Here is a 55,140-nt window from a genome sequence, read left to right on the forward strand (position 1 = left end):
GACAGCGCATCCTCGATTGCCGGAGCGATGGAAAGGGCGCGCGGCGTCGGCTGCAGGCCGCGGCCGACACGCACGAATAATTCGTCGTCCAGCGCCTCGCGCAGGCGTCGCAAAGCGGCCGACAGGCCCGGCTGGCCGAGCAGCAGCCGCTCGGCGGCGCGGCTGACATTGCGCTCCTGCATCAGCACCGAAAAGGCCAGCAGGAGATTGAGGTCGATCTTGCGAAGAGTGGCATCATTCATCATCGTGAGTAATACCTGGCATGGCTACTATCAATTTGCAATAGGAATGGAAGCTGTACATTTTCTCGTTCCCTGCCGCCCGGCAACCTCCCCCCGATGAGGCGGCAGCAAATAAGGAACGATTTCGATGACACTTTCCAAATCGCGAGGTGGGGCGGGACTGGCATTGCTGCTGCTCTGCACCGCCAACTTTCTCGACGCCATGGACGTCTCCACCATCGGCGTTGCCTTGCCTGCCATCCAGGCCGAACTCGGCATGGAGGCGACATCGCTTCAATGGGCCGTCAGCGCCTATGTACTCGGCTATGGCGGCTTCCTGCTGCTCGGCGGACGGGTCGCCGACGTCTTCGGCCACCGCCGCGTCTTCCTCTGGTCGCTGGCGATCTTTGCTGCCGCCAGCATCGCCGGCGGCTTTGTCGACAGCGGACCGACACTGATCGCCGCCCGATTGGTCAAAGGCATCGCCGCCGCCTTTACCGCCCCTGCGGCCCTTGCGCTGCTGCTCTCCGTCTTCGGCGAGGGAACCGCCCGGGCAAAGGCGCTCGGCGTCTTCGCCTCGACCGGCGCCACCGGCTTCGTGCTCGGCATGGTGCTCGGCGGCGCCGCGACGATCTTCAGCTGGCGGGCGACGCTTGTCATGGGCGCGCCCGTCGCCATCCTGACGCTCCTTCTTGCGCCACTGGCGCTGCCGGCCGATCCCAAAAGGACGGGACCGCGGCCGAGCTTCGACTGGGCCGGCGCGCTGACGATCACACCCGGGCTGCTGCTCTTCGTCTTCGGCATCACCAATGCTGCGGCCGCCGGCTGGCAGGCTTTTGCGACCTGGGGTTCGCTTGTCGCGTCGCTGGTGCTGATCCTGCTCTTCCTCTTGGTCGAAGCGCGGCATGCCGATCCGATGGTACCGCTCGGCATGTTCCGCCGGGCCAAGCTCCGGCATGCCAATGCGATCGCCGCGCTCTTCCAGGGCGCCTATGTCGGCTTCCAGTTCCTGGCGACGCTCTATTATCAGAACGTCATCGGCTGGTCGGCCTTCACAACCGGCTTCTGCTTTGCGCTTGGCGGCGTGTTCGTGATGTTCCTGGCGCCACGTTTTGCGACGCTCGCGCAAAATCGCGGCGCCACCGGGCTGATGGCGGCGGGTGTCGGCCTGCAAGCGTTCAGCTATATCTTCTGGGTGACAGCACTCGGTCATGTCGACCCGATCCTGCTCGTGCTGTTCTCGCAGATCCCGCTCGGCCTCGGTTACGCCATGACCTACCCCTCGGTCCAGGTCGCAGCCCTCTCCGACGTGGAGGACGACAAGTCGGGGCTCGCCTCCGGACTGCTCTTTGCCTCCTTCCAGATCGGCGGCGGCATCGTGCTTGCGGCCGCCTCGGCAGTCTTCGGCGCCGCACCGCATTTCGGCTGGAACCCCTATGTCGCCGGGATCGCGTTCGTGGCGCTGCTTGCGGTGGCGATCACCCTGCTTGCAGCCGCCGGGCCGCGAACATCGGCCGCCCGGAGCCCCACCTATCAGGCGGCGGAATAACCCTCATCGGCCCGCACCCTGACCGGTGCGGGCTGCTCATGAACCGGAGCGCTATCTGCTGCAAGAATCCCGTTGCTTTGCCTGGGTGAAAGGCGCATGGTCGCAACTTCGGCAGCCAGTGTAAGGGCGCTGCCGACTGAGGGTTTTTATACCCTTGCCCCGATGAAAGGAGGACCGATGTCTTCCACTTTCGAAAAGCCGCATCTGACTTCGGCCGATCTCGACATGCTGCAGGGCGTGCTCAACGACGCCGGCTACGACGCCAAAATCCTGATCGGCAACGAACGTGTCTTCAACGTCGCGGCCATACTGTTGATCAGGCTGTTCGAAGAGGGCGTTACCTCGCCTGCTATGCTCTCACAAGCGCTCGAACACCATTTCGGCAAGCCGAAGACGCCGCCGAAACCGGTAACCCCCGTCTTTAACCGATATGCGATACAGGGATTGCCCCGCGAAAGACGCGCCGCCGGCTAGAGCAAATGCCGAAAAGTGTGAGCGGTTTTCGGACGACATCATGCTCTCACTCATGTTCTAGCGGCAAGTGAGCCGCCGGCTCCTAAGGAGTATTGTGCGAAAAACCCTTTTGCTTTGTATCTGCGTCGCAGCGGCCGGTTATTTCGGATGGGTGCAATTCGGGGCTTACCAACAACGCGAACAGGCTAGAAATCTTGCAGACATCGACAGGGAGCGCCGGGTGGCGCTCCTGGAAATCGATGGCTGCCAGGCGAAGGTGGACCTGCTTCTGTCGATGACAGACCGCCTGCTCAAGGCCGGCGGTATGCTTGTGCCACGCGATATCGGACGGGACATAGAACTCTGTCTGGCCCGCGGCATCATGTCGGCATCAGGCCTGGCGGAGATGGAAAGAACGAAGCTGATCCGCCTGTTTCCCGTGAATGACTAGGCGCGTCGCAAAATTCATCCCTCGTTGCGCGGCACGTATCCCCTGTGGAAATATGGCTTTCCTGCGGCGGCGGCCTTAATGGCACCTCAATTTTACTCTATAAGGAGGGCTCGCTGATTTGGCCGATGCGGCATTTGCGGTGACCGGGTTTCCGGCCCCGCCATTTTCCCGATCGCGAAAGCATGGTGACGTCCCGTCTCAACGTCGGGTTTGGCTTTCGATGACCTCTCCGGTCATCCGCCTCCAGACTGCGATGCGGTTTCAGCAGGCATCATTTTCATTCCATCCCTGCGGCCCGGTGTTGTCGGGTTGCCCCTCATGACGATCCCGCGATCTCCGATCGCGACCGACAAGCGGGGCGAATACCACGCAGGCTGCGGCTTTCAATTTCGATCTAAAGGGAGATTTTATCGATGGCAAAAGGACAAGTAAGAAGCAATCGCGAGGTCCGGAAGCCGAAAAAGGACAAGCAGGAAGCGAAGGTAGAAAGCACATTCGCCAACCAGATGAAGACGGCGACCAAAACCGCCCCGCAGGGCAGTGCTCCAAAGAAATAGAACCTCTTAACGAGCCGCCGCTCTCGCCCTCGCTGCGCGTAACAGCGCAAGTGATAGTGCGTCCTCACGGACGCGCCGGCGTGACATTACGCCCATTGACATGTCTTTAGAAAAACAGGAATCGCTGCAACCATGACCACTCTTCATACAATGTACAACTTCGACTATCCGCTCTTCCTCATTCGCTCGGCCGTAGTGATTGCACTCGGCTTTTCGGCGATCGCCGCCTTTCACGGCCTCACTCTGTGATCGAATCTGCGCGCCGCAGCGAGTGCGAGGAAATCCAAGTGGCCCCTTTGGGCGAGGCTGACGAAAACCCGGAGCGATCCCGGGAGAATGCCGAGCTTTTCGCTGAAAAGCGCTGGTTGAAGATCCTTGCCGGATATCGCCAGCCGCGGGCCGGACGCAGCGCCTTCGAGCTTGCCGTCACCGTCGTCCCTTTCGCGCTGTTCTGGGCTGCCGCCTGGGCAGCGGTTCATTACAGTTTCTGGCCCGGCCTGATCCTCATCCTTCCCGCCGCTGCTTTCCTGCTCCGGCTGTTCATGATCCAGCATGATTGCGGCCACGGCTCGTTTTTTGCCCGTCGCCGCGTCGACGACTGGGTTGGACGCACGATCGGCATCCTGACGCTGACGCCATACGACTACTGGCGCCGGGCGCATGCGGAACACCACGCCTCGGCCGGGAACCTGGACGAACGCGGCGTTGGCGATATCGAAACGCTGACGATCGCCGAATATAACGCGCTGTCGCGCTGGGGCCGGCTCGGCTACCGGCTCTATCGACATCCGATCGTAATGTTCGGGATCGGACCGGCATGGCTGTTCCTCTTCAAGCAGCGCCTGCCTTTCGGCATGATGCGCTCCGGCGCCCTGCCCTGGATCTCAACCATGGCGACCAATCTTGCCATCGCGGTGGTCACCGCGCTGCTGATCTGGGCGGTCGGGATCGTCCCCTTTTTACTGGTGCATCTGCCGACCGTGCTTCTGGCAGGTGCTGCCGGCGTCTGGTTGTTCTACGTGCAGCATCAATTCGAGGAAACACATTGGTCGAAGGAGCCGGACTGGCAGTTCCAGCATGCGGCCCTACACGGCGCCTCGCATTACGACCTGCCGCCAGTGCTGCGGTGGATAACCGGCAATATCGGCATCCACCACGTGCATCATCTGTCGAGCCGGGTGCCTTACTACCGGCTGCCGGAGGTGCTGCGAGATCATCCTGAGCTTGCCGATCTGGGTCGCATCACGCTCATGGAAAGCCTGCGTTGCGTCAAGCTGGTGCTGTGGGACGAACGGACGAAGCGATTGGTCTCGTTTCGCGAGGCGGCGCGGCTTGCCACAGCACGATAACGGGCGTTAGAGCGGTTTAGCTTTCACGGAAGCGCAGAGCCGCTCTACCCTTCCTGCTCCTGGATTGCTCCGAGCGCGATGCCCGTTCTAGCGATAGCCTGTCACATCCGCCGGTTTGCCGGGCTCCTGCACTTCCAGCATGTAGCGCCAGCAATCCGGCCGCGAACCGTCAATATCGTCGAAGCCATAGGTCTTGGCCACTCCGCCGCTCGACAGCGACTGGCCGTTCCACCGGGCGCGGTCGGGATCGGCGGCGATGGCCGCAACGGCCCGGCCGACGAAGCGTGGGGTTTCGGAAATGGCGAAATGCGGCTGTACCTTCGTCGCCTCGCGCCAGTTCCCCTCACTGACACCATAGGCATCCAGCATCATTTCCGAGCGCAGCCAGCCGGGCGTGATGGCAATGGCGGTGGCGCCGTGTTTTGCCAGATCCTGCGCATGCGCCCAGGCCATGCGGGTGACGCTTGTCTTGACGAGGTCGTAGAAGGGCGACAGCCGGTAATGGGTGGCGTTATAGTCGGCCGTGCCGTCGGTCACCTCGACCAGCAGCCCGCCCTGCCGCTCGATCATTAGCGGCAGGGCGTAATGGGCGGTGATCAAATGCGTCTCGATGCCGAGCCGCAGCATGCGCAGGCCCTTGTCCAGCGAATGCTCCCAGACTGATTTGTCCCATTCGAACAGCTTCTCGCCGCCCCAGATGTCGTTGACGAGAATATCGAGCCGGCCGGCTTCGCCGCGGATGCGGGCGATCAGTGCCTCGACCTGTTGCTGGACCAGATGGTCCACCTGCACGGCGATACCCTTGCCACCGGCTGACGTCACCAGCTCGGCTGTCTCCTCGATCGTCTCCGGCCTGATATATTCGGATTGCTGGGCGCGCGTCGTGCGCCCGGTGACATAGACGGTGGCGCCGGCGGCGCCGAGTTCCACCGCTATGCCCCGGCCGGCGCCGCGCGTTGCACCTGCCACCAAAGCTACTTTCTCCCGCAAGTTTGCTGTCACTTCTCGATCCTCCACGCTAGAACGGAGTGCGCCTAGTTCATCCGGGGCGCCTTGTATATAAACGAATGATCGTTTACATTCGAAACGAATGCAAGAGGAATTTCATGCCGCGTCGCCGCACACTGTCCGATGAACAGCTTCTCGCCATGGTGCTGGCGCTGATCCACGCCGAGGGGCCGGATGCGGCGACCTTTGCGGCGGTGGCGAAAGCCAGCGGTCTTTCCGGTTCGACGCTGGTGCAGCGTTTCGCGACGAAAGCGGCGATGCTGCGCGCTGCGCTGCTTCACGCCTGGGACCGGCTGGATGCGGAAACGGCGCGGCTTACCGGGAGCGTGGCGAAAACCCCGGAAGGCGCCGTCGCGCTGCTCGTCGGCCTGTCGCAGGATTACGGCGACAATGCCGGCGCCTATGGCGAGGGACTGCTGGTGCTGCGCGAGGATTTCCGCGATCCGGTGCTGCGGGCCCGGGGTGCAGCCTGGGGAACGGCGCTGACGAAATCGATCGCACGCTGCTTCAGCTCGGCGAGCGATCCGGAGACGATCGCCCGGCTGATGCTGGCGCAATGGCAGGGTTCGCTCACCTGGTGGGGATTTGGCGCAGACGGCCCGGTGGCTGCCTATGTGGAGACGGAATTGAAGCGCTTCCTGACAGCAGTGAAGCCCTGATCCCCGCTCAGCCTCAAATGCAAGTCCAGGTCAAAGCATTGTGAAACTGAACACCTCTGGCGCCTTGCAGCGGTTCAGGGCATCCTATGATGGCTGAAAGTTGTGTTTATGGCAGTTGGAGGAATGCCGATGCGCTGCTTTACCGTGCTTGGACCTTCGCAGACCGGAAAATCAACAGTCGTGGAAAAGCTCGGCTCCCTGGAAGGGGCGGCGAGAAAATCCAGCTCCCCTTATGGATTGAACCTCACAGAATTCACCTTTGGAAACGAGGCGTGGTGTGCGCTGGATGCGCCAGGACCCAATGAAGCGTTGGCGCATGCACAGCACGCGCTTCTTGCCAGCGACGCCTGCATCCTGTGCGTTTCATCGGCACCCGAGGAGGCTGTGCTCGCCGCGCCCTATCTGCGCGTAATCGAGGCCTCGGAGACGCCGTGCATCCTCTTCGTCAACCGGATGGACGAACCCAGAGGGCGGCTGAGGGACGTGATCGCCGCGCTTCAAGACTACGCCAACCACACGCTTTTGCTTCGCCAGATCCCGATCCGCGAGGGGGACAGGATCATAGGCAGTTGCGATCTGATTTCCGAACGGGCGTGGCGCTACCGGGAAGGCCAGACTTCGGCGCTGATCGCAATCCCCGAAAGCGCCGCCGAGCGCGAGCACGAAGCGCGCAGCGAGCTCCTGGAACACCTGTCCGAATTCGATGACTGGCTTCTCGAGGAACTGATCGAAGATCGCGAGCCGCCCAGCGACGCGCTCTATGCCATTTCATCGCGGGTTCTCAGGGAAAACAGGATTATTCCAGTCCTGATCGGTGCCGCAAGTCACGGCAACGGCATGATGAGGCTGATGAAGGCGCTGCGCCACGAGGCGCCGCCGGTCACGGTTCTTCGACAGCGCCTGGCTCGTGCGGGCAATGTCGATGAAAACAAGCTGACCGCCGTGAGCTTCCATGCCTATCATCGCCAGAATGTCGGTAAGACAGTGCTGGTGCGCGCGCTTGGCGAGGGACTGCGGCAGGGCGCATCATTGGGCGGCTCCAGCCTCGGCGCCGTACAGCATCTCGCAAACGGGCGGTCCAATTCGGCGGTTGTGCCTGTGTCGGGGGATGTGTTTGCGACGGTCAAGTCCGACCACTTGCCCGTCCCTTCGCTGTTGACATCAGACGCGGTGGTCGCCCCGCCTGGATGGACGGAGCCACCCACGCCGATGCTTGAAAGGATCCTAGTCCCGGGCAGCGAGCGCGATGAAAACAAGCTCTCCGAAACGCTGGCAAAACTTTCCGCGACGGATCGCGGCCTAACGGTCTTGCAGGAGGAAAGCACCGGCGCCCAGCTCGTCTGCGCCCAGGGGCCGGTGCATCTGCGCGATCTCTGCCGAACCCTGTCCGACGTGTTTCACATCGCCGTAACCGATCGAACGCCCAGCCCGATCTACCGCGAGACAATTGCGAAACCATCTGAGGTTCATTACCGTCACCGCAAACAGACCGGCGGTGCCGGACAGTTCGCGGATGTGAAGCTGAGCATTCGCCCCAATGAGCGCGGCCGGGGCTTCACCTTTAGCGAAACCGTCAAGGGTGGCGTCGTTCCGCGCAACTACATCCCTGCTGTCGAAGCAGGCGCGCGCGAAGCGATGGAGAAAGGGCCGCTAGGCTTCCAGGTCATCGATGTCGGCGTAACGCTGTACGATGGTCAGCACCATGCCGTCGACAGTTCGGAACACGCCTTCCGGACTGCGTCGAAAATGGGAGTGCGACAGGCGCTTTCCGAAGGGTCGGCCGTTTTAATGCAACCGGTCTTCCGCAGCGAAATTCACATTCCGTCGATCTATTCGGGCAGCCTCGTCCAGATCGTCTCCGCTCTCAAGGGTCAGGTTCTCGGCTTCGACCGGGATGAAACCGCTAAGGGCTGGGACATCTTCCGGGCACTCATTCCGGGCGGCGCACTTGACGATCTGGCGCGGGCGCTGCGCTCGGCGACGCAGGGCATTGGTTACTTTTCCAAGACCTTCGATCACTTCGAGGAGCTATACGGCAAGGAAGCGGACGCCATCGTGAGGGCACACGAGGGACCAGGCGCCGCACACTGAAGGGCTTGATGCGCACGTCGCCAAAGCGACCATGCGATGACGGATGAAGGTTCAATTCGCCGTCGTGCAAGGTGGGCAACTGTAATGTTAGGCTTCCTCTTCATCCTTTTTCGCGCCAACGGTCAGCGGCCAGTCGACGACATAATCCTCGAGATCGTCAATATCGATCTCATTTTCATTGATGGTGCGGCCGCGGGCGGAAATGCCGGCGGCATGGACCGTCTCGGGATCGCCGGAGACAAGCGGGTGCCACCAGTAGAGGTCGCGGCCTTCATTGACCAGCCGGTAGCCGCAGGTGGGCGGCAGCCAGGCGATGTCGGGCACGTTCTCCTTGGTCAGCTGCACGCAGTCCGGCACGAAATCCCAGCGGTTCTCATAGCTGGAGCAGCGGCAGCTTTCGCCGTCGAGCAGCTTGCAGCTGACCGAGGTGAAATAGATATCGCCGCTATCCCATTCCTCGATCTTGTTGAGACAACAGAGGCCGCAGCCGTCGCAAAGGCTTTCCCACTCGGCGACGGTCATTTCGGCAAGCGTCTTGCTCTTCCAGAAGGGCAGATCGTTCATCGTTCGTTTCTTGCAACAGCGACCCGCAAATTCGCGTGACCCTGATGCATCTCTCTTGTTATCAGCCGCAAAATCAATCAATCCTTCAGTATACTCCTGATACTCGGAGAATTCTCTCTGGTATCGGAGAGCTTTGCGGCCATATGCGGGCCTCGCGCTTTCGTCGGATATGACCGAAGCGCGATCAGGCGGGAATACAGGACGTGCAGGATCCGGACAACCCAGGAAATGGGCCAGAAAACGGGCCAGAAAAAAGGCCTGGAAGAGCGGCGAACGAGGCGGCGGAAAAGCGGCCGGCGAAGAGCCGTCACATTCTGTTGCGCATCGATTCCTGGATCGATTCGACCGTCTGGAACGCCGGCTTCCGCGCCGCCGAAATTTGGGAAGACATTACCATTTTCTTCCGCCGCTTCCGCGTGCGCGGCTGGAAGCGCATGGTCTTCGAAGTTGCCGGCGAAGGACTGACGCTCGGAGCCGCCGGCTCGGTGCTGATGCTATTGCTTGCCCAGCCCGCCTTTGAGGCGACCAAGGAAGATTGGCGCAATCGCGGCGATTTCGCCGTCACCTTCACCGACCGCTACGGCAACGTCATCGGCCATCGCGGCGTCATTCACCAGAATTCCGTGCCAATCGACGAGCTGCCGGATTCGCTGATCAAATCGGTGATCGCCACCGAGGACCGGCGCTTCTTCGACCATTTCGGCATCGATTTCATCGGCCTCTTCCGCGCCATGAGCGAGAATGCACGCGCCGGCGAAGTCGTCCAAGGCGGCTCGACGCTGACGCAGCAGCTCGCCAAGAACCTGTTCCTGTCGAACGAACGCTCGATCGACCGCAAGGTCACCGAGGCGTTCCTGGCGCTTTGGCTCGAGGCGAACCTTTCCAAGAAGGAAATCCTCTCCACCTATCTCGACCGCGCCTATATGGGCGGCGGCACCTTTGGCGCAGCCGCAGCGGCGCAATTCTATTTCGGCAAGAACATCACCGATGTGAATCTCGCCGAATCCGCCATGCTTGCCGGCCTGTTCAAGGCGCCGGCGAAATATGCGCCACACGTCAACCTGCCGGCGGCGCGTGCCCGCGCCAATGAAGTGCTGACCAATCTGGTGCAGAGCGGGTTAATGACCGAGGGCCAGGTGATCGCTGCCAGGCGCAATCCGGCCACCGTCGTCGACCGCAACGAGGTGGAATCACCCGATTTCTTCCTCGACTGGGCTTTCGACGAGGTACAGCGGCTTTCGGCGCGCTTCCACCAGCATTCGCTGATCGTGCGCACGACGATCGACATGGGCATCCAGCAGGCGGCGGAGGATTCGGTCGAGACGTCGCTGCGCGAATATGGCGAGGCCTATCACGCCAAGCAGGGCGCGATGGTGATGATCGAAAACGGCGGCGCCGTGCGCGCTATGGTCGGCGGCCGGGACTACGGCGAGAGCCAGTTCAACCGCGCCACCAGGGCGCTGCGTCAGCCGGGCTCCTCCTTCAAGGTCTACACCTATGCGGTGGCGATGGAGAGCGGGATGACGCCGCAGACGACGATCGTCGATGCGCCGATCTACTGGGGCAATTGGAGCCCGCACAATTATGCCAATCGCTATGCCGGCCGCATCACGCTTGAGACCGCGATCGCCCAGTCGATCAACACCGTACCGGTGCGGCTCGCCAAGGAAAAACTCGGTATTCAGCCGATCCGGGCGATGGCGAAAAACCTCGGCGTCGAAACGCCGATCCGCGACGACGTCACCATCCCGATCGGCACTTCCGAGGTGACTGTCCTCGACCAGGCGACCGCCTATGCCACCTTCCCGGCCGGCGGCTACCAGTCGCGCCGCCACGGCATCACCCAGATCCTCGATTACGACGGCGACGTGCTCTACGATTTCGACCGCGACGAGCCGGCACCGAAGCGTGTGCTCTCCGAACAGGCCGATGCCTATATGAACCAGATGTTGTCGCGCGTTCCCTATGTCGGCACTGCGCGCAAGGCGGCCCTCGACAACGGCATCCTGACGGCCGGCAAGACCGGCACGACCCAGGCCTATCGCGACGCCTGGTTCGTCGGCTTCACCGGCAATTACACCTGCGCCGTCTGGTTCGGCAATGACGACTACACCTCGACCAACGAGATGACCGGCGGTTCGCTGCCGGCGATGACCTTCAAACGCGCCATGGACTACGCCCATCAGGGTGTCACGCTGCGCGCCATCCCCGGCGTCGAAAACCCCCTGCCCTCGGAAAAGGATCTCGCCAAAACCGCCGCCGCCAAGCCGCAGGACGGATTGCCACAGCTCATCCGGCCGCGCATGCTGTCGGTTCAATCGACTGGCATCCTCAAGAAGCTCGGCGAAAAGCTGAAGGATGCCACCCCGCTCGCGCCGGCGAAGGTCGCGAGCGTGGAATAGCCGGCAGCATCTGGCGCCCCGATCCCGAAATCACCGTCAGTCCACGTCGATACATCGGCATGATGCCATTGCTGCACGCGGCACGACCGTGGATCAATCAGCGCTCATGTCACGGCGCGGCATTCCACCCTGCCAGAATCAGTGGTAACCCTTTCATCCGATATGGTTTCCAAGGTCATGACGTGTTTCGATTCCCCCTTTTTATCGCGATCACGCTGATCGTCGCCTTTGGCGGCGGGATCATGATTTCGCTTTATGCGCTGGACGCGACACAGGGTTTTGGAGCGATCAAGCTCGGCGCCTGGGAGGCCTTTCCAGCGTTGCAGACGGTCGAGGCCGACCCTTATGCCAAGTCGCACCGGGCGCGCGCCGGCAAGCTGCTCTATGGCAGCGCCGAGGGCCTGACCTTCACGGCGAGCGTCGACGACGACGGCGCGCGGCTGAATGCCGGCTGCCGCTACCGCATCAGCGGGCAGACGCCGCCTGCCCGGCTGTGGACCCTTTTTACCGCCGACAATGGCGGCAATCCGGCAGCGGTGAAGACCGGACATCCCTCGGCGCTCAATTCCTGGACGGTTCTGCGCCAGCAAGACAGCAGTTTCTCGGTGGAGATCTCCGCCGTCGCACAACCGGGCAACTGGCTGGCCTTGCCGGAGGCTGGCACTTTTCGGCTGGTGCTGACGCTGTTCGACACACCGACCGCCGGCAGTTCCGGCGTGATCGATCTCGCCATGCCGAAGCTCACCAAGACCGGATGCGGCAATGCTTAGGATATTCTTCGCCGTTCTCACCGGGCTTTTCGGCGCAGCGCTGCTGCATCTCGTCATCATCCTGTCGCTGCCGCATTTCACCGGCAGGGATGCAGCGACCCGCGTGGAGGCGGAGGGCGACCTCAACAATTTCTACCTGCTCGGCGACCAGTATGACGAGGCTGGCCTTGCCAATGGCGACCCCTTCCTGCGCACCGCCGTCTGCTCCTTCGATGTCGAGGATGCGCCGGTGCATTTCACCGCCAAGGGCAATGTGCCCTTCTGGTCGATCGCGATCTACGACAGCGCCTCCAACGAGGTCTTCAGCATGAACGACAGGACATCGGTCGGTGGCGCGCTCGATGTGCTGGCCGGCAGTCCCATCCAGCTGACTGACCTGCGCAAGAACTTGCCGCAGGAGCTGGAGCAGGCGATCCTGGTGGAAATGGCACGGCCGGACGGCTATGCCGTGCTGCGGACGCTGGCGCCGCAGGCGAGCTTCGATGAGGCCGCGCGGAACTTCCTGACGGAAGCCGGCTGCGAGCAATTCGCCGCTCGCTGAGGTTGAGGAGCGGTTACTTCTTGTTGACGCGCGGCGCAGGCGCCGGACGATGTTTCGGGCTCTCGGTCAACCGCTCGTAGCGGACGCCGGTGAACCAAAGAATCTTGGCTTCGCGAGGCTCTTTGTCCGGGCGACGCGGCGCCCGCGGTCGCCGATCCGCCAATGCGACTACTATTGCCATTCTCGTCTCCATGCACTGCCCGAGACGGATGAAGTTGCAATGGATTTCACCCTGCCCGCCAATGTGCGGGCCGGCGCGTCCTGCAGTGCCGGGATGACCGGACCGAGGGCATTCGCGCCTTTCCCACGGCACCTGGTTGAAATACCGTGATGCGGAGTTTCAACGATCCAAATACTCAAATCGCGTCGTTCCTATCCGAATTGAGACAGATGACAGTTAACAGTTTACTAATGTTCGGGATATGCCAGACACAGTTCACCTTACCTCCCTTTAACGCTCGAAGAGTTGATTTGGTTTCACGCCGCCTGCGCAAATGGCCGGCTGGAGATCGAGAGATAAAATTAGAAACAATTCATATAGTTGGCATCGGCGCCGCAATCCGCCTTCCGGGAAAAAGGCGATGTTGCAAAAATACATCATGAAAATATTTAATTGCGAGGCGTTCAGATGCGCGTATGGTCTCTCACGTCGGTCACACGTTTCCGGGCTCCGATCGATCGGGGATTCCAGTCCTTGCCGGAATGCGGAGGTCAAGCGGTGTCTTTGCTGGTGAATTCATCTTTCTCGCCTGAAGATCTCGACGTGCTGCGCAGTGCGCTAGATGCCTGGTGCTCGGAACGGCGTATCGACATCAAAAGCGTCGACGCGCAGTTCGCGGCATCCGCAGCGCTCGACCTTTATCAGGCCGGTTACGACAGCCGCGAAAAGCTGCTGCACGCGCTGCGCGATCACAGGATCGCCTGAGTTTTTCCACGATCCCCGCGGCGATGGTAAATTTCGCGGCACGCCTTCCAAACCACGCATTTTTATATTGCCGGCTAACCATACCGCGACACGCTCAGCGTGTATATTTCTGTTGCATTTTAATAAAATCTTCAGCATGCATTAACCGTACCGGTGTAGGATTTGTTCATAACCGTATGGCCTGACATGCGTTCCGCCAGCGCATATCGGCCTTGGTCCCCTTGTTCTGCGTTTTCGGGGTGTTTTTGTGCGTGACCGGTTTCGAGACCTAGAAGGCCCCTTGGCCGTCAGGAAAAAGGACGTGGTATTAATGGCGACTGTCAGCAGTTTCGAGAACCTGTCTCATCCGACACGGTCCGAACTGCGCCAATTCGCCGAACTTTTCATGCCGCTGTTCCAAGCCTCCTCCGACGAGGCCAAACGCCAGGCGGTCGCAGCGCTATCCCAATGCGAGAACATGCCGGCCGCCGTGGCACTGTTCATCGGCAACCAGCCGATCGAGATCGCAGCTCCTTTTCTTGCCGCATCAAAGGCAATCGCCGACGATACGCTGATCACCATCGCGCGGATGCAGGGTGCGGCGCATGTCAAGGCGATCGTCAGCCGCGATTCACTCTCGCCGAAGGTCATCGATGCTTTGGTGGCGCTGCGCCAAAGCCAGCCGCGGTCGGCGGCCGCATCGGCGCCGGTCATGGAATCGCCGGCGGTGCCGCTTTCGCCGGCGCCGGCCGAGACCAACGAGGCGGATGCGTTGGAGGAACAGCGGGTTGCCAATGAAGAGGCGTTGCGCGAGCGCATCCTCGGGCTTGCCGGCCATCTCGGCCGTGCCGACGAGGACAGGCTCGGACTGCGCACGCTCACCGACATTCAGGAGGCACTGCTGGTGCGCTTCGCCCGCTCGCGCGAGGCGACGCATTTCGCAACCGCACTTGCCGATGCGCTTTCCGCCAGCCGCTGGCTTGCCGAGCGCATCATGCTCGATCTTTCCGGCCAGCAACTCGCCACCACGCTGACCAGCCTCGGCATGGGCTTTCTCGATGCCGTCTTCGTGCTCGAAAGGCTCTATCCGCACCTTGCCGAACAGCAGCACAACGTCACCCGCGGCTGGATGGCGCTCGATGCGCTCGACCCGGAAGAATGCCACGAACGCGTCGAAGCCTGGCGGCGTGCCGATCGCTACACCTATAAGCCGGAAGCGACCGATACGCCCGCACCGGCTGCAACGCCCGACTATCGCTTCATCCGCCAGGCGGCGCCGCAGCGCGACATGCGTGTCATGGGGCGGCGTTCTCGCTGAGCTGGAACGACTAACCTCACCGCATGGTGAGCTGTTCGAAATGGTGAGGAGCTGACGCGCCCCGGCTGTCAGCCGTCCCTGGCAAGCGGGATCATATCCCCCAGCTCCTCCGCCTCCAGCTCGACGATCCAGAGATCGGGGTCGAATTTGCGTTCGCGCTCCAGCATCGCCCGCACCGCTTCCGGATCGCTGCGCGACAGGCGGATCTCGAATAGGCGGTCGCCGGCCTGGCCCTCGTCGAATGCGGACTGCGGCGCCGGCGCGTAAAGCGTTTCCAGGCCGTTGCGGAAATGCTGGCGGATGAAGACCGCACCTGCTTCCTCCGCACCCTTCTTCTCGACGGCGGCGAAATCGCCGCTGGCAAAGACGCGGCGCAGGAGGGCGGAAACGAAGATGTCGGCGCGTAATCTCATTGGGGCGGTATAAAGCATGTCGCGCGATAACGACATGCGGAAAAATAAAGACTTAAGCGCGAGACGAGATTGCGACATGCTTTAGACCGGCGCGGGCGGCGGCAATCCGCGGTCAAATCTTGACCGCCGAGTCAGACCTTGACTGCCAGCCGCAATCCGCCCCAATGCCGTCCGCGGACGGTGATCGGAGCGGAGATATCCTTCATCATCACGAAGTTGCCGCCGCCCATGTCGCGCCGATAGGTCTGGACGAGGAAAGGCGCGGTGCTGCGGCCGGCGGCAAGGCCGACGCGATCGGCGAAGATGCGGCGATTGCGGCAATTGGCGGTGTTCCAGACGGTGTCGCCAGGCCGCTGGGCCTGCGAGAATTTCCGGTTGTGGGTCGGCAGATAGCCGTTCTCGTCGATCGCCGCGCAGAAGGCGATGCGCTCGTCCAAGGTTGTGACGGGTTCCTGGATCGGCGGCAACAGGCGGTCGGTGAGTTCGGTGAAGGCTGCCATCATCTGTGCCGGATCGGAGCCTGGTATCGGCCGATACCGGCGGTCGAACAGAGCATCGAGCCCGATTTGGCCTTCCGCGACGGCGCGTTCGAAGGCGCCGGAAATCTGTCTTGCCACCGACTGCGCCTCCTCGATCCAACGGCTGTCGGCGGTCTTGACGCCGGCGCTCGCCGTCAGCTGGATCAGGGTTTCCGAGAGGCCGACGACGCTGTCGACGCGTTTTGCCGCCTGCTGCAGCCTGACATTCGAGCCGGCGACTTCGGCCGACATCTCGCCGAGTTTCTCGACGAAGCCGGCGCATTGCTGGTCGACCGCCTCGGTGGTGTTGGCCATGACAGTCGAACTGTCGAGGATGCGGGTGATGACATGTTCCATGCTTTCGAAGGCCCCGCGCATCGCCTCCGACTTGTCACGCACGCCGGCGGCACTGTCGCGCGCAACGCTGCCGACGGCCGACAGCCGGTCGATCTTCACACGCAGTTCGTCCAGCGTTTGCTGGATGGAGCCGGTCGCCTTCGAGGTCTGCAACGAAAGCGCCCGGACCTCGGCGGCGACGACCGCAAAACCCTTGCCCGCATCGCCGGCGCGCGCCGCCTCGATCGCGGCGTTCAGCGCCAGCAGGTTGGTCTGGCGGGCGATGGTGCTGATCTCCTCGGCGATATTGTCGACATCGGCAAGCGACTTGGAGAAGCCGGCTATCTCCGCGCTGATCTCGTTGGAGGACTGGACCATGTGACCGATCTCGGCGACGGAGCCCGTCAGGCGGTCAGCTGATTCTTTCAGCATGTGACGGGCTTCGGCCGCCGTGCGGTCGGTCTCGCGCAGCGACACGGCGACCGAGCGGTTGGTCTCGGCAATCGAAAGCGCGGTGCGGGTGACATGATCGAAGGCGGAGGCATGCCGGGCCGACATTCCCGCCATGTCCTGGATGGCGCCGGCGATATCGACGAGATCAATGCCAAGGGTGGAGGCTTCTTCGGCAAGGCGCAACAGGATGTGGCGCAGCGCCTCGCGATCCGGCCCTCCCGCTTCGACCGCCGGTTCTCCAGCCAAATCGTCTATCGCCTTCAGCGCATGCATGACCGACGCTCTCCCGCCCCAATCAGAAAAGCTTCAGGCAACATGGTTAATAAGTTGCAAACGGCAGCCGCGCCTTAGACTTAGGTTGTAGGTCACAGCCGGTTCTACGGCAACATATCCGGCTAGATCGCGCCGATTTCCTTGAGTTTCTTCAGCACCGCCTGGTTCGGCTCGCCGTCTTCGGGCAGGTTGTAGTGCTTCTGAAAATGGCGGATAGCCGCGCGGGTCTGCTCGCCGGCGACGCCGTCGACTCCGACATTGGCATAGGCCATATTGGAAAGACCCTTCTGGATCTTCAGCACCAGATCGACATTGGTGATTTGGCTTGATGGAACCTGCTTTGGCGCCGATGGAGCCGTTTTGACGGTCTTTTCGGCGCTGCGGATCGCTGCTGCCACCGGATCTTCCGCCGCCGCCTTCGAGCTGACATCCTCGGGCGGCTTTTCGGCGGGCACGGCCGAGGGGCCGGCGGCATCGGTCTTCAGCGCCACTAGGACCTCCGGCGTCGGATCGCCGGTCTGGGTCATGCCGACGGTCTCCTCGAAGAAGAGAATGGCCGCACTGGTGCGAGGGCCGATGATGCCGTCGGGTATGCCGTTATAGAGGCCGCGGCGCACCAGCTGCTGCTGGATGTCCATGACGAGCTGGCTCGGCTGCTGGCCGGGTGCGGCAGGCGCCGGTGTCGCGTTGGTGGTGGCGGTATCCTGCGGCCGCTCGATGCGGAAGGTGGTAACGTCGCCCTGTTGCTCCTCGGCCGGGCGGCGGGCGCCGAGCACGGTTGGAGACTGCGGATCGCGGGTGCGGAAGATCGGATGCGGATGCAGGCCCGGCTGATACCAGAGCGCATTGGCGGCGACGAAGGAGAAGATGACGGCGAAGGTGATCGTGCCGCCGGCGACCGACGGATTGCGGCCGATGACGCCGCCGAGCACGGAGGCACCCTGCAGGCCGAGCCCGCCGAGGGCGGCAGCGCCTGACATCAGAAGGCCCGGCTGCTGCCGTCCCCTTTTTCCCTTAGGCGATTTTCGCTTGCGCGCGGCCATCGAAACGCCCCTCTTCCAATTCTGCGCCTGTGTTGACCGCGCCCTTCAGCCGCGGCGGAAACTCGACAGTCGCGCCATGACCGGCGTCTGCGGCGTGCTGAGCACCCGAGCCGTCCACCGCGATCTCGATGGTGATGATCGTGCCTTCGCCCGGCTGGCTGGCGATGGCGAAATAGCCGCCATGCAGCGCCACCAGCCCTTTGACCAGGGAGAGACCGAGGCCGGAGCCTTCGAAGCGGCGGGTATAGTCGTTCTGGATCTGGACGAAGGGCTGGCCGAGCAATGCCAGCTTGTCGGCCGGAATGCCGATGCCGGTGTCGCTGACCGTCAGCTTGAGGATGCCGTCGCGCGCTGCCGCATCGACCGAGACGACGCCGCCGGCCTCGGTGAACTTTATGGCATTGCCGACGAGGTTGATGAGGATCTGCTGGATGGCGCGCTGATCGGCGACGATCTCGCCGAGACCGCGCTGGATACGGCTCGTCAGGGTAAGGCCCTTGGTCTTGGCCTGCAACGCCAGCATCGATTCGCAGGATTTGACGGAGCTTGATATGTCGAAGGCTTCGAGGATCAGCTCGTAGCGGCCGGCTTCGATCTTGCTCATGTCGAGCATGGTGTTGACGACGGATAGCAGATGCGCCCCGGATTCGCGGACCAAGCCGACATATTCGCGCTGGCGGTCATTTTCGAACTTGCCGAAATATTCGCCGATCAGGATATCGGAAAAACCGAGAATGGCGTTCAGCGGCGTGCGCAGTTCATGGCTGACGGCGGCGAGGAAGCGCGATTTGGCGTCATTTGCGGATTCGGCATCGGCCGCGCGGTTCTGGGCTTCGTCACGCAGCTGCTGCTCGACGGAGACATCGCGCAGCTGGGCAATGATGGCGGCAAGTTCGCCGTCGGCATCGCGCCGGGCCGTCATGTCCATTCTCAGATAGGCGAACTGGCGTTGATCACGCGAGACCGAGGGCCGGTCGAGGCGCAGATCGACGCTCTGAGCATCCTCGCCCCGGCGCAGGCCATCGAGCGCCTGCAGGAAAAGGATGCGGTCGGAGACATGCACCTGCTCCAGGAAGCCCCTGCCCTTGGGATCGCGCATCCAGGCGAGGAAATCGCGCCGGTCGCGACCGCCGACGGTCGCCACACTGCCGTGCGGGTCGAGGAAGAAGACGAGGCCCGGGGTGGCGGCAAGGAAGAAATCCTCGGCCGACTGCGTGGCGATACCGGCGGACGAACCTTGACGAGCGAGCGCGATGCTGCCGACGGCGGAAAAGAGAAAGGCGGCGCAGACCATGGCGACACCCGCCGGCAGCGCCACGGCAGGACTGGTGACCGCCGAAAGGCCAATCGGAGCGGCAACGAGAGCGGCCGACGAGAGCAGCACGAGGCGGCGCAGGATTGCGAGCTCGCGTTGGCGCACGGCTTCACCGCCGCCCGTCCGGGAGAGCCAGCTTGTCGCTGCCCGGTCTACGAGGGCCGTCATCCAGCCGCCAATGTTACTCAATACACGCACGCAATACCCGCCCGAAAGGCTGTCTATCGATCCGGACAATAGGCCTTGGCGACTTAAAGAAAGGATAAGGCAAAAGCGCTGTTCACAGCCTGAAACGGCCGAAATTCTCGTTTTGAAGCATCTGGAAGGCTCTTTGCCTTTTGTGGTTAATAGGGGGTAAGCGACGGATTTTCCTCATATTTCAGCATTGCGTTAACTCCTGTGGCAAGGCGAGCCGGCAAAAGTCCTGCAATTGCAAGCAGGTGCTGCCCTGATGCTTAACGGCGATTGCTCGCATTCGACTAAAATGCGGTTCAAATGCCGTTCGCTAAAATTTGAACTAAATTTGCCGCAAATGCGCGTGAGTTTCGAAAAGCGGCATTCGCAACTTGGCGGTAGGGTGAGAACACACCGGACAACCGGCCTGATTCGGCAACAAGAACCGGACGGGGAAAACAGGATGGGCGACGACAATGTGGTTTCTGATCAAAGGATCCTTCTGGTTTGGCCTCGTGCTCGTGCTTCTTTCCGTCTTCAGCACGGAGAGTTCCGACAAGCTCGCCAACGGCCCGCAATTGCAGCTGTCCGACGCGTTCACGGCGGCAAGCGGCGCCTATGACTATTTGACCGGCATGTGCTCGGAGAAGCCCGAGGTTTGCGTCAAGGGCACGGAGACCCTGACCGCACTCGGCTACCGGGCGCGTGAAGGCGCCCGCGTTGCCTACGAACTTCTCGACAGCCAGTTCAAGGATGAGGCGCCGGCGACCGCAAAGCTTGCCGAACCGCAGATGCCGGTGGCGCTCAACATGCCTTCCCTCACCACGCCTGCCATCCAGGAAAAGGTGCGCGAGGCCAAGGCAGCACTCAACCAGCCGATGCCTTACCGTCCGCCGGTCGAAGACGATGCCTCCCCTGAGACGGTGGTGACCGGCGCTATTCCGCTGCCGACACCGAAGCCGGCGACCTGACGAAATTCCTGCGGGTGCTCGCTCGCACCGCATTTGTTCTTACGCAATTCCGGACGGAAAACCGCTTCGCACTTTTCCTGGAATTGCTTTGACCTTGCATCGGTGGTCCGCATGACGCGGAGATGCCCCATGCCTGACGTGCCTGCCCTGTTTAATTCAGCATGTTGCTGCGCCGTGAGGATGCCCACCCCTCACGGCGTTTTTTCTATCTCAGTTTACGCAATTCCGGCAAAACCGCTTCGCGCGTTGCCTGGAAGTGCTTCGGTCTTTTGTTCCGGACGGAAAACCGCTTCACACTTTTCCTGGAATTGCTTTAGCGGTTCAAATCTGCCGGTCTTTCACCTATATGCAGTCTTAGAGCATTTCCTGACGCATTCCGGACGCAAAACCGCTGCGCACTTTTGCTGGAACTGCTTCAATAGTGAAAGGCTTACGCATGGCATCCCTCGACCAGATCATCGACGACTTCGCTTTCCTGGATGATTGGGAAGATCGCTACCGTTATGTCATCGAACTCGGCAAGGCGTTGCCGGACTTGGCCGAGGAGAAGCGCACCTCGGAGAATAAGGTGATGGGCTGCGCCAGCCAGGTGTGGCTGGTGACCCATACGGCAGGCGATCCCGACAATCCCGTCATGAGCTTCGAGGGTGATTCCGACGCCCATATCGTGCGCGGCCTCGTCGCCATCGTGCTTGCCACCTATTCCGGCAAGACCGCATCGGAGATCGCCGGGCTCGATGCCTTCGAGATATTTTCGAAGATCGGCCTGGTGGAGAACCTGTCATCGCAGCGTTCGAACGGATTGCGGTCGATGGTGAACAGGATCCGCGAAGAGGCAAGAGTCCGCGCTGCGGCTTGACCGTGCTCGTGCTGGCCGGCTTTGAGAGCCGCAATCCAGTATATTAACACTTACTCATAGTACAGGAATACATTCTAAGCCTGTCGGCAAAGCATAGGACGGGATGTCTTACGCTGCCGTGGCGTCCGGCCGAATCAGTTGCGACGCTCGAAATACCCGAAAGGTATTCTTCGTCTTGCGAAGGCACAAAAAAGCCGGGCACAAAACCCGGCTTTTGTCGTCGATGCTTTTGAAAAAGCTCAGCCGCGGCCGCGCTTGCGGCGCTGACCCAGGCCCATCTCCTTTGCCAGGCGCGAACGCGCTTCGGCATAAGCGGGCGCCACCATCGGGTAATCGGTCGGCAGGTCCCACTTCTCGCGGTATTCTTCAGGCGAGAGGCTGTGATGCGTCATCAGGTGACGCTTGAGGGACTTGAAGTTGCCGCCGCATTCCAAACACGTGATCTGCTCGTCCTGTACGGACTTGCGGACAGAAACTGCAGGCTTCTGCTTTTCGACGATCGCCGCAGCAGGCTGCGGTACGGACGTGTTGCTCAGTGCCGAATGCACGTCGGAAATCAGGTTGGCCAGGTCGCTGACCGGTACAACATGGTTGCTGACATAGGCCGCGACAATGTCGGCTGTCAGTTCCACAAGCAGCTCCGGCGCATTGCCGGTCGCTATATCCGTCATATTCTTTCTCCTGTTAGCATGCTCAACGGTCTTTGACTGACACGCCAAAGACCCGCCTCGTAGAAGCGAACAGCAAAAGCACAGGAAGCGACCTTCTGTTTCGAAAAACGCGAAATCCACCCCTAGATTCCGAAGAGCGTGACCTGTTCTTATACTGCCTGACTGGAAACCACTACGTCATGCCCCAGGCGATGGCCTCAGTTTAGACATTAAAAATCAAAACTGAGGGACCTGGAAGCAGTACGATTGCAATTCACAATCAGAACTCTACTTGCATTTTCAAATACCATCGTTTGGTCGAAAGGCCAATTATTATTTGTCGTTTTTCTTGAGAAAAAATGACAGATGAAGAATTGAGGGGCTTTCCGGCAAGCTTTACTCACAGCTTCCTGTGCATAAGTTTTGCATAAATCTGGTAAAGTCGCCGAACAGCATAGGCTCAACGATCCCTGATATCGTCACGGACCGAGAGTGCACCGAGATCATATCCCGAACGATGGGCAGCTCTGGCAAGCAGATGGGCAGACACCGGCGCCGTCAGCAGGAAGAAGACGAAACCAGCAATGGCGCGGGCGAGAATCGCCGGCTCCTCTGAATAGAGGCCGGCGGCAAGGAGCAACAGCCCGGAGCCGACAGTCCCCGCCTTCGAGGCGGAATGCATGCGCGTATAGAGATCAGGCAGCCGGACCAGGCCGATCGCCGCCGCAAGCGCAAAGAGCGCGCCGACGATCAAAAGCAGGGCGGTCATGGCAGCCATGATATAATCGATCATCGCTTCTTCCCCCCTGCCCGGCGCTTTTGCGTGTTGCCATTTGCCGCAGTGGCGGGCGGCTTCGATTTGATGTTGCCGCGTGACAGCACGAATCGGGCGAAGGCGACGGTCGCCAGGAAACCGACGAGGCCGAGCGAGATGGCGATATCGATATAGAGCGAAAAACCGGTCTTGACCGCGATGACGGCGATGAAGCCGATGGCGATGCCGGTCAGCATGTCGAGGGCAAGGATGCGGTCCGGCAATGTCGGGCCGGCAACGACGCGCCAGACGCTCAGAATCAACGCCAGGCCGAGGATGACGAGTGCCGTCGAGGATGCGACCGCGACGATGGCGGCAGGTGTGATCACCGGAAGGCCTCCATGATCTTGCGTTCGAAACCGTTGGCGATATCACGCTTGGTCGTCTCGGGATCGGAACAATCGAGCGCATGCACATAGAGCGTGCGACGATCGGGCGAGACGTCGACCGAAAGCGTACCGGGTGTCAGCGTGATGAGGTTTGCGAGCAAAGTGATCTCGAAATCGCTCGTCACCGTCAGCGGGAAGGCGAAGATGCCGGGCTTCAGCTTCATATCGAGAGAGAGGACGGTGACCGTGACCTTCCAGGCCGACAGCGACAATTCCTTGAGGAACAGAGCGGCGAGCGAGAGCACCGGGAGAACGCGAGGGATATGTGCCTTGCCGCCGAAGGATTCGCGGATGATGAGCAGCGCCAAGGCCCCGAGCAGCAAGCCGAGGACGAGATTGTGCAACGAGGCGCTGCCGGTCACAGTGACCCAGGCAATGGCAAGCAGCAGGTTGAAGAGAAAGAAGATCATGGCGCGCCTCCGTCCGGGAAGACCGAATGAAGATAGGCCTGGGGATCGGCAAGGCCGGCCGCGGCCGATTGCGACAGCGCCAGCAACTGTTCCGGCAGGATGCCAAAACCGACGACCAGCGCTGTCAGTGCCGCGAGTGGCAGGCCCGTGCGCCACCGGGCACCGGGCGGCCTCAGGGCTGTCGACGTCAGGGCCATCGGCGCCGGGCGCCAATAGGCGAGCAGGAAGAGACGGCCGAAGGCAATCGTCGTCAGAAAACCGCCGAGGAGGATCGAGGCCGCCAGCCACCAGGCGCCGAGATCGAGCGAGGCCTTGACGAGAATGACTTTCGGCCAGAAGCCGGAAAAGGGCGGCAGGCCGCAGGCGGCAAGGAAGAGCACGAGGGAGAGTGCGGTGAAGCCGCCGCTTTGCCTGTAGAGCCCGCCGAGGGCCGATAGCGAAAAGCCGCCGCCGCGCCGGGCGATCTCGCCGGCGGCAAGATAAAGCGCCGTCATCAGCACCATGGAATGGAGCGCATAGAAGACCGCGCCGCTGATGCCGCCAAGGCCGCCGAGGGCGACGCCGGCGAGCATGTTGCCGATGCCCGATATGACGACATAGCCGAACAGCCGGCGGATATCGTTTTCGGCAAGCGCGCCGAGAGCGCCGACGACAATCGTCGCGGCGGCGGCGAGCGCGATTACCAAGCTCAATTCCTGGCGTTCCACCGGCAGCAGCATGACCATCACCCGGATCAGCGCGTAGATGCCCACCTTGGTCAGCAGGCCGGCAAACAGCGCCGAGACCACGATGCGCGGCGTATGGTAAGCGGCGGGCAGCCAGAAATTGACCGGGAAGGCTGCCGCCTTCATGCCGAAGGCAAGCAGGAAGAGGCTTGCCAGCGTCATCAGCGGCGCCGTGCCGCGCAAATCCCCAGCTTTTGCAGCGATATCGGCCATATTGAGCGTGCCGAAGGCGGCATAGAGAATGCCGACGCCGACCAGGAACAGGGTCGTGGCGATCAGATTGAGCACCGCATATTTCAGCGCGCCGTCGATCTGCTCACGTTCGGAACCAAGGATGATCAGCCCGAAGGAGGAGATCAGCAGCACCTCGAACCAGACGTAGAGATTGAAGATATCGCCGGTCAGAAAGGCGCCGGTGACGCCGGCCATCAGCAGCATGAGCAGCGGGAAGAAGCCGTATCGCCGGCCGCTTTCGCCGATATCGGCCAGCGCATAGATGCCGCCGGCGAGCGCGGCAAGGGCTGCGGTGAAGGCCATCAGCGCACCGAAGAGATCGACGGTGAAGGCGATGCCGAAAGGCGGCAGCCAGCGACCCATGACCATGGTCAGCGGCCCGTCGGCCGCGACCTTGGCCAGCAACGCCGCATCGATCAGCGCCAAGGCCGCAAGGCCAGGGATGACAAGCCAGGCCTGCAGACTGGGATAGCCGCGCAGCATCAGCAGGACGGCACCCAGCGTAATGCAATGGGCGACCGGCAGGATGGCCAGCCAATGACCGATGGGCACCGGGGCGGTGATCAGGGCGGCGGAGAGATCGACGGTGGTGGGGGCGGCCATCAGGTGATGCCTCCGCTACCACGAGAGAGGGGTTGCCTTGGGGTGAGCATCCGCACAACCATCCGCCTCAATACCCCAATGGCGGCAGCGGCCGGTCGTCGGGCTCGGCGGCGCGCATGTCGCTGGTGTTGTCGGTGCCAAGGTCCTGATAGGCGCGGTAGGTCAGCACCAGCAGGAAGGCAAGGAAGGAGAAGGAGATGACGATCGCGGTCAGGATGAGCGCCTGCGGCAGCGGGTTGGCCGTGCCTGCGGGCAGGCTGTCGAGACCGGCCGGGATGATCGGCGGCACCTCGCGCGTCAGCCGGCCGCCGGTAAAGAGCAGGAGGTTGACGGCGTTGCCGAGGATGGCGATGCCGAGCATGATGCGGATCGAGAATTTCGACAGCATCAGGTAGATGGCGGCGGCGAAGAACAGGCCGACGAGGATCGCCAGAAGCGGCTCCATCATTCCACCTCCTTTTCTTCCAGCGCCAGAGCGATCGAGGTGATGGCACCGAGCACGACAAGATAGACGCCGACATCGAAGAGCATGACGCTGGACAGCGGCACCTCGGCGCCGAATAGCGTCGGATAGATCCAGAGGCCGGTCATGAAGGGAACGGCAAACAGGATGGAGAGAAGACCGGCCACCGTCGACAGAAGCAAGCCGAAGCCGGCAATCGACAGCGGATGGAAAAACAGCGCCCGGCGAACGGCGCCAACGCCGCGGGCAATGCCGTAAATCGCCAGCCCCGAGGCAGCGATCAACCCGCCGATGAAGCCGCCGCCCGGCTCGTTATGACCGCGCAGCAGCACGAAGACGGAAAAAAGCAGCATCAGCGCGGTGAGAAACGGGGCGGCGGTGCGGAAGATGAGGGTGTTCACGCGCTCAACCCTCCGCCGCGGGATCATTGGCGGCAAGCTTGCGCTCGCTGCCAGCGCGGATGCGGATCAGCGCCAGGATGGCAAGGCCGGTGACTGCGACGACGGCGATTTCGCCGAGCGTGTCGGTGCCGCGGAAATCGACGATGATGACGTTGACGACATTGGCGCCGTGGGCGATCGATTTGGAATAGGTGTTGAAGAAAGCCGTCAGCGCGTCGTTGAACGGTGCCTCGGTTGCCCGCATCAGCAGAAGCGTGAAGCCGAGGCCGCAGGCAAGCGCCAGCGCGCCGTCGAAGAGCTTGCGGCCGAGCGGCCGCTGATCGTCGGGCGAGAGACGAAGCCTGGTCATGACCAGGGCGAGAATCACCACCGAAAGGGTTTCGACCATGAACTGGGTGAAGGACAGATCCGGCGCGCCGAACAGCAGGAAGATGATGGCGACAGCGAAACCCTGGATGCCGAGCGAAACGATTGCCGTCAGCCGATCGCGGGCGGCGAGCACGGCGGCAAGGCCGAAGGCGGCGATCAGGAAGACCGCCCATTCATGCAGCCTGACATCGGTCGGCCAGGCCGGCAGACGCGGCAGTTCGCCATAGACGACGAGCGGGATCATGAGGATGGCGGCAACGCAGAGGAAGGTGCAGGTGACATAGATCTCCAGCCGCCCCGGCTGGAGCACACGCATGACTTGGCCGGAAAAGCGGACAAGGCCCGATATGGCGACATCAAAGCCATGGTCCGGCCCAGGTCCGGCCGCGCGCAGGAAGACGGCCATCAGGAAACGGGCGCGCGCGAGTTGCCAGTAGACGCCGATACCGAGCAGCACGGTCAGGGCGGAGAGCGCCAAGGGCAGGCCGATATGCGGCGTCAACGAAATGTCGATTTCGACGGGTGTCTGGCGGATGGCGGATGCGATCGGCGAGGACAGGATGGAATGGGTGAGGGTCGAAAAGATCGCCGCGAGCAGGCCGAGGATAGCAAGAACGGCGGGGCCGAGCCAAAGCAGGACGGGGGCTTCGTGCGGCGGTTTCGGCGTCTCCACCGGCCGGCCGAGGAAGGGTTTCAACGCCACGGCGAAGGCGACGGCGAACATCAGCGCATTGCCGAAGACGGTTATGGCGGTAAAGGTGAGTGCGCGGACATCACCGCCGACGAGTGCCGTATAGATCTCCTCCTTGGCGAGGAAGCCGAAGAAGGGCGGCAGGCCGGCCATGGAGAAGGCGGCCGCAAGCGCGATGATCCAGGTGAGCGGCATCGCCCGCATCAGGCCGCTGAGCCTGGTGATATCGCGCGTGCCGGTCTCATGATCGATGATGCCGGCGACCATGAAGAGCGCGCCCTTGAAGAGGGAATGCGCCACCAGATAGAGCGCCGCCGCCTCGATCGCATGGTCCGAGCCGAAGCCGATCAGCATAACGAGCAGGCCGAGCGAGGAGACGGTGGTATAGGCAAGCTTGAGCTTCAGGTCTGTCTGGCGGATGGCGAGCGCGGTGCCGACCACCAACGTCAGCCCGCCGAAGAAGGGCAGAAGGATTTCCCAGGCAGGGGTTGCCCCCATGACGGGGTTGAGCCGCATCAGCAGATAGACGCCCGCCTTCACCATGGTGGCCGAATGCAGATAAGCCGAAACCGGCGTCGGCGCCTCCATGGCGTTCGGCAACCAGAAATGAAAGGGAAACTGCGCCGACTTGGTGAAGGCGCCGCCGAGGACCAGGATGAGAGCTGCGAGATAGAACGGGCTTTCGCGCACCGCATCGCCGGCTCCCATAAGCAGCGACATGTCGGTGACGCCTGAAATGTTCCAGAGCAACAGCAGGCCGGCCAACAGGCAGAGCCCTCCCCCGCCGGTGACAACAAGCGCCTGCAGGGCAGCCCGGCGAGCCGCCTCACGCTCGTGATCGAAGCCGATCAGCAGGAAGGACGTGATCGATGTCAGTTCCCAGAAGACGAAGAGCATCAGGAAACTGTCGGAAACGACGACGCCGAGCATCGCGCCCATGAAGAGGAAGATGAAGGAGAAGAAGCGGCCCTGATCCTTGTGTCCTTTGAGGTAGCCGCCGGCATAAAGCACGATCAGGGTGCCGATGCCGGTGATCAGCAGCGCGAAAGCCAGCGACAGGCCGTCGAGGAACCAGGAAAAGGAGAGATGGAAGCTCGGCACCCAGGAATAGCCGCCGGTGACGACCTCGCCGCGCGCGATCTTGGGAATGAAACGCAGGAAATGCAGGAAGGCGAGCAAGGGAGCGATCGCCAGGAGCCAGGCACCGTTTGCGCCGAAGATGCGGATGACGAAGGGGGCAGCAAGAGCGCCGGCAAGCGGCAGACATAGGGCCAGAAATGTCAGAGCCGTGACATCGGCCATATCCCCTCCTCTACCGCATGATTCAAAATGTTACAGGCTTTTGCACGTCCGACAAGGCGCGCGGCGCTGTAAAGGCAACAGACGAAAAGCCGAAGAAAACCGGCCTGTCTTCTGGCTTAGGCGAAACGGGGGAGCGTCTCAAGTGATTTCGGCCGCAAGCCGCACCGCATGGCGATGTTCAAAGCCGATCAGGCCGTCGATCTGGAAAGACGCGTCAGCAGCCGGGCGATGCAACCGTGCAGGATGAAGACCAGAAGCGTCAGCGGCCAGAGCAGGCAAGCGAGGAGCCCGGCGAGACGATGGAGCGTCAAACCGTCATGATTGGCCCAGCCTTCCAACAGCGTGACGGCCATGGCGGCCACGGCCACAAGGCCGTAGAGCAGGACGATTGCTGTTTCAAACACCAGTGTTTCTCCAATGCACGCAACATTAACCCTAACAGAAAACCCCTAACGGATGTAAAAGCAAGCCTCTTCCCCTAATTGGGTATGCCGCCAATCTCATGGCGCGCCGCGGGAGACTTGATGAACTGAACGCGGCGCACCACATTTTCTCGCGAAACGGAACCCGCCCCTCGGCGAAAGGAGCACCTCATGTCCGACACTGCGACGACCGCCAAGATCCACAAGACCGACGCCGAATGGAAAGAGCAGCTCACCCCCGAGCAATACCGCATCACGCGCCAGCACGGCACCGAACGCGCCTTTACCGGCCCCTATTGGGATTCCTTCGAGACGGGGCTTTACCGCTGCGTCGGCTGCAATGCGCCGCTTTTCCGCTCCGACACCAAATTCGATGCCGGCTGCGGCTGGCCGAGCTATTTCGAAGCGGTATCGCCCGAAGCGGTGACGGAGCATCGCGACACGGCCTTTGGCATGGTGCGCACCGAAATCCGCTGCGGCAGCTGCGACGCCCATCTCGGCCACGTCTTTCCCGACGGCCCGCCGCCGACCGGCCTGCGCTACTGCATCAACGGCCACTCGATGGTGTTCGAGCCGGGGAAATAGGCCTGAACCTGCGATCGGCATCTGCCGATCCCGCGGCCATGAGGAGACTAAGCGCGACGGAAATTTCCGTGCCACCATGGACGACATGGTAGCGGCGGCCGCCAGGTGGTCGGCCGCCGCCCTTGTTTCGATCAGCTTCTGATGGCGATGCGCCTGACCTGTGACTGCGCCTTTTCGCTCTTGGGCAAGGTGACGGTCAGGACGCCGTTCTTGAAGGTCGCGTCGACCTGATCTTCCTTGACCTCGGTCGCGAGTGGGATGCGTCGCTCGAAGCGGCCATAGTAGCGCTCCGAGAACTGCTTCTCCTTGTCTTCCGTCTCCGAACGCTTTTCACCCTTCAGCGTCAGAACGCCATCATCGAGAATGACCTCGATGTCCTTTTCCTCAAGGCCGGGGACTTCGGCCGTCACCTTGATATCCTTATCGGTGTCGGAGATCTCGACACTCGGCCAGCCGGCACCGAAACCGCTGGCGCCCCGCAGTGACGGCAGGCCAGAGCCGAAGCTGCGGAAAGCATCGTCGAACAGACGGTTGACCTCGCGATGGAGCGACAGGAAAGGATCATGGTCGTCCTCGCGGAGGAGACTCGGAACCTGGTGGCCGTTGTTGCGGCCCCAAGGAATCAAATCACGAACACTCATGGCTTACTCCTTTCTGGTGGTTCTTGGGCATTCCTGACGGCTCAGGCTGCCTGCGTCTCGGCCTCGATCTGCTTGGTCTCGGCCTTCGGCATTGCATTTCCAGTTCCGATCTCGATCTGGCGCGGCTTCATCTCTTCAGGAATTTCACGCTTGAGGTCGATGGTCAGCAGACCGTTGACGAGGCCGGCATCCACGACCTTGACGTGGTCGGCCAATTCGAACCGACGCTGGAAGCTTCGACCAGCAATGCCGCGATGCAGGTATTGAACATCTTCGCCGTTCGCCTTCTGCCCTGAGACGACGAGCATGTTCTGCTCTTGGATGATCGCCAGTTCGTCCTGCGAGAAGCCCGCCACGGCCATGGCAATGCGGTATTCGTCCTCGCCGGTTTTGACGATATCGTAAGGCGGCCAGTTGTCGATTGTCTCGGCGCGGCTTGCAGCGTCGAGTGCGTTCAACATCCGCTCGAAGCCGATGCTCGACCGGAACAGGGGAGAGAAATCGAGGTTTGTCCTCATAGCCATATCCTCCTTACAAGCAACATGGATACAGGAGACGCCAAGAGCGACAGGCGTCTCCTGGACCTGTCGATCCCTGCTCGGCGATCGACAATACTGATATAATTCAGCAGTTTACCGTTTCAAGAGGAGAGAATTTCTCAGCGAAAAAAATTGCTTTCTTCGAAGGCACCACCATATCTGGGCTGAGCTTGAGAGAGGAGAAATGGTTATGACAATGACTTCAAAGGACGTCATCGCCGTCCTCGGGCCCGCCGATGAAACGCTCGTGGCCGAGGTCATCGCGACAGGCGCCACCCAGGCTGAACTCGCCGAGGCATTTGCGTGGGCCAGCAACGACGAAGCCTTGATGGGTGAAGGCCGGCCTCTGCCAACAGGCAGGGTTGCTGCGCTTGTTGATCTGCTGAGTTCGGATGAAGAGGAACCGGAATAGGAAAGGCGGATGACTCGCCTCCCCCCACTGATCCGTCATGCTATCGTGAGCACCTGAACATTGCCGTGGCGGTCCATCACATCGACCACGACCTGGTGTCCCGACCGGAGAATGGCGACGTCAGCCGAGCCAATACCGATCGACAGGCGTCGTAAGATCACCTCGTCGAGGAATGGGGGAAGCCTCGGTACGTTGAAGCTGATGCGCAAGCCATTCGGGTCGAAGTCGAGGCCAAGACAGGATTGCAGCAGCGACAAAGGAGCGGCTGCCGCCCATGCTTGAGGCGAGCAGGCGACCGGATAGAAGGACGGCCCTCGTGCCCGCTGGCGCGGCAGGCCGCAGAGGAGTTCGGGGAGCCGCCGCAGGTCGATATAGGTCGAGGCGGCAAACAACCCCTCGAATATCCGCACGGCTTCGACGCGGTAGCCATAGCGGGCAAGGCCGCTGGCGATCAAGGCATTGTCATGTGGCCAGATCGAGCCATTGTAACCTCCTCTGTTGAGCAAAGAGTCGTCGGCAAAAATCATGCCTGCGTCCTTACGAGGCGCGCGGCAGGTCAGATGGGAGAGGTCAGGTTTCGAATAGCTGTCGGCGCCGTCCCCCCTTCCAGTAGCTGCACAAGCCAAAACCAGGAAGCCGGCGTGCCGGCAGTTTTCGGCGAAGGGTCCTGCGGGCCGTCGAGGAAGTCGACGCAGCTTGCTTCTCAGCTTGCCGATCGTCCTTGTCCAACGTCTTCAGCGCTTCAAGGATTTCGTCATAGGAGACGGCTCTTTCCGCCCCGGGATAAAGGCGAAGGGCCGGTGCGGAATCGATCGCGAAAATATCGGATGCCCATGACGCGAGAATAGCGCGCTTCTCGTCATTGCTGATGTCGGCGGCGGTGAGCACGTCACGCGGGTGACCGAAATGTTTGGCCGGATAAAGCAGATGCGCCGCGCTGATTGCCGCCGTGGCCTCCTGCTGCATGGAATTGCTGGTGCTTTCCTTTCTCATAGCTTGGCTCCACTGATGTTGACCGATGGAACTTGGTTCATTCGATAGTGCGTGGGGAGGCCCGCCCTTAAGAGCAGGGCGGGCCGAGCGATCGCTTAGAAGTCCATGCCGGGGCCGGCGGGCATGGCCGGAGCGGCCTCCTTCTTGGGCTTCTCGGCGATCATCGCTTCCGTCGTCACCAGAAGACCGGCAACGGAGGCGGCATCCTGAAGCGCGGTGCGCACCACTTTCGCCGGATCGATAACGCCCTGCGCATAGAGATCGCCATATTCGCCGGTCTGGGCATTCCAGCCATAGGAGAATTCGCCTTTCTCGCGCAGCTTGCCGACCACGATCGAGCCTTCTGCGCCGGCGTTTTCGGCGATCTGCCGTACCGGGGCTTCGATTGCGCGGCGCACAATCTCGATGCCGACGCGCTGGTCCTGGTTGGCCACGCTGAGATTATCGAGCGCCTTGACGGCGCGCAGAAGGGCAACGCCACCGCCGGGCAAGATGCCCTCTTCGACGGCGGCACGGGTTGCATGAAGCGCGTCGTCGACGCGATCCTTTTTCTCCTTCACCTCGACTTCCGTCGAGCCGCCGACACGGATGACGGCAACGCCGCCGGCGAGCTTGGCGAGGCGCTCCTGCAGCTTCTCCCGGTCGTAGTCGGAGGTGGTTTCTTCGATCTGGGCGCGGATCTGAGCCGTGCGACCGTCAAGCTCCGCCTTCGAGCCAGCACCGTCGATGATGGTGGTGTTTTCCTTCTCGATCGACACCTTCTTGGCACGGCCGAGCATATTGAGCGTCACGTTCTCGAGCTTGATGCCGAGATCTTCGGAGATGACGGTACCGCCCGTCAGGATGGCGATGTCTTCGAGCATGGCCTTGCGGCGGTCGCCGAAGCCGGGGGCCTTGACGGCAGCGATCTTCAAGCCGCCGCGCAGCTTGTTGACGACGAGTGTTGCGAGGGCCTCGCCTTCGACGTCTTCAGCGATGATGAGGAGCGGCTTGCCGGATTGGACGATGGCTTCGAGAACTGGCAGCATCGACTGCAGGTTCGAGAGCTTCTTCTCGTGGATGAGAATATAGGGGTCCTCGAGCTCGACCCGCATCTTGTCCTGGTTGGTGACGAAGTAGGGGCTGAGGTAGCCGCGGTCGAACTGCATGCCCTCGACGACTTCGAGCTCGGTTTCGGCGGTCTTGGCTTCCTCGACGGTGATGACACCCTCATTGCCGACCTTTTCCATTGCTTCAGCGAGGTAACGACCGATCTCGGAATCACCGTTGGCGGAGATCGTGCCGACCTGGGCGATTTCGGAATTGTTGGAGATCTTGCGGGCGTTGGTCTTCAGTTCCTTGACAACGGCGTCGACGGCGATGTCGATGCCACGCTTGAGGTCCATCGGGTTCATGCCGGAAGCGACCGCCTTGGCCCCTTCCTTGACGATCGCCTGGGCCAGCACCGTTGCAGTCGTGGTGCCGTCACCGGCGAGATCGTTGGTCTTCGAGGCGACTTCGCGCAGCATCTGGGCGCCCATGTTTTCGAACTTGTCTTCGAGCTCGATTTCCTTGGCGACCGAAACGCCGTCCTTGGTGATGCGCGGCGCGCCGAAGGACTTGTCGATGACGACGTTGCGCCCTTTCGGGCCGAGCGTCACCTTCACGGCATTGGCCAGCACATCGACCCCACGCAGCAAGCGTTCACGGGCATCGGTATGGAATTTGACTTCTTTCGCAGCCATTCTTTCACTCCTTCGATAGGCAGCTTTTCTTGACTAATGCGCTGAGAACGCCTCAGGCGGCGATCTTTTCGGCGGCCTGGGCCTCGATAATGCCCATGACATCGCTTTCCTTCATGATCAGCAGATCTTCACCGTTGATCTTGATCTCCGTGCCGGACCACTTGCCGAACAGAATGCGATCGCCGGGCTTGACGTCGAGCGCCTGGATCTGGCCGGCGTCGTTGCGTGCGCCGGGGCCGACGGCGATAACCTCGCCTTCCTGCGGCTTTTCCTTGGCGGTATCAGGGATGATGATGCCGCCCTTGGTCTTTTCCTCGGAATCGAGCCGGCGGACGAGAATGCGATCATGAAGCGGTCGGAACGACATGTTTTCCTCCAATGGACAAACAATAATGACGTTGTTCCCTGGCCGGACCGGATGACCGGTCCGGGCGGGTGCAAACCTCTGTCGAGCGTTTTGCGCGGAATGATCTGGTTTTGCGGTTTTTCCATTTCAAGGGGGTGGCGAAAAAAATTAGCACTCGCCGGAAATGGCTGCTAACATACTGAGAAGGAACAACAAACACTGTTTCCGCGTTGAGAAACCAGTTGATGGAGGCAAAAATATGCGCCACCTTCTCGTTATCGCGAAACGGAGATGAAGCATGGAATTTTCATCGGACATAGAGCGCCAGCTCAACGGTTACGGCCTTACCACCGCGCACATCCTCTACCGCATGCCGGATTTTGAGTCGGTTCTGCAGACCTATGTCTGGCAGGATTACGATCTCGCCCCCGACTTTCCGGAAATGCACAGATTCCTGGATTTCTGGCAGTCCAAGCTTGACGGGCCGCTGCATTCCGTTCGCTATAGCCACCAGCGGCTGATCGGACCGAACGAATGGCGTCGCGTCACGGGCGAGTTGCGATTGCACTAAATCGAATCCGACAGTCCCAGCAGATGGCTGCGTATCCGCCAGCCATTGTTGCCCATAGGGCCTTACCAACCGCTCGGTATCGCGCGAAAGCCCCAATCAATCGTGATCGGCAGGGCATGGCCAACTCGAGGGTGCCGAAAGGCCTGCCGGCAGCTTGGTCGAGGCATCGCCGCAGGCAAGGTCGATCTGCGCCTGTTCGAGCCCGGCGGCGGCCGAGAGGTCGAGGCCTTCGATGCGGGTCAGGAACATGAAGGCGCGCTCGAAGGTCGCCGGGCCTTCGAAGGTGGCCTTGGAGAGATCGGCGCGGGAGAGATTGGCGAAAGAGAATTTCACCCCCGTCAGCACCGCCTTGTCGAAATCGGCGCGGCCGAGTTCAGCCTTTTCGAAACTCGCGCCGGAGAGCTGGGCGCCGGCGAAATTGGCGCGCTGCAGTTCGGCGCCAGCAAAGGACGCGCCCTCGGCGGCGACTTTGGCGAAGGTGGATCGGTAGGCCTCGATCTTGGCGAAATTGGCGCCTTCGGCGTGTGCACCCTCGAGAGAGGCGCGCACCAGCGTCGCTTTCTCCAGATTGGCGGATTTGACGTTGGCGCCGGCGAGATCGGTCAGCGAGAAATCGGTGCCGAAGAGATTGGCGCCTTCGAGGTCACTGCCCTGCAGCATCAGGTTCTTCTTGGTGCATTCCTGCCAGTCGAGCTTCGGCGAGGCTAGGCTGCCGCAATCGGCGGCCCGTGCGGCAACCGGCGGAAATGCCAAAAGGACGAGGGCAAGGAGACCGAGTGACGATCCGTGCATTGCCATTGAACAGTTCACCCCCATGACGCTTAGATGACGCTTTCAGGCCGCCTTTCGCGAAGCAGCCTTCCATTTTCTTACACAGCTCAGACTACAATAAAAAGATGGCGAGCGCCGTTCACAATGGATTGCTGTCCGGCTTTTCTTGGCAGGTGGTATCCACCTTACCTGGCAGGTGGATCAATCCGCCTTGCCGGGCAGGCGAAGCTCCATGCAGGTAAGGTCCAGCCAGCGGCCGAATTTGGTGCCGACCTCGGAAAATCTGCCGGCGATGCGGAAGCCGAGCTTTTCGTGCAGCCTGACCGAGGCGGTGTTCTCCGCCTCGATACCGGCGATCATCACATGGATATTGCCGGCCACAGCACGCGCGATCAATTCCCGCATCAGGCGCTCGCCGATGCCGCCACCCCGGCAATCCTTGTCGACATAGACGGAATGCTCGACCGTGTGGCGGTAGCCGTCGAAGGGCCGCCATTCGCCATAGGAGGCGTAGCCTGCGACCTTGCCCGACATTTCGGCGACGATGACGGGAAAGCCGCGCGCCTGGCGCGCCCTGAACCATTCCAGCCGGTTTTCGAGATCGACCAGCGTATCGTTCCAGATCGCCGTCGTGTGCTCGACGGCGTGATTATAGATATCGCGAATGGCGGAAAGATCGGCTTCTGTGGCGTCGCGGAGGAGGACAGCGTCAGTCATGATGCTCGGGTTCATATTGTTTGCGAAGGCGGGCATACGCCCCGCCTGGGAAGATGTAAACGGCGGATGCGCAATAGGAGCGGCCTCGGGCACATCAGTCGTTCAGAGGCCCGGCGCCGACAGGCTGAAACAGGTGAAGACCGCCGAATAATGCACCGCCGCGGCGGTGACGACGAAACCATGCCAGATGGCGTTCTGGAAGCGCAGCTTCTCCCAGACATGGAAGATGACGCCAAGTGAATAGATGACGCCGCCGATGACGATCAGCAGCATCGAGGCGGCGGGAATGCGCGAGGCGACGGGCTCGGCTACGAGCACGCCGCTCCAGCCCATGGCGAGATAAAGCAGGATGGCAAGACGGTCGAAACGCCCGGGAAAGGCGCATTTCAAGACGATGCCGACGGCGGCAAACAGCCAGATCGCAACCAGCATGAACAAGAGCAGCGGATCGTCGGCGCCACGTTCGAGGAAGGGCGTATAGGTGGCGGCGATCAAGAGGAAGATCGCCGAATGATCGAAGCGGCGCAGATACCATTTCGTGCGCGAGACCGGCCAGGCATTGTAGGAAAAGGAAATGGCAAGCGTCAGCACCAGTCCGACGCCATAGATCCAGGCGGCGGCGAGCGCGCCATAGGAGCTCCAGACGGTGGCGTAGAAGATCAGCACGGTGGCCCCGATCAGCGCCAGCACAAGACCGACGCCGTGGACGATACCGTCGGCGATCAATTCATATCTATCATAAGCCCAGCGAATGCCGTTGAACTCGCCCATGCACGCCAATCCGTTTCATACCCGATTGCAATCGTCGCATCGAACGGACGGGCGCGCAACTGCGGCAAAGCGGACGGGCGGTAAATCTTCGTGACAGGCAGCAGGGTGTAAAGTCAAACCTTCTGCCGGTCGACCAGCACCGAGCATTTGGCATGGCGCACGACCCGATCGGCGGTGGCGCCGATGAAGTAGTTGGAAAAATCGGGAACGTGCGAGGCGACGATAATCAGGTCTGCGCCGTGGCTTTCGGCGGCCGAGATGATCGCTTTGGCGGGCGGGCCGTTGCGGATCTCGACAGTTGCCGCAACACCGGCTGCGGCGACCAGAGCTTCCAGTTGCCCGCGGCTGTCCTTCATGACGTCCTCGACCATATTGGCCGGCAGTTCGATCGCGACATAACTCGGCACATCCTCGACGACATTGAGCGCGATGATCTCGCCGCCTGCGTCGAGCAGAGACGCGGCCTTGCGGAGGATTTTTTCTCCCTTGTCGATGCCGCCGAGCGCGATCGCTACGATGATCTTCCTGTACATGGCTTCCCTCCATGACTGAGATGTATAAGTTTCCTCTGATGGAGATATGAGCGCATTGATCGCGATCAAGTGGGCGCAAGGCATCGTCAACATCTGCTCAACGCTTCATCCTCAAAAACAGGTCTTCTGTGAACAATCGGGATACGCCATATAGCGATCAAGTACGGCAGCCGAGGGGAGATCAGAGGCGAATGAACCGGCGAAACTTCCTCGGCCTTGCCACCGGCGGCATGTTTGCCGCCACCGCCGGTACGCCTTCTATCTTACAGGCCAATTCAGAGGCAGGAGACCCATCCATGACGACCGAAACTTCCTATGCGCTGACGCGGCCCGCCTATATCGACCAGTCGCATCTGGTCGTCACCGACCTCGGTCTGGTTTCCGGCTTCTACCAATCGATGCTCGGCCTGAAGGTGATCGAGAAGACGGCCAGCGGCGAAGTGCTGGGTGTCGGCGATCTCCCTTTGCTGACGCTGACCACCGCAAAGAATGCCATGATCGCGCCGCGCAATGCCGCTGGCCTTTTCCACACCGCCTTCCTGATGCCGGACCGGACCGAACTCGCACGCTGGCTGCGTTATGCGGCACAGAACAACGTCGCGCTCGAGGGCGCCTCGGACCATCTCGTCAGCGAGGCGATCTATCTTTCCGACCCCGAAGGCAACGGCATCGAGATCTATGCCGACCGGCCGCACGAACAATGGAAATTCCATGAGGACGGCATGGTGGAGATGGCGACGCTGCGCCTCGACCTGCAGGCGCTCTACAACAGCGCGCCTGATGAGCGCTGGGACGGCATGGCTGCAGGGACGGCGATCGGCCACCTGCATCTGCAGGTCGGCGATATTCCACAAGCGGACGCCTTTTACCGCGATGTCCTCGGCCTCAAGCTGATGGCGCGTTATCCGGGCGCGAGCTTCTTTGCGAGCGGCGGATACCACCACCATCTCGGCGCCAATATCTGGAACAGCCGCGGTGCCATGGCACGCGCCGGCAATATGACCGGGCTTTCGGACTACAAGATCCGTTTCAACGACAAGGCGACGCTGGATGCGGCGGTCTCCAAGCTCGATGCGCTGGAGATCAAAAGCGAGAAGCGCGACGGCGGCGTATTCCTCAGGGATCCCTGGGGCATCGGCCTGACGCTTTCAGCGTAACTTCCAGGTTACTGCAGGTCAGCCATATCTGTTGCAGGCGCTCACACCATGGAGCAATGCCGTCGGCGCAAAGACATGCGGCATGCAGCGTACCGGTCGGTCATTCCCGTCACGGAACCGGAACCCTGTCAGCGCGTTTCCGTGAGGAAGCAATGGGGCTTCGGGGACCTCACCGCATGGGTATTGCCAATGGCATCCGCAAACAAGCAAAGAAGATCGCGATCGGCGAACGCCATACCAGCGCCTGGGCACAGTCGCTGAAGGAGGCTGCGGAAGATCTGCCGCCCCCCCCGCTGCACCGTCTGGAAAAGGACGGGCTCGATGTCACCATGGCCTGGGCGATCATCGGCATCTTCGGCATTCTCTTCCTTGCCGCCGTCTATTTCATGTCGCTGATCCTCATCCCGATCACGCTGGCCGTCGTCGTCGGCATGATCCTCGGCATGGCGGCAGAAAAGCTCAGCAAGATGGGCGTGCCGCGGCTTGCCAACGCCTTCATGCTATCAAGCAGCGTGGCGCTGGTGATCTTCCTGCTGATCAACTCGCTCGCCGACCCGCTGATGACACTTGCCAATGAGGGTCCGGCCTTCGCCGAACGCACCATAGACCGCCTGATGCCTTATCTGGAGCGCATCAGATGGCTGCATATCACGCCGGCGACATTCGAAAGCGGATCGATGTCGATCGGTGCGCTGCTCGAAAACACCGGCAGCGTGCTGCACGTGGTGACGACTAACCTGACGCCGGCCCTGATACAGGGGATGATCTTCTTTGCGGCGCTGCTGTTCTTCCTCGCTGGTCGGGTCAACCTGCGCAAGACGATCATCATGACCTTCCGCACCCGCACGCAGCGTCTGGCGGCCATCCGAGTCATCAATGCCGTCGAGCAGGTGCTCGGCTTCTATTTCGCGACGGCCTCGTTGATCTATGTCGGGCTCGGCGTGGTCATGACTGTCATCGCCTATGCCGGCGGGCTGTCGGCCCCGGTGCTCTGGGGCTTCTTCGCCTTCCTGTCGAGCTTCATCCCCTATCTCGGCATCACACTGATGACGCTTGCCGTTGCGGTCGCCGGCATCCTGACCCATGATGGCCTCCTCATCGGCCTGATGCCGGCCGCAGCCTTCTTCACGGTGCATCTCCTCATGGAGAACCTGATCTTCCCGGCGGTGATGGGACGGCGGCTGGAAATCAATCCCTTCGTCGTCTTCCTCGCCATCCTGTTCTGGACATGGATGTGGGGTGCCGTCGGCGCCATGCTGGCGCTGCCGCTTTCGCTGATCGTCATGACTATTATCGACGAATTGCTGATTGAGGAAAAGCCGCAGCCGCAATTGCCGAAATAATCAACCGGGGAAACGTTCGTGGCAGCTGATCTCGATCTCAACGAATCCGATCACGACCAGATGGTCAGCGGCCGTTCTCTCTGGGGAAAAAGCGGCATAAGGCCGGAATGGCGGCCGATCGAGCAGAGCTTTTCCACCGACGTCGCCGTGATCGGCGGCGGCATTACCGGTGCCTTGGTTGCCGAACATTTGACGGCGCGCGGTTTTTCCGTGGCGCTCATTGACCGGGAGGAGCCCGGTTTCGGCAGCACCGCGGCGAGCACGGCGATGCTGCAATGGGAAATCGACAGCACGCTCACCGAACTCGAGGACTATTACGGCTTCGAGCGCGCGGCCGGGATCTACCGCCGCAGCGGTGCCGCGGTCGCCGGCCTTTCCAAGCTGATCGCCGCCAACGGCATCGCCTGCGGCTTCCGGTCGCGCAACACGCTCTATCTGGCCGACGGCCGCGAAGGCGCGCGCGACCTCTTGGAGGAGCGCCAGCTTCGCCGCCGGGCCGGCCTCCCCGGCGTCTATCTCGAACATCCCGATCTCTTTACACAATTCGAGCTCGACCGGGATGGCGCGATCTATTCGCCGGGTTCGGCGGAGTGCGATCCGCTGCTTCTAACCTGGGCCTTGATCGAGATGACGGTGCGGCGCGGCGCGCGGCTGGTCAACGCTTCCGTGACCGCGCTTCACAGCGAAGGCGATCACATCACGGCAGAGACCGATGGAGGCCAGGTCATCGAGGCGCGGCATGTCGTGCTGGCGACCGGCTATTCGATGCCGGGTCTCGACATGCCGAAGCTGCACCGCTCGAGTTCAAGCTGGGCGCTCGCCACCGTGCCGCAGGACCCGGCAAATTTCTGGCGCGACAGGGCGCTGATCTGGGAGGACAGCCACCCCTATCTCTACATGCGCACGACGGCTGACAATCGCATCGTCGCCGGCGGCGAGGATGACGAGACGATCGATGCGGAGGCGCGCGACCGCAAGCTGCCGGCAAAGACCATAGCCATCCAGGAGAAGATGAAGCGGCTGTGGCCGAAAGCGGATACGCGGGTGGAACACGCCTGGTGCGGCACCTTCGGCGAGACGGTCGACGGTCTGCCGCTGATCGGCCCGGTCCCGGAGACGCCGCATGTGTTTGCTGCCTATGGCTACGGCGGCAACGGCATTACCTTTTCCTACCTCGCCGCGCAGATGATCGGCGCCATGCTGGCCGGCATGCAACGGGATTGGTTCGAGGATTTTGCGCTCGACAGGGATGGGCCGGGTTTGGCGCGTTTTGGAGAGGGTATGGCGCGGGCCGGGAAGGAGCTGAGGTAAACCTCACATTGAATGTAATGCCGTGGGGCACACCTCTGGCCTGGCGGCCATCTCGCCCACAAGGGGAGGTCGGCAAGAAGCCATGCCTCGCCCTGGTCTAAATCGACGATTCATGTGATGGCCCCTTGTTTAAGGAAGCCACCGCGCCCAGCCAATCTCCCTCCTTGTGGGGGAGATGCCCGGCAGGGCAGAGGGCGGGTGCCCCACGGCACGCCCTCAATCACTCCGTCGTCTTATCGTCGCCGGTATCCTCGACGTCCTCCAAGCGAACGAACTCCGTTCCCTTGGCTTTGAGATCGACAAGCGCCTTCGCCACCCCCTCGCCGGCCGCATGGGTCGGCTGGTTGACGTGGGAGAGGACGACATCGCCGTCCTTGGCCGAGGCGATGCGCTTTTCGGTGATAACAGCACCCAGCAGCGAGCCGCCGTCGCCGTTTACGGAATAACCGGCAATGCGATAGCCCATGGCGCGGATCTCGCCGATGGCGGAAAGATCATATTTGGCTGTCGAGCCGCGGAACCAGTGCGGCGCCGGGATGCCGGCCGCGACCATCGCAGCAGCGCCGCCTTCGACCTCCTGTCGCACCGCCTGCGGCGAGCCGGCAGACGCGATGCCATAGATCAGCGTCGGCGTGTTGACGGCCGGAATATGGTTCTGGCCGTGGTTTTCGAGTTCGAAGAGATCGGGGTTCTGCAGAAACACGGCGACGGCAGCGGGATTGCGCTTCAGCCAGCGCGCCGTGACAAAGATCGTTGCCGGGATGCGTTCACGCACCAGCGTCGACAGGATGCGCTCGTCCGCCTGCCCCATGCAGGCATCGAAGGTCAGAGCAACGCGGGCATGGCCGACGACATTGGAACGGGCGATATGCAGATGCGGCTCGACGAGTTTTGGCGCCGGCGCCTTCGGGGCCGGCCTGACAACTGCCGTGGCCGGCGGCGCTGACGGAATTCCGTCCGCGAATGCAGCGGGGATGCTGACGAGAAGGAACGCCGAAGCGAGCAGGATGCGGTTCATACAATGGGGTTTCTATGATTCGAGCTGCCGATTTTAGCGGCGGCTCTCCCCCGGCGCCATGCGGCCGGATGTCACCGCAGCCGCCCGGACAGGCCAGCATCAATCATAAAGATAATACTTGTTCCACTTCTCGCGCGGCACCTTCTCGCCGATCTCGTAATTGAGCTCGCGCACGTTGATATGCTGCGGACCGGTGATGCAATTGTAGGAGAGATGGTACCAGTCGCCCTTGCTGCGGAAGACAGCGCCCGGCGCGTCCAGCGAATTGTCGCCGAGGATCGGGTCTTTGAAGGTGTAGGCGATCACCTTGTCGGGCTTGAAGCCGGTGCTGTCCTTGTTGATGCGGCTCATCGCCTCGGTGTCGCAGCTCTGTTCCAGGCGGGTCGAGGGATCGAGTTTTTCCAGCTGCTTCTTGATGGCGGGATCAACGGCAAAGGCGGGAGCAGCAAGGCTTGCGAGGGATAGAAACAGGACCAGACGTTTCGGCATTGCGGAGAAATCCCTTACTGTTGTCCATTCTTCACCCTGCCCCGGGCAGCTTGCCGGAGGCTTGGCGTGTGCAAATTTCGCGCGACGAGAGCGGACTTTCTTAAATATTGTGGTGACATCAAGGCAAAATGGGCTGAGCGTCCTCCTTGTCTGTGGAAGGGCACCTGTACCCTTGGCGCACCCTTACCGCTTGATCCGGGGCCAGTGCACCTCTATCTCTTGCCAACCCGACATTCCCACCGGAGCCATTCCTTGTCCGTTTTCAAAAGCCTGCCGACACCGCCTGCCGCACCGAAGAAGCCGCTCTCCGATACGCGCCACGGCATCACCCGCACGGACGACTATGCCTGGCTGCGCGCCGACAACTGGCAGGCGATGTTCAAGGATCCGTCGATCCTCGATCCTGAGATCCGCCGCCATCTCGAAGCCGAAAACGCCTATATGAACGCGGCGATGGAAGACACCAAGCCACTGCAAAAGGCACTGTTTGCCGAAATGCGCGGCCGCATCAAGGAAGACGACAGCTCGGTGCCGATGAAGGATGGCGCCTATGCCTACGGCACCTTCTATGTGACAGGCGGTGAACAGCCGCGCTATTTCCGCATCGCCCGCGATGGCAATGTTGCCGACGAGACGATCCGCACGGTGCTGCTCGACGGCGACAAGGAGGCCGCCGGCAAGGCCTATTTCCGCCTCGCCGGCCTCGACCATACCAGCGACCACAGCCGCGGCATCTGGGGCTATGACGACAAGGGCTCGGAATTCTTCACGCTGCAGGTGCGCGACCTCTCGACCGGGCAAGACCTCGAGGACCGGATCGAAAATACCGGCGGCGGCGGCGTCTGGGCGCCTGACGGCAAGAGCTTCTTCTATTCGGCGCTCGACGAAAACCACCGGCCGTCGAAGGTATTCCATCATATACTCGGCCAGCCGCAGTCGGAAGACCGGCTGGTCTATGAGGAAGCCGATGCCGGCTTCTTCATGGGCGTCGGCGGCTCGCTGCTCGACGACTTCATCTATATCGACATCCACGACCACGAGACCAGCGAATACCGGCTGCTGTCGACTAAGGACCTGACAGCCGAGCCGAAGCTGGTAGCGGCGCGCGAGGAAGGCATCGAATATTCGCTGACCGAGGGCGGCGACGTCTTCTACATCCTCACCAATGACGGCGGCGCCAAGGATTTCAAGATCATGGAAGCGCCGGTCGACAATCCGGTCAAAGAAAACTGGCGCGAAGTGGTCGCCCACAAGCCCGGTACGCTCATCATCAGCCACATGGCCTATGCCCGCCATCTTCTGTGGCTGGAGCGCAAGGACGGGCTGCCGCAGATCATGATCCGCGATCGGGCAACCGGCGAGGAACATGCGATCGCTTTTGCCGAGGAAGCCTATTCGCTGGGGCTGCAGGGTGCTGCGGAATACGACACGGATATCATCCGCTTTTCCTATTCTTCGATGACGACGCCATCACAGCTCTACGATTACGACATGGTAACGCGCGAGCGCACGCTGTTGAAGACTCAGGAAGTGCCGTCCGGCCACAATCCCGACGACTACGTCACCCGCCGCGTCTTTGCCCCGGCCTGGGATGGCGAGAAGGTGCCGGTCACCCTGCTCTATCGCAAGGATACGCCGCTCGACGGCAGCGCGCCCTGCCTGCTCTACGGCTATGGCGCTTACGGCATCACCATTCCAGCCGGCTTCAACACCAACTGCCTGTCGCTCGCCGATCGTGGCTTTGTCTATGCGATTGCCCATATCCGCGGCGGCAAGGACAAGGGATTTTCCTGGTACGAAGATGGCAAGATGGACAAGAAGACGAACACCTTCAAGGACTTCGTCGCAGCCGCCGATTATCTGAATCAACAGAAGTTCACATCTTACACGAAGATCATCGCCGAGGGCGGATCGGCCGGCGGCATGCTGATGGGCGCGGTTGCCAACATGGCGCCGGAGAAGTTCGCCGGTCTCATTGCCGCCGTTCCCTTCGTCGACGTTCTCAACACCATGCTCGACGACACTTTGCCGCTCACCCCGCCGGAATGGCCGGAATGGGGCAATCCGATCGACAGCAAGCAAGAATACGAGCAGATCGCATCCTACTCGCCCTATGACAATGTCGGCGCAAAAGCCTACCCACCGATCCTGGCGCTCGGCGGCCTGACCGACCCGCGCGTGACCTATTGGGAGCCGGCCAAGTGGGTGGCGAAGCTGCGCGAGAAGACGACGGGGAACGCGCCGATCCTGCTCAAGACCAATATGGACGCCGGCCATGGCGGTGCCTCGGGCCGCTTCCAGCGGCTGGAAGAGATCGCGTTTGAGTATGCGTTTGCAATCAAGGTTGCCGGCAAGATGTGAAGGGTTGGATGGGGCATCACAGAGCTTTGGGAGACAACGAAATGCCCGTCTACATCGCCCTACTCCGCGCCGTCAATGTCGGCGGCACCGGCTCTTTGCCGATGGCCGAGCTGAAGGCGATCTGCGAGGGCCTGGGCTTTTCCGACGTGAAGACCTACATCCAGAGCGGCAACGTGCTTTTCCGTTCGGATGAAGCGGAAAAGATGGTGGAGGAGCGGCTCGACGAGGCGCTCGGCAAGAAGATGGGCAAGCGGCCAGGCGTCATGGTGCGCAGCCGCAAAGAACTCGACAAGATTGCCGCCGACGCCCCCTTTCCCGACGCCAAGCCGAATTTCCTGCTGGTCTATTTCCTGCCTGAAAAGGCGCCCGGCGATGCGCTGGAAAAGATGGTGGCGCCCGACGGCGAGGAGGCGAAGCTCGCCGGCCGGGAAATCTATGTGCATTATCCCAATGGTTCCGGCCGCTCGAAGCTGAAGCTGCCGGCGCTGAAGCGGGGAAGCTCGCGCAATCTCAACACCGTGCGCAAGCTCGCGGAGATAGCGGCTGATATGGAAGGCAACTAGGCCCTCGACGCCCTGGGCATCTCCGCCACCGGCAGGAAGAGCATCTTCACGAAAGTCCGCAGCATCAGCACCTGCTCGGCCAGCGTGTTCGGTTCCTTCAGCGTCTTCGACAAAACGATGCCGCCTTCCAGGACAGAGGACACCATGTCGGCGAGTTGGTCGACGTCGACGGGTTCGCGCGGCGGATAGACCTCCATGATCTCCCGGAGCATGCGGCCGAAACGGCGCCGCCAGGCAAGGACCGCATTCCGGTTGGTCTCCTGTATCTCCCGGTCGAACAACCGCTCGTAATAGCAGACCGTCGCCACGAGGCAGCCGGGATGGCCGTTCGGCAGGTCGGAGAGTAGTTCGGACAGCAGCTTCAGGCCGAGCAGGAAGGATTGCAGCGGATCGCCGGTCAGCTCGCGCGCGCGGCTGAAGATCTCATCGTAAATGCGCTCGTCATTTTCGATGTAGCGGTTGAGCAGTGCCTTGGCGAGCTCGTTCTTGTCCCTGAAATGATAGAAGAAGCCGCTCTTGGTGATGCCGGTCTCGGCGATGAGTTCCTCGATGGAGGTACCGCCGAACCCCTTCTGCAAGACTGCCGCTTCGGCCACATCGAGGATGCGGGTCCGCGTTTCCTCGCCCTTTCGCATGTCCCCTCCTGTACCGGCGGTACAGTTTTCAGCATCGTGCGTTCAGACCTGCCTCCGCCTCCGGCAGGATCGGTTGAGGCAAGCGATTGATATCAATCCGCAAAATCCAAAACCGCCGCCAGTATACCGCAAGTCGCCTAGTTTAGCAGCCGAATAAGCGCCAGAACATCATTCATCGACGGCAGCCAATCGGGTGCCGCGAGGGAGAGGCTTCAACAATGGCAAAGTACAGAAACGGTTTGCCGCAGCTCAAAGGCGGCACCTTCATTACCGATGGCGGCATGGAAACGACGATGATCTTCCAGGAAGGGATCGAGCTTCCGCATTTCGCCGCCTTCATATTGCTGGCTTCCGAAGAGGGGCGGCAGCGCATGCGGAATTACTATCGCCGTTATCTCGATATCGCACGGCGGCACGGCACGGGCTTCGTGCTCGATACCGCCACATGGCGGGCCAATCCGGACTGGGGGCAGAAGCTCGGCTATACCAGCGAAGCTCTGAAGGCGGTCAACGAGAAGGCCGTCGACCTGCTCGTCGGCTTGCGCAGCGCCTATGAGCGGCCGGAGCAGCCGATCGTCATCAGCGGCGCGATCGGCCCACGCGGCGACGGCTATAAGGCGGGCGTCATGGATGCGGCCGAGGCGGAAGACTACCACGCCTTTCAGATCGGGGCTTTCGCCGGCACCGAGGCGGATATGGTGAGCGCCTTCACGCTGACCAATATCGACGAGGCGATCGGCGTGGCGCGGGCGGCGCGGGCGTTCGGCATGCCCTCGGCCATCTCCTTCACGCTCGAGACGGATGGCCGGCTGGTGACGGGCCGGAGCATCCAGGACGCCATCGAGACGACGGACGCGGCGACCGGCGGAGCGCCGGCCTATTACATGATCAACTGTGCCCATCCGACGCATTTCGAAACAGCACTCGATCCCGGAAGCGCCTGGGTGAAGCGCATTTCCGGCCTCCGCGCCAATGCCTCGACCATGAGCCATGAGCAGCTGGACAATAGCGAAACGCTGGATGCGGGCGATCCCGAAGATCTCGGCCGCCGCTACCGCAAGCTCATCGACCGCATGCCTGCGGTGCGCGTGCTTGGCGGCTGCTGCGGCACCGACCACCGCCATGTCGCGGCGATCTGCGAGGCATGTCTGCCGCAGGCGGCGTAACGACCTGAGGGGGAGGAAAGGACACTGTCGATGATGGGCACGATGATGCGTGAGCGCCGCTGGCACGATCTGTGGGTTGCGATCACGGGACGGCAGAGGCGCACCGAGCCCGAGGCGGCCGTGGAGGTGGCGCTGCGGGATAGCGATCTTGCAGTCTTCGGGGGCCAGACGACTTACGGGCTCGAGGCGGACCGGCGCGAGGGCCGACCCTTGCGACGCAGGCGGCTGCGGGAGCCGGTCGGATTCTGACGAAGGGAAAGGCGGCGACGGCTGACCCTATCCGTTAAGGCATGCCGTGCCAGCCCCCCTCTGCCCTGCCGGGCATCTCCCCCACAGGTGGGGAGATCGGCTGGGCTCACTGGCTTCCCCAAACAATGAGCGTTCAGGACGGCGAAACGGTAGAGGGGGACGAAGTTCAAGCCACTTGTGATCTCCCCACCTGTGGGGAAGATGCCCGGCAGGGCAGAGGGGGCTGGCACGGCACAAAGCTCAGAGAGAGAAATGACGGTGCGGCGCCACCAGCTCTTTGCCGATCGGCGGCAAGGGGCAACGTCAGCCTTCGGCGCCTTTCGTCTGTTTGGCCTTGTAGCCGGTGATCTCCTCGCCGGCGGTCGGCGAGAAGCGCAGGTTCCAGAAGGTGGCGGTGATCGAGATGATCGTGACGACGATGAAGGCGGCCGAGAAATCGCCAAGGGCCGGCGTTTCGGCACCGTTGAAGGCCATGGAGCCGTGCAGCGCCAAGGCGCCGATGCAGATGCCGAGCGATAGCATCAGCTGCTGGAAGGTGGTGTAGAAGCTGGTGGCCGAGCTCATCTGCTCCTTGCTGATCTCGTCATAGGCAATGGTGTTATAGGCCGTGAACTGGAACGACAGGAAGAAGGCGCTGAGCACCAGGACGACGAAGACCAGCGGCATCGGCCAATCCGGCCGGAAGGCGGCACAGAGGCCATAGCCGATGGTACCGAGGATGCCGTTGAGGACGAGGCTTCGACGGAAGCCCAGCCGGCGGAAGACAAACTTCGCCATCGGCTTCATGGCGAGAGCGCCAAGCGCGGTCGCGATGATGATCTGGCCGGCCGCCGCCGCAGACAGGCCGAAGCCGATCTGGAAGAGCAGCGGCAGGAGGAAGGGCTGCGCCCCTTGCGTGATGCGGGTCAGCGAACCGGCGATAACAGACGTGCCGAAGCTCGGCACCTTCATCAGCGAGAAATCCATGATCGGCGACGGATGCTTGCGGGCATGCCTGAGATAGGCCATGCCGAAGAGCAGGCCGAGCGCGATCAGGAAGATCGAGAAGGCGCCCTCCCCCTCATGGCTCGACATTTCAAAGCCGAAGAGCAGCGAGCCGAGCGAGATGCCCGAGAGGATGAAGCCGATCGTATCGAACGGACCGCTTGCCTTGCCCTTCACCTCGTCGATGTAGATCGAGACGAAGATCATGCCGATGATGCCGATCGGCACGTTGATATAAAAGATCCAGCGCCAGTCGAGATAGGTGACGATGAAGCCGCCGAGCGGCGGGCCGACGATCGGGCCGATCAGCGCCGGCACGAGCAGCCAGGACATGGCGCTGACCATATCCTTGCGGTCGACGCTGCGCATCAGCACCAGGCGCCCGACCGGCATCATCATCGCGCCGCCGATGCCCTGCAGCAGCCGCGCCAGCACCAGGAAGGACAGCGTCGGCGCCAGCGCGCAGAGGATGGAGCCGGCGACGAAGACGGCGATGGCCGAGCGGAAAACGGTGCGGGAGCCGAAACTGTCGGCCATCCGGCCGCTTGCCGGAATGAAGATCGCAAGGCTCAAGAGATAGGAGGTCAGGGCGATCGACATGGCCGGGGCGCTGACGCCGAAATCGCGCGCCATGGTGGGCAGCGCGGTCGCAAGCACGGTCGCATCGATATTTTCCATCAGCATCGCACTCGCGACAATCATCGCGATCACCCGGAAATTGGGCGCGGCGCGCCGAACCATCGGCGCCTGGTAAATCTGATCCGACATCGTCCGGGATCACTCGCGGTGGCGCGGCGGAGCACACAAGGCAGCAAGGCCGCGGGGGATGACATGGCGCAAAGCCAAGAGGAGACGATTTGCTATACGCCCGCGATCATGGCGGCGCTATGTCGTTTATGGCAAAGCTGCTTTGACGAGAGGTAAAGGCAGATCACGTTTCCTTGCATGGGTCTGTTCTTCGTGAAGGTCTTCATCCGCCGGCTTGCGCGGCATGCATCCTAGCCCTACCTATGAACCATGACCTCCGCCCTGCAGAAAAACCGGCCCGGTGCGGCCTTTCCGTTCGACAACAGCTATGTCGGCTTGCCCCCGCGCTTCTTTGCGGCGCAAGCGCCGACTGCGGTGGCGGAGCCGTGGCTGATCAAGCTCAACGAGGCACTCGCCGCCGAGCTTGGGCTCGACGTCGAGGCCCTGCGCCGCGACGGCGCGGCGATCTTTTCCGGCAATCTCGTACCCGAAGGGGCCGAACCGCTGGCGATGGCCTATGCCGGGCATCAGTTCGGCGGCTTCTCGCCGCAGCTCGGTGACGGGCGGGCGATCCTGCTCGGCGAGGTCATCGACCGCAGCGGCAAGCGCTACGACATCCAGCTGAAGGGCGCCGGGCCAACGCCTTTTTCGCGCCGCGGCGATGGGCGGGCGGCAATCGGGCCGGTCTTACGCGAATATATCATCAGCGAAGCGATGTTTGCGCTCGGCATTCCGGCCACGCGGGCGCTGGCGGCGGTGACGACGGGCGAGCCGGTCTATCGCGAAGAGGTGCTGCCGGGCGCGGTCTTCACCCGCGTCGCGGCCAGCCATATCCGCGTCGGCACCTTCCAATACTTCGCGGCCAGGGGCGACACCGATGGCGTGCGGGCTCTGGCCGATTATGTGATCGACCGGCACTATCCCGCGCTGAAAGAGGCCGAGAACCCCTATCTCGCGCTTTTCGAAGCGGTCTCCGAACGCCAGGCGGCGTTGATTGCCCGCTGGCTGCATGTCGGTTTCATCCATGGCGTAATGAACACCGACAATATGACCGTCTCCGGCGAGACGATCGACTTCGGCCCCTGCGCCTTCATGGATACCTATGATCCGGCGACCGTCTTCTCGTCGATCGACCAGCATGGTCGTTACGCCTATGCCAACCAGCCCGGCATCGGCCAATGGAACCTCGCAAGGTTCGGCGAAACGCTGCTGCCGCTGATCGACGCCGAACCCGACAGTGCAGTCGACAAGGCCAATGCGGTGATCAAGAGTTACGGCGAACGGTTCCAGGCGCATTGGCTGGCCGGCATGCGCGATAAGATCGGGCTTGTCGGCGAAGAGGACGGCGATCTCGACCTGGTGCAGGCGCTGCTGTCGCTGATGCAGGCGCAGGGTGCCGATTTCACCCTGGCCTTCCGGCGGCTGTCGGATCTTGCCGGCGATGATGCCGCAGAGCCTGAATTTGCGGCGAGTTTCCGCGAGCCGGAAGCCGGCGGCGCATGGCTTACGCAGTGGCGCGAGCGGCTCTCACGCGATCCACAGACGGCCAGTGAGCGCGCTATTGCGATGCGCAGCGTCAATCCGGCCTTCATTCCGCGTAATCACCGCGTCGAACAGGCGATCGAGGCCGCCGTCGAGAACGGCGATTTCTCGCTGTTCGAGGCGCTGCTCGCCGTGCTTTCGAAACCCTATGAGGACCAGCCCGGCTTTGCCGCCTATAGGGAGCCGCCGAAGCCCGACGAACGGGTGCTAGCGACTTTCTGCGGGACGTGAGCGAAATCCCTAGCGAACCGCAGGCCCAAGAAAGCCATCGCAGCCTGCGGCAATTGTGGCCGTTGAAAGGCATCTCCTTCGCGCTATCTGGCTGATCGGCGGGACTTTTCCGCCGATCCTTCACCCCGGCTAACCTCAGCGGGAGACAGCCTTATGGCGATCATCGTCACCTCCATCTTCTTCATCATCATCGGGCTCACGCTCGGCGGCGGCGGGCTCTGGCTCGTCACGCTCGGCGGCAGCGTCTTCTATCTGTTCGCCGGGCTGATGTTCCTGATTACCGCCGGGCTGCTTCTGATGCGCAAGGCGGTGGCGCTCTGGGTCTATGCGGTGCTCGTCGCCGCAGCACTCGCCTGGGCGGTTTGGGAGGTCGGCTTCGACTGGTGGCAGCTTGGGCCGCGCGGCGGCATGATCATCCTGTTCGGGCTCTGGCTGCTGACGCCATGGATCCGCCGGCCGCTCGGCCTGCGCAGCCCGACGGGCATCACCTATGCCGCGAACCCCTGGCCGCTCGCCGTGCCTGTCATCCTCGCCATTCTCGTCGCCCTTTATTCGATGACGACTGACCCGCATGATCTCGCCGGCGAGCTGCCGACCGACAAGGTCGCCGCCAACCCCGCCTTCGGCGGCAGCGTGCCGGACGGCGAATGGCATCAATATGGCCGCACGCCCTTCGGCCAGCGCTATTCGCCACTCGATCAGATCACCGCCGAGAACGTCTCCACCCTCAAGGAAGCGTGGCGATACCAGACCGGCGACGTCAAGCGGCCGGAGGATATCAGCGAGACGACCTATCAGGTGACGCCGCTCAAGGTGAAGGACACGCTCTATCTCTGCACGCCGCATAACTGGGCGATCGCGCTCGACGCCAAGACCGGCAAGGAGAAATGGAAATACGACGCCAACTCCGGCATGAACCCCGACCGGCAGCATCAGACCTGCCGGGGCGTCACCTATTATGCCGATCCCGCCGTTGCCGCCGGTCAGCCCTGCGCCGAGCGCGTCTACCTGCCGACCTCCGACGCCCGGCTGATCGCACTCGATGCCGCGGACGGGAAGGTCTGCACCAGCTTTGCCGACCAGGGCGTGCTGCATCTGGAAACCGGCATGCGCTACAACCCGGCCGGCTATTACTACTCCACTTCGCCGCCGGTCGCGGTGGCGGGCAAGATCATCGTCGGCGGGGCGGTGAACGACAATTATTCGACTGAGGAACAATCCGGCGTCATCCGCGCCTTCGACATCAACACCGGCGCGCTCGTCTGGAACTGGGATTCCGGTAATCCCGACGTGACGACGCCGCTCGCCGACGGCCAGACCTATACGACCAACTCGCCGAACAGCTGGTCGGTCTTCAGCGTCGACGAGGCGCTCGGCATGGTCTACATCCCGCTCGGCAACCAGGTGCCCGACCAGCTCGGCATCGGCCGCAGCGACAATGTCGAGAAATTCTCCTCCTCGATCGTCGCGCTCGATATCGCCAGCGGGCAGTTGCGCTGGGTGCGCCAGACGGTGCATCACGATCTCTGGGACATGGACGTGCCGGCCCAGCCGGCGCTGATCGATCTGACGAAGCCGGACGGCACCGTGGTTCCGGCCCTGGTCGGCCCGACCAAACAGGGCGACCTCTATGTGCTCGACCGGCGCAGCGGCGAGCCGATCATACCGGTCAAGGAAGTCCCGGCGCCGGGCGGCGCGATCACCGGCGACCACACCTCGCCGACGCAGCCGATTTCCGACCTCACCTTCTCGCCCGAGCCGCTGAAGGAAAAGGACATGTGGGGCGTGTCGCTATTCGACCAGCTCGCCTGCCGCATCGACTTCTATCGCTACCACTATGAGGGCCGTTATACGCCGCCTTCGCTCAAAGGGACGATCGTCTATCCCGGCAATTTCGGCACCTTCAACTGGGGCTCGGTGGCGGTCGATCCGGAGCGGCAGATCATGTTCGGCATGCCGACCTATCTCGCCTTCACCTCGCGCCTGGTGCCGGCTGCCGACATTCCGCCGAGAGGCCAGGACGAGAAGGGCAGCGAACAGGGGCTGAACCGCAATGACGGCGCGCCTTACGGCGTCTTCATGGGGCCTTTCCTCGGTCTCCTGCAGATCCCCTGCCAGGCGCCGCCCTGGGGCTATGTCGCCGGCGTCGATCTGCGCACCGGCAAGATCGCCTATATGCACAAGAACGGCACCGTACGCGACATGACGCCATTGCCCCTGCCCTTCAAGGTCGGCGTGCCGGGCATCGGCGGGCCGATGCTGACCAAGGGCGGCGTCGCCTTCCTTGGGGCCGCGGTCGACAACTACCTGCGCGCCTATGACGTGACGAACGGCAGAGAGCTCTGGCAGGCGCGGCTTCCCGCCGGCGGCCAGGCGACGCCGATGACCTATACGGCTGATGACAACAAACAATATGTCGTCATGGTCGCCGGCGGCCACGGCTCGGTCGGCACCAAGCCCGGCGATTATGTGATCGCCTATACACTGCCTTGATGGCTCAAGGCTCTTCGGTTCGCGCCAATGGCAGCCCATCACCCTAACCCTCTCGCCGCTCGCGGGGAGAGGGGACGTGCCAAAGGCGGCGCCGCGGCAGGAGGAAGCCGGTGCGGCATGTCCCTTCGCCCCGCGCGCGGGGAGAAGGTGCCGGCAGGCGGATGAGGGGCTGTTCTCAGCGATTGCATACACTCGCGGGAAACCCGCTTCAGCTTTCTCCAGTTCAAACCATCTCGACGATCATACGCCCAACCTCGGCAAAGATCGGGTTGAGCTCCTTCGCCGACGCGGTCGCCTCGGCGATGTAGACGGCTGCGACGATAGGGCCGCGATCCGGCGGCCAGATCACCGCGATATCGCCGAGAGAGCCATTCGGGCCGGTGCCGGTCTTGTCGCCGACCTTCCAATCGGCCGGCAGGCCGGCCCTGAGCCGCTCCTTGCCTGTCGTGCTCGCCACCAGCCAGGCAATCAGCCTGTCTGAGGAGGCCTCGGCCAGGACCGAGCCGAGCGTCAGGTTGCCGAGCGTGTCGAGCATCGCATCCGGTGTCGTCGTATCGCGCGGATCACCCTTCCTGCCCTCGTTCAACGTCGGCTCGGTGCGGTCGAGACGCGTCGTGCCGTCACCGATCGAGCGCAGCCAATCGGTCAGCCCCGCTGGACCGCCGAAACTTTCGAGCAACAGGTTGCCGGCCGTATTGTCGCTGACCGTCACCGCCGCCTCGCAGAGTTCGGCAAGGGTCATGCCATCGGCTCCGGCGTGTTTTTCGCTGAGCGGCGAATAATCGACGAGCTTGTCCTTGCCGTAGCTCACCCGCCGGTCGAGGTTCTCCTCGCCCTTGTCGGCCCGGGCAAGCACGAAAGCCGCGGCCAGCGCCTTGAAAGTGCTGCACATCGGAAAGGACTCGCTGCCGCGATAGCCGAAGGAGATGCTCGTCTGGGTATCGAGCACCGAGACGCCGAGACGACCGCCGGTGCGTTTTTCAAGCGCTGCAAGGCGGCGCTCGATGTCGTCGCCCTCTCCGGCACTATCCTCTGCATGCGCGGCAAGCGCCAGCGCAGGCAGGCAAAGCGCCGCGCCTATCATCAGGCGGCGGGTAAGGCTGATATCCATGAAATCCTCCGGCGGCTGAGGAGGATCGAATCCTCCGGCGGGAGGACAGAGCTAAGGAGCGATTGCGGCGACTTATAGTCCCTACGTCGTCTTTGTCGTCCGTCTCGCGCGATGTTGTCGTCCGCCGCGCCGATCTTATCGCGCTAGAAATCCGGCATCAGTGTCCCAACTGGCGCACCGGGAAATATCCGGCTAGAAGAAGCGATATCTTCTATGGACTATAACGATGCCTAAGGAAACGGTCGCTTCATTTTCGAAACCCCGCGCCCTTCCTATGGCGTTTGGCGGCGGTGGAATTATTGGCGCTCTCGGGGGCTTGATCGGCCTTGGCGGCGCCGAATTTCGGCTGCCGCTCCTGATCGGGCTTTTCAACTTCGCGGCGCTCGAAGCGGTCATTCTCAATAAGGCCATGAGCCTCGTTGTCGTTGCATCCGCCCTGCCGTTCCGGGTAGCAACGGTACCTTTTGGAGCG

58 protein-coding genes and 1 pseudogene (2 of these 59 running past the window's edge) are annotated in these 55,140 nt (G+C 62.1%); 27 read left to right on the forward strand and 32 right to left on the reverse strand.

What is annotated here, in order from left to right; translation table 11 throughout:
* Positions 1-245, reverse strand: partial view of a LysR family transcriptional regulator gene (locus G9X68_RS02245; RefSeq protein WP_171601107.1) — the start only. Its footprint begins 718 nt before the window's first position; the window shows 245 of its 963 coding nt (coding positions 1-245); it begins with the start codon at positions 243-245; its stop codon lies beyond the left edge, outside the window.
* 124 nt (positions 246-369) lie between these two features.
* On the opposite strand from G9X68_RS02245, the gene G9X68_RS02250 reads away from it, so the two are divergent.
* From G9X68_RS02250 to G9X68_RS02270, 5 genes are all read left to right on the forward strand, one after another.
* On the forward strand, positions 370-1,770 hold the full coding sequence (locus G9X68_RS02250) for an MFS transporter (protein ID WP_171601108.1): 1,401 nt from the start codon (positions 370-372) through the stop codon (positions 1,768-1,770).
* A gap of 96 nt (positions 1,771-1,866) precedes the next feature.
* Positions 1,867-2,244, forward strand: coding sequence for a hypothetical protein (locus G9X68_RS02255; protein ID WP_171601109.1), 378 nt, complete (start codon positions 1,867-1,869; stop codon positions 2,242-2,244).
* Between the two features lie 94 nt (positions 2,245-2,338).
* Positions 2,339-2,674, forward strand: a complete 336-nt coding sequence (locus G9X68_RS32260; RefSeq protein ID WP_171377247.1) for a hypothetical protein — start codon at positions 2,339-2,341, stop codon at positions 2,672-2,674.
* Positions 2,675-3,087: 413 nt separating this feature from the next.
* Positions 3,088-3,231 (forward strand): hypothetical protein, encoded by a 144-nt coding sequence (locus G9X68_RS02265; protein ID WP_003557866.1) that lies wholly within the window; start codon positions 3,088-3,090, stop codon positions 3,229-3,231.
* 296 nt (positions 3,232-3,527) lie between these two features.
* The gene (locus G9X68_RS02270; protein WP_171602131.1) at positions 3,528-4,580 is read left to right on the forward strand and encodes a fatty acid desaturase; all 1,053 of its coding nucleotides are present in this window, start codon (positions 3,528-3,530) and stop codon (positions 4,578-4,580) included.
* A gap of 87 nt (positions 4,581-4,667) precedes the next feature.
* On the opposite strand, the gene G9X68_RS02275 is transcribed toward G9X68_RS02270, so the two are convergent.
* The gene (locus G9X68_RS02275) at positions 4,668-5,582 is read right to left on the reverse strand and encodes an SDR family oxidoreductase (RefSeq protein WP_171601110.1); all 915 of its coding nucleotides are present in this window, start codon (positions 5,580-5,582) and stop codon (positions 4,668-4,670) included.
* A 104-nt stretch (positions 5,583-5,686) separates the two neighbouring features.
* On the opposite strand from G9X68_RS02275, the gene G9X68_RS02280 reads away from it, so the two are divergent.
* Complete coding sequence (locus tag G9X68_RS02280) at positions 5,687-6,247, forward strand: TetR family transcriptional regulator (protein ID WP_171601111.1); 561 nt, start codon at positions 5,687-5,689, stop codon at positions 6,245-6,247.
* Positions 6,248-6,376: 129 nt separating this feature from the next.
* A complete protein-coding gene (locus tag G9X68_RS02285; protein WP_171601112.1) occupies positions 6,377-8,338 on the forward strand; it encodes an elongation factor G in 1,962 nt (653 codons plus the stop codon).
* An 87-nt stretch (positions 8,339-8,425) separates the two neighbouring features.
* Here G9X68_RS02285 and G9X68_RS02290 read toward each other — a convergent pair whose 3' ends face one another.
* Positions 8,426-8,902 (reverse strand): YcgN family cysteine cluster protein, encoded by a 477-nt coding sequence (locus G9X68_RS02290; RefSeq protein ID WP_171601113.1) that lies wholly within the window; start codon positions 8,900-8,902, stop codon positions 8,426-8,428.
* A 203-nt stretch (positions 8,903-9,105) separates the two neighbouring features.
* Here G9X68_RS02290 and G9X68_RS02295 point away from each other — a divergent pair, with 203 nt between their 5' ends.
* From G9X68_RS02295 to G9X68_RS02305, 3 genes are all read left to right on the forward strand, one after another.
* Entirely contained in the window at positions 9,106-11,304 is a 2,199-nt protein-coding gene (locus tag G9X68_RS02295; protein WP_171601114.1) for a PBP1A family penicillin-binding protein, read from the forward strand.
* Between the two features lie 182 nt (positions 11,305-11,486).
* Complete coding sequence (locus G9X68_RS02300; RefSeq protein WP_171601115.1) at positions 11,487-12,074, forward strand: DUF1214 domain-containing protein; 588 nt, start codon at positions 11,487-11,489, stop codon at positions 12,072-12,074.
* On the forward strand, positions 12,067-12,615 hold the full coding sequence (locus tag G9X68_RS02305; RefSeq protein WP_171601116.1) for a DUF1254 domain-containing protein: 549 nt from the start codon (positions 12,067-12,069) through the stop codon (positions 12,613-12,615). The genes G9X68_RS02300 and G9X68_RS02305 overlap by 8 nt, the downstream gene beginning before the upstream one ends.
* A gap of 13 nt (positions 12,616-12,628) precedes the next feature.
* Here the strand turns inward: G9X68_RS02305 and G9X68_RS02310 are convergent, their stop codons facing one another.
* A complete protein-coding gene (locus G9X68_RS02310) occupies positions 12,629-12,796 on the reverse strand; it encodes a hypothetical protein (RefSeq protein WP_167334090.1) in 168 nt (55 codons plus the stop codon).
* 537 nt (positions 12,797-13,333) lie between these two features.
* Between G9X68_RS02310 and G9X68_RS02315 the strand changes: the two genes are divergently transcribed.
* Together G9X68_RS02315 and G9X68_RS02320 are read left to right on the forward strand one after the other, a co-directional pair.
* On the forward strand, positions 13,334-13,540 hold the full coding sequence (locus G9X68_RS02315; RefSeq protein ID WP_020049194.1) for a hypothetical protein: 207 nt from the start codon (positions 13,334-13,336) through the stop codon (positions 13,538-13,540).
* A 247-nt stretch (positions 13,541-13,787) separates the two neighbouring features.
* A complete protein-coding gene (locus G9X68_RS02320; protein WP_171601117.1) occupies positions 13,788-14,837 on the forward strand; it encodes a DUF2336 domain-containing protein in 1,050 nt (349 codons plus the stop codon).
* Between the two features lie 68 nt (positions 14,838-14,905).
* Here G9X68_RS02320 and G9X68_RS02325 read toward each other — a convergent pair whose 3' ends face one another.
* The 4 genes from G9X68_RS02325 to G9X68_RS02340 all read right to left on the reverse strand — a co-directional run bounded on the left by G9X68_RS02325 (position 14,906) and on the right by G9X68_RS02340 (position 19,425).
* The gene (locus G9X68_RS02325) at positions 14,906-15,250 is read right to left on the reverse strand and encodes a DUF1491 family protein (protein ID WP_171601118.1); all 345 of its coding nucleotides are present in this window, start codon (positions 15,248-15,250) and stop codon (positions 14,906-14,908) included.
* Positions 15,251-15,381: 131 nt separating this feature from the next.
* Complete coding sequence (locus tag G9X68_RS02330; RefSeq protein ID WP_171601119.1) at positions 15,382-16,830, reverse strand: methyl-accepting chemotaxis protein; 1,449 nt, start codon at positions 16,828-16,830, stop codon at positions 15,382-15,384.
* A 122-nt stretch (positions 16,831-16,952) separates the two neighbouring features.
* A complete protein-coding gene (locus tag G9X68_RS02335) occupies positions 16,953-17,873 on the reverse strand; it encodes a peptidoglycan-binding domain-containing protein (RefSeq protein ID WP_171601120.1) in 921 nt (306 codons plus the stop codon).
* Entirely contained in the window at positions 17,845-19,425 is a 1,581-nt protein-coding gene (locus G9X68_RS02340) for a sensor histidine kinase (RefSeq protein WP_206679615.1), read from the reverse strand. Before G9X68_RS02340 ends, G9X68_RS02335 begins: the two co-directional genes overlap by 29 nt.
* A gap of 413 nt (positions 19,426-19,838) precedes the next feature.
* On the opposite strand from G9X68_RS02340, the gene G9X68_RS02345 reads away from it, so the two are divergent.
* Positions 19,839-20,333: a DUF5330 domain-containing protein gene (locus G9X68_RS02345; RefSeq protein WP_171601122.1), complete on the forward strand. Its 495-nt coding sequence runs from the start codon at positions 19,839-19,841 to the stop codon at positions 20,331-20,333.
* Between the two features lie 436 nt (positions 20,334-20,769).
* Positions 20,770-21,192 (forward strand): SufE family protein, encoded by a 423-nt coding sequence (locus tag G9X68_RS02350; RefSeq protein WP_003557812.1) that lies wholly within the window; start codon positions 20,770-20,772, stop codon positions 21,190-21,192.
* 239 nt (positions 21,193-21,431) lie between these two features.
* Here G9X68_RS02350 and G9X68_RS02355 read toward each other — a convergent pair whose 3' ends face one another.
* The 9 genes from G9X68_RS02355 to G9X68_RS02395 all read right to left on the reverse strand — a co-directional run bounded on the left by G9X68_RS02355 (position 21,432) and on the right by G9X68_RS02395 (position 28,647).
* A complete protein-coding gene (locus G9X68_RS02355) occupies positions 21,432-21,863 on the reverse strand; it encodes a Ros/MucR family transcriptional regulator (protein ID WP_003557810.1) in 432 nt (143 codons plus the stop codon).
* A gap of 439 nt (positions 21,864-22,302) precedes the next feature.
* Positions 22,303-22,635, reverse strand: coding sequence for a monovalent cation/H(+) antiporter subunit G (gene mnhG, locus G9X68_RS02360; protein WP_171601123.1), 333 nt, complete (start codon positions 22,633-22,635; stop codon positions 22,303-22,305).
* A complete protein-coding gene (locus G9X68_RS02365) occupies positions 22,632-22,985 on the reverse strand; it encodes a cation:proton antiporter (RefSeq protein ID WP_171601124.1) in 354 nt (117 codons plus the stop codon). The genes mnhG and G9X68_RS02365 overlap by 4 nt, the downstream gene beginning before the upstream one ends.
* Positions 22,982-23,455 carry a Na+/H+ antiporter subunit E gene (locus tag G9X68_RS02370; protein WP_171601125.1) on the reverse strand — a complete coding sequence of 158 codons (474 nt, stop codon included), beginning with the start codon at positions 23,453-23,455 and terminating at the stop codon, positions 22,982-22,984. The genes G9X68_RS02365 and G9X68_RS02370 overlap by 4 nt, the downstream gene beginning before the upstream one ends.
* The gene (locus G9X68_RS02375; RefSeq protein ID WP_171601126.1) at positions 23,452-25,017 is read right to left on the reverse strand and encodes a Na+/H+ antiporter subunit D; all 1,566 of its coding nucleotides are present in this window, start codon (positions 25,015-25,017) and stop codon (positions 23,452-23,454) included. The genes G9X68_RS02370 and G9X68_RS02375 overlap by 4 nt, the downstream gene beginning before the upstream one ends.
* Positions 25,018-25,084: 67 nt before the next feature.
* Positions 25,085-25,462 (reverse strand): Na+/H+ antiporter subunit C, encoded by a 378-nt coding sequence (locus G9X68_RS02380; protein WP_032994420.1) that lies wholly within the window; start codon positions 25,460-25,462, stop codon positions 25,085-25,087.
* Entirely contained in the window at positions 25,462-25,881 is a 420-nt protein-coding gene (locus G9X68_RS02385; protein ID WP_017959625.1) for a Na(+)/H(+) antiporter subunit B, read from the reverse strand. The genes G9X68_RS02380 and G9X68_RS02385 overlap by 1 nt, the downstream gene beginning before the upstream one ends.
* A gap of 4 nt (positions 25,882-25,885) precedes the next feature.
* Entirely contained in the window at positions 25,886-28,243 is a 2,358-nt protein-coding gene (locus tag G9X68_RS02390) for a putative monovalent cation/H+ antiporter subunit A (RefSeq protein ID WP_171601127.1), read from the reverse strand.
* Between the two features lie 188 nt (positions 28,244-28,431).
* Positions 28,432-28,647: a hypothetical protein gene (locus G9X68_RS02395; protein WP_011651078.1), complete on the reverse strand. Its 216-nt coding sequence runs from the start codon at positions 28,645-28,647 to the stop codon at positions 28,432-28,434.
* A 189-nt stretch (positions 28,648-28,836) separates the two neighbouring features.
* Between G9X68_RS02395 and msrB the strand changes: the two genes are divergently transcribed.
* Entirely contained in the window at positions 28,837-29,250 is a 414-nt protein-coding gene (gene msrB, locus G9X68_RS02400) for a peptide-methionine (R)-S-oxide reductase MsrB (RefSeq protein WP_171601128.1), read from the forward strand.
* A gap of 131 nt (positions 29,251-29,381) precedes the next feature.
* On the opposite strand, the gene G9X68_RS02405 is transcribed toward msrB, so the two are convergent.
* Positions 29,382-29,891, reverse strand: coding sequence for an Hsp20/alpha crystallin family protein (locus tag G9X68_RS02405; RefSeq protein ID WP_168316753.1), 510 nt, complete (start codon positions 29,889-29,891; stop codon positions 29,382-29,384).
* 41 nt (positions 29,892-29,932) lie between these two features.
* Complete coding sequence (locus G9X68_RS02410) at positions 29,933-30,409, reverse strand: Hsp20 family protein (protein WP_168316797.1); 477 nt, start codon at positions 30,407-30,409, stop codon at positions 29,933-29,935.
* A 211-nt stretch (positions 30,410-30,620) separates the two neighbouring features.
* On the opposite strand from G9X68_RS02410, the gene G9X68_RS02415 reads away from it, so the two are divergent.
* The gene (locus G9X68_RS02415; protein ID WP_017959619.1) at positions 30,621-30,842 is read left to right on the forward strand and encodes a hypothetical protein; all 222 of its coding nucleotides are present in this window, start codon (positions 30,621-30,623) and stop codon (positions 30,840-30,842) included.
* A 35-nt stretch (positions 30,843-30,877) separates the two neighbouring features.
* Here the strand turns inward: G9X68_RS02415 and G9X68_RS02420 are convergent.
* The 4 genes and pseudogenes from G9X68_RS02420 to G9X68_RS02435 form a co-directional block, all read right to left on the reverse strand.
* Positions 30,878-31,330 (reverse strand): annotated as a pseudogene (locus G9X68_RS02420) (amylo-alpha-1,6-glucosidase); the annotation flags it as partial.
* Between the two features lie 82 nt (positions 31,331-31,412).
* Positions 31,413-31,835 carry a hypothetical protein gene (locus G9X68_RS02425; protein WP_171601129.1) on the reverse strand — a complete coding sequence of 141 codons (423 nt, stop codon included), beginning with the start codon at positions 31,833-31,835 and terminating at the stop codon, positions 31,413-31,415.
* Between the two features lie 95 nt (positions 31,836-31,930).
* A complete protein-coding gene (groL, locus tag G9X68_RS02430) occupies positions 31,931-33,559 on the reverse strand; it encodes a chaperonin GroEL (RefSeq protein WP_171601130.1) in 1,629 nt (542 codons plus the stop codon).
* 52 nt (positions 33,560-33,611) lie between these two features.
* The gene (locus tag G9X68_RS02435) at positions 33,612-33,926 is read right to left on the reverse strand and encodes a co-chaperone GroES (protein ID WP_168316756.1); all 315 of its coding nucleotides are present in this window, start codon (positions 33,924-33,926) and stop codon (positions 33,612-33,614) included.
* Between the two features lie 277 nt (positions 33,927-34,203).
* On the opposite strand from G9X68_RS02435, the gene G9X68_RS02440 reads away from it, so the two are divergent.
* Positions 34,204-34,476 carry an usg protein gene (locus G9X68_RS02440; RefSeq protein WP_168312273.1) on the forward strand — a complete coding sequence of 91 codons (273 nt, stop codon included), beginning with the start codon at positions 34,204-34,206 and terminating at the stop codon, positions 34,474-34,476.
* A gap of 96 nt (positions 34,477-34,572) precedes the next feature.
* Here G9X68_RS02440 and G9X68_RS02445 read toward each other — a convergent pair whose 3' ends face one another.
* From G9X68_RS02445 to G9X68_RS02460, 4 genes are all read right to left on the reverse strand, one after another.
* Complete coding sequence (locus G9X68_RS02445; RefSeq protein ID WP_168312274.1) at positions 34,573-35,274, reverse strand: pentapeptide repeat-containing protein; 702 nt, start codon at positions 35,272-35,274, stop codon at positions 34,573-34,575.
* A 174-nt stretch (positions 35,275-35,448) separates the two neighbouring features.
* Positions 35,449-36,000 (reverse strand): GNAT family N-acetyltransferase, encoded by a 552-nt coding sequence (locus tag G9X68_RS02450; RefSeq protein WP_168316757.1) that lies wholly within the window; start codon positions 35,998-36,000, stop codon positions 35,449-35,451.
* Positions 36,001-36,066: 66 nt separating this feature from the next.
* Complete coding sequence (gene trhA / locus G9X68_RS02455) at positions 36,067-36,735, reverse strand: PAQR family membrane homeostasis protein TrhA (RefSeq protein ID WP_029875311.1); 669 nt, start codon at positions 36,733-36,735, stop codon at positions 36,067-36,069.
* A gap of 113 nt (positions 36,736-36,848) precedes the next feature.
* Complete coding sequence (locus tag G9X68_RS02460) at positions 36,849-37,268, reverse strand: universal stress protein (RefSeq protein WP_168312276.1); 420 nt, start codon at positions 37,266-37,268, stop codon at positions 36,849-36,851.
* A 191-nt stretch (positions 37,269-37,459) separates the two neighbouring features.
* On the opposite strand from G9X68_RS02460, the gene G9X68_RS02465 reads away from it, so the two are divergent.
* The 3 genes from G9X68_RS02465 (at position 37,460) to G9X68_RS02475 (ending at position 41,079) form a co-directional block, all read left to right on the forward strand.
* Entirely contained in the window at positions 37,460-38,425 is a 966-nt protein-coding gene (locus G9X68_RS02465) for a VOC family protein (protein WP_171375751.1), read from the forward strand.
* A gap of 176 nt (positions 38,426-38,601) precedes the next feature.
* Positions 38,602-39,768: an AI-2E family transporter gene (locus G9X68_RS02470; protein WP_168312278.1), complete on the forward strand. Its 1,167-nt coding sequence runs from the start codon at positions 38,602-38,604 to the stop codon at positions 39,766-39,768.
* An 18-nt stretch (positions 39,769-39,786) separates the two neighbouring features.
* Positions 39,787-41,079 (forward strand): NAD(P)/FAD-dependent oxidoreductase, encoded by a 1,293-nt coding sequence (locus tag G9X68_RS02475; RefSeq protein WP_168316758.1) that lies wholly within the window; start codon positions 39,787-39,789, stop codon positions 41,077-41,079.
* Between the two features lie 220 nt (positions 41,080-41,299).
* Here the strand turns inward: G9X68_RS02475 and G9X68_RS02480 are convergent, their stop codons facing one another.
* Both G9X68_RS02480 and G9X68_RS02485 read right to left on the reverse strand, forming a co-directional pair.
* Positions 41,300-42,097 carry a polysaccharide deacetylase family protein gene (locus G9X68_RS02480; RefSeq protein ID WP_171601131.1) on the reverse strand — a complete coding sequence of 266 codons (798 nt, stop codon included), beginning with the start codon at positions 42,095-42,097 and terminating at the stop codon, positions 41,300-41,302.
* A 99-nt stretch (positions 42,098-42,196) separates the two neighbouring features.
* Positions 42,197-42,586, reverse strand: a complete 390-nt coding sequence (locus G9X68_RS02485; protein WP_168312281.1) for a DUF930 domain-containing protein — start codon at positions 42,584-42,586, stop codon at positions 42,197-42,199.
* Positions 42,587-42,838: 252 nt separating this feature from the next.
* Here G9X68_RS02485 and G9X68_RS02490 point away from each other — a divergent pair, with 252 nt between their 5' ends.
* Together G9X68_RS02490 and G9X68_RS02495 are read left to right on the forward strand one after the other, a co-directional pair.
* Positions 42,839-44,947 (forward strand): S9 family peptidase, encoded by a 2,109-nt coding sequence (locus G9X68_RS02490; protein ID WP_171601132.1) that lies wholly within the window; start codon positions 42,839-42,841, stop codon positions 44,945-44,947.
* 41 nt (positions 44,948-44,988) lie between these two features.
* On the forward strand, positions 44,989-45,510 hold the full coding sequence (locus G9X68_RS02495) for a DUF1697 domain-containing protein (RefSeq protein ID WP_171601133.1): 522 nt from the start codon (positions 44,989-44,991) through the stop codon (positions 45,508-45,510).
* Here the strand turns inward: G9X68_RS02495 and G9X68_RS02500 are convergent.
* On the reverse strand, positions 45,507-46,145 hold the full coding sequence (locus tag G9X68_RS02500) for a TetR/AcrR family transcriptional regulator (protein WP_138328525.1): 639 nt from the start codon (positions 46,143-46,145) through the stop codon (positions 45,507-45,509). The two genes, G9X68_RS02495 and G9X68_RS02500, sit on opposite strands and share 4 nt — an antisense overlap.
* Positions 46,146-46,363: 218 nt before the next feature.
* On the opposite strand from G9X68_RS02500, the gene G9X68_RS02505 reads away from it, so the two are divergent.
* Positions 46,364-47,311 (forward strand): homocysteine S-methyltransferase family protein, encoded by a 948-nt coding sequence (locus tag G9X68_RS02505; protein WP_171601134.1) that lies wholly within the window; start codon positions 46,364-46,366, stop codon positions 47,309-47,311.
* 30 nt (positions 47,312-47,341) lie between these two features.
* Positions 47,342-47,560, forward strand: coding sequence for a hypothetical protein (locus G9X68_RS02510; protein ID WP_244956092.1), 219 nt, complete (start codon positions 47,342-47,344; stop codon positions 47,558-47,560).
* 303 nt (positions 47,561-47,863) lie between these two features.
* Here the strand turns inward: G9X68_RS02510 and G9X68_RS02515 are convergent, their stop codons facing one another.
* Entirely contained in the window at positions 47,864-49,312 is a 1,449-nt protein-coding gene (locus tag G9X68_RS02515) for an MFS transporter (protein ID WP_171601135.1), read from the reverse strand.
* Between the two features lie 249 nt (positions 49,313-49,561).
* Here G9X68_RS02515 and G9X68_RS02520 point away from each other — a divergent pair, with 249 nt between their 5' ends.
* Positions 49,562-51,064: a protein adenylyltransferase SelO gene (locus G9X68_RS02520; protein ID WP_171601136.1), complete on the forward strand. Its 1,503-nt coding sequence runs from the start codon at positions 49,562-49,564 to the stop codon at positions 51,062-51,064.
* A 153-nt stretch (positions 51,065-51,217) separates the two neighbouring features.
* Positions 51,218-53,557 carry a glucose/quinate/shikimate family membrane-bound PQQ-dependent dehydrogenase gene (locus G9X68_RS02525; protein WP_171601137.1) on the forward strand — a complete coding sequence of 780 codons (2,340 nt, stop codon included), beginning with the start codon at positions 51,218-51,220 and terminating at the stop codon, positions 53,555-53,557.
* Between the two features lie 223 nt (positions 53,558-53,780).
* On the opposite strand, the gene bla is transcribed toward G9X68_RS02525, so the two are convergent.
* Positions 53,781-54,668, reverse strand: coding sequence for a class A beta-lactamase (bla, locus tag G9X68_RS02530; protein WP_171601138.1), 888 nt, complete (start codon positions 54,666-54,668; stop codon positions 53,781-53,783).
* Between the two features lie 226 nt (positions 54,669-54,894).
* Between bla and G9X68_RS02535 the strand changes: the two genes are divergently transcribed.
* A protein-coding gene (locus tag G9X68_RS02535; protein ID WP_171601139.1) for a sulfite exporter TauE/SafE family protein crosses the window boundary here: on the forward strand, positions 54,895-55,140 show its start. The gene runs 567 nt beyond the window's last position; 246 of the gene's 813 nt are visible here — the first part of the coding sequence; its start codon is at positions 54,895-54,897; its stop codon lies off the right edge, out of view.

The organism is Rhizobium changzhiense (assembly GCF_013087625.1).
Taxonomy (GTDB): domain Bacteria; phylum Pseudomonadota; class Alphaproteobacteria; order Rhizobiales; family Rhizobiaceae; genus Rhizobium; species Rhizobium sophorae.

Bases quoted from the DNA above. Each gene is read 5' to 3' on its own strand.
- G9X68_RS02280 (WP_171601111.1), top strand. From the start codon at position 5,687: ATGCCGCGTCGCCGCACACTGTCCGATGAACAGCTTCTCGCCATGGTG.
- G9X68_RS02370 (WP_171601125.1), bottom strand. From the start codon at position 23,455: ATGATCTTCTTTCTCTTCAACCTGCTGCTTGCCATTGCCTGGGTCACT.
- G9X68_RS02515 (WP_171601135.1), bottom strand. From the start codon at position 49,312: ATGTCGGATCAGATTTACCAGGCGCCGATGGTTCGGCGCGCCGCGCCC.
- G9X68_RS02505 (WP_171601134.1), top strand. From the start codon at position 46,364: ATGGCAAAGTACAGAAACGGTTTGCCGCAGCTCAAAGGCGGCACCTTC.
- G9X68_RS02290 (WP_171601113.1), bottom strand. From the start codon at position 8,902: ATGAACGATCTGCCCTTCTGGAAGAGCAAGACGCTTGCCGAAATGACC.
- trhA (WP_029875311.1), bottom strand. From the start codon at position 36,735: ATGGGCGAGTTCAACGGCATTCGCTGGGCTTATGATAGATATGAATTG.
- G9X68_RS02480 (WP_171601131.1), bottom strand. From the start codon at position 42,097: ATGAACCGCATCCTGCTCGCTTCGGCGTTCCTTCTCGTCAGCATCCCC.
- G9X68_RS02440 (WP_168312273.1), top strand. From the start codon at position 34,204: ATGGAATTTTCATCGGACATAGAGCGCCAGCTCAACGGTTACGGCCTT.
- G9X68_RS02460 (WP_168312276.1), bottom strand. From the start codon at position 37,268: ATGTACAGGAAGATCATCGTAGCGATCGCGCTCGGCGGCATCGACAAG.
- G9X68_RS02380 (WP_032994420.1), bottom strand. From the start codon at position 25,462: ATGGAGCCGCTTCTGGCGATCCTCGTCGGCCTGTTCTTCGCCGCCGCC.
- G9X68_RS02390 (WP_171601127.1), bottom strand. From the start codon at position 28,243: ATGGCCGATGTCACGGCTCTGACATTTCTGGCCCTATGTCTGCCGCTT.
- G9X68_RS02325 (WP_171601118.1), bottom strand. From the start codon at position 15,250: ATGAGATTACGCGCCGACATCTTCGTTTCCGCCCTCCTGCGCCGCGTC.
- G9X68_RS02465 (WP_171375751.1), top strand. From the start codon at position 37,460: ATGAACCGGCGAAACTTCCTCGGCCTTGCCACCGGCGGCATGTTTGCC.
- G9X68_RS02345 (WP_171601122.1), top strand. From the start codon at position 19,839: ATGTGGTTTCTGATCAAAGGATCCTTCTGGTTTGGCCTCGTGCTCGTG.
- G9X68_RS02350 (WP_003557812.1), top strand. From the start codon at position 20,770: ATGGCATCCCTCGACCAGATCATCGACGACTTCGCTTTCCTGGATGAT.
- G9X68_RS02450 (WP_168316757.1), bottom strand. From the start codon at position 36,000: ATGCCCGCCTTCGCAAACAATATGAACCCGAGCATCATGACTGACGCT.
- G9X68_RS02435 (WP_168316756.1), bottom strand. From the start codon at position 33,926: ATGTCGTTCCGACCGCTTCATGATCGCATTCTCGTCCGCCGGCTCGAT.
- G9X68_RS02335 (WP_171601120.1), bottom strand. From the start codon at position 17,873: ATGGCCGCGCGCAAGCGAAAATCGCCTAAGGGAAAAAGGGGACGGCAG.
- G9X68_RS02500 (WP_138328525.1), bottom strand. From the start codon at position 46,145: ATGCGAAAGGGCGAGGAAACGCGGACCCGCATCCTCGATGTGGCCGAA.
- groL (WP_171601130.1), bottom strand. From the start codon at position 33,559: ATGGCTGCGAAAGAAGTCAAATTCCATACCGATGCCCGTGAACGCTTG.
- G9X68_RS02255 (WP_171601109.1), top strand. From the start codon at position 1,867: ATGGTCGCAACTTCGGCAGCCAGTGTAAGGGCGCTGCCGACTGAGGGT.
- G9X68_RS02485 (WP_168312281.1), bottom strand. From the start codon at position 42,586: ATGCCGAAACGTCTGGTCCTGTTTCTATCCCTCGCAAGCCTTGCTGCT.
- G9X68_RS02495 (WP_171601133.1), top strand. From the start codon at position 44,989: ATGCCCGTCTACATCGCCCTACTCCGCGCCGTCAATGTCGGCGGCACC.
- G9X68_RS02415 (WP_017959619.1), top strand. From the start codon at position 30,621: ATGACAATGACTTCAAAGGACGTCATCGCCGTCCTCGGGCCCGCCGAT.
- G9X68_RS02445 (WP_168312274.1), bottom strand. From the start codon at position 35,274: ATGGCAATGCACGGATCGTCACTCGGTCTCCTTGCCCTCGTCCTTTTG.
- G9X68_RS02265 (WP_003557866.1), top strand. From the start codon at position 3,088: ATGGCAAAAGGACAAGTAAGAAGCAATCGCGAGGTCCGGAAGCCGAAA.
- G9X68_RS02425 (WP_171601129.1), bottom strand. From the start codon at position 31,835: ATGAGAAAGGAAAGCACCAGCAATTCCATGCAGCAGGAGGCCACGGCG.
- G9X68_RS02525 (WP_171601137.1), top strand. From the start codon at position 51,218: ATGGCGATCATCGTCACCTCCATCTTCTTCATCATCATCGGGCTCACG.
- G9X68_RS02250 (WP_171601108.1), top strand. From the start codon at position 370: ATGACACTTTCCAAATCGCGAGGTGGGGCGGGACTGGCATTGCTGCTG.
- G9X68_RS02375 (WP_171601126.1), bottom strand. From the start codon at position 25,017: ATGGCCGCCCCCACCACCGTCGATCTCTCCGCCGCCCTGATCACCGCC.
- G9X68_RS02470 (WP_168312278.1), top strand. From the start codon at position 38,602: ATGGGTATTGCCAATGGCATCCGCAAACAAGCAAAGAAGATCGCGATC.
- G9X68_RS02405 (WP_168316753.1), bottom strand. From the start codon at position 29,891: ATGAGTGTTCGTGATTTGATTCCTTGGGGCCGCAACAACGGCCACCAG.
- G9X68_RS02510 (WP_244956092.1), top strand. From the start codon at position 47,342: ATGATGGGCACGATGATGCGTGAGCGCCGCTGGCACGATCTGTGGGTT.
- G9X68_RS02330 (WP_171601119.1), bottom strand. From the start codon at position 16,830: ATGCATGCGCTGAAGGCGATAGACGATTTGGCTGGAGAACCGGCGGTC.
- msrB (WP_171601128.1), top strand. From the start codon at position 28,837: ATGTCCGACACTGCGACGACCGCCAAGATCCACAAGACCGACGCCGAA.
- G9X68_RS02355 (WP_003557810.1), bottom strand. From the start codon at position 21,863: ATGACGGATATAGCGACCGGCAATGCGCCGGAGCTGCTTGTGGAACTG.
- mnhG (WP_171601123.1), bottom strand. From the start codon at position 22,635: ATGATCGATTATATCATGGCTGCCATGACCGCCCTGCTTTTGATCGTC.
- G9X68_RS02410 (WP_168316797.1), bottom strand. From the start codon at position 30,409: ATGAGGACAAACCTCGATTTCTCTCCCCTGTTCCGGTCGAGCATCGGC.
- G9X68_RS02310 (WP_167334090.1), bottom strand. From the start codon at position 12,796: ATGGCAATAGTAGTCGCATTGGCGGATCGGCGACCGCGGGCGCCGCGT.
- G9X68_RS02305 (WP_171601116.1), top strand. From the start codon at position 12,067: ATGCTTAGGATATTCTTCGCCGTTCTCACCGGGCTTTTCGGCGCAGCG.
- G9X68_RS02520 (WP_171601136.1), top strand. From the start codon at position 49,562: ATGACCTCCGCCCTGCAGAAAAACCGGCCCGGTGCGGCCTTTCCGTTC.
- bla (WP_171601138.1), bottom strand. From the start codon at position 54,668: ATGGATATCAGCCTTACCCGCCGCCTGATGATAGGCGCGGCGCTTTGC.
- G9X68_RS02285 (WP_171601112.1), top strand. From the start codon at position 6,377: ATGCGCTGCTTTACCGTGCTTGGACCTTCGCAGACCGGAAAATCAACA.